Below are 56,817 nucleotides of genomic sequence, written 5' to 3' on the forward strand. Positions count from 1 at the left end.
ACCTCCCGGAATCTCTCCACACTTGGGACGGAGCCCGGCGCGGGGCAGGAGGCCCTCCGTAACAGCCCCCATACTGGGGCCCATGTTCAGAATCGAGGCCGCCGAGGTGCTGCTGGTCCGCCTGCCGCTGAAGTTCCGGTTCGAGACGAGTTTCGGGGTGCAGACCGAGAAACTCGTTCCCCTGCTGGTCCTCCACGGGGAGGGCGTGCAGGGGCTGAGCGAGGGGACGATGGAGGCCGCGCCGATGTACCGCGAAGAGACCATCGCGGGGGGATTGAATCTGCTGCGTGAGGTGTTCCTGCCGCGCGTCCTGGGGCGCTCCTTCGCCAACCCGGAGGCGCTGGAGGCGGCGCTCGGTGGGTTCAGGGGCAACCGCATGGCGCGGGCGATGGTCGAGATGGCCGCGTGGGACCTGTGGGCCAGGAGCCTGGACGTTCCGCTGGGAACCCTGCTGGGTGGGCACAAGACAGAGGTGGAAGTCGGGGTGAGCCTGGGCATTCAGGCGGACGAGGCGGCCACCGTGGAGGTGGTGCGGCGTCACGTGGAGCAGGGGTACCGCCGCATCAAGCTGAAGATCAAGCCGGGCTGGGACGTGCAGCCGGTGCGCGCCACACGGGAAGCCTTTCCCGACATCCGCCTCACGGTGGATGCCAACAGCGCCTACACACTGGCGGACTCGGGACGGCTGGCGGCGCTCGACGCCTACGACCTGACGTACATCGAGCAGCCGCTCGCCTGGGACGATCTGGTGGACCACGCCGAGTTGCAACGTCGCCTGGGCACACCGTTGTGCCTGGACGAGAGCGTGGCGAGCGCGCAGGACGCCCGCAAGGGGCTCGCGCTGGGGTCAGGACGGGTCATCAACGTGAAGGTGGCGCGGGTGGGCGGGCACGCGGAGGCCCGGCGTGTTCACGATGTGGCGGCGGCGTTCGGGGCGCCCGTGTGGTGCGGCGGGATGCTCGAAAGCGGTGTGGGCCGCGCCCACAACATCCACCTCTCGACCCTTCCGAACTTCAGGCTGCCGGGCGACACGAGCAGCGCCAGCCGTTACTGGGAGACCGACGTGGTGAACGAGCCGCTGGAGGCGGCGAATGGCCTGATGCCGGTGCCCCGGGGGCCGGGCATCGGCGTGACGCTGAACCGCGAGTTCGTCGCCCGCGTCTGCGAGCTGGAAGAGGAGTACCGGGCTTGAGCGGAGGGGCGGGCCGGGCGTTCGTGATCCGGGACGTGACCGACCCGTGGGAGATGCGCGCCCTGGAGGACGTGCAGGTGCAGGCGTGGGGCTACAGCGACCGCGAGGTGCTGCCCGCCACCATGTTCCGCATCGGCGCGCACACGGGGGCCATTGTGCTCGGCGCTTATGCGGCGGGGGAAGGCGCTTCTCCCCTCCCCTTCGGCCTAGCCTACGGGTTCCCGGCGCTGCGGGAGGGCCAGGTGTGGCACCACTCCCACCTGCTGGCGCTGCACCCCGACTGGCGGGGCAGCGGGGCGGCCGTCGCGCTCAAGCTCGCCCAACGGGAGCGGGCACTCGGCCAGGGTCTGACGCGCATGACCTGGACCTTCGATCCCCTCGTCACCCGTAATGCCCGGCTGAACCTGGGCAAGCTGGGCGCCCGGGCGGTGAGCTACCACCCCGACTGGTACGCGCTGGGCGAGTCGCGGGAGACCGCCTTCCCCGCCGACCGGCTGATGATCGAGTGGGACCTGACCCGGCCGCATATCGAGCACCCCGCTCCTCTTCCGCGTGGCGAGTGGGCGCTGGAGGCGCGGGGGGAGTGGCCCGGTTCACCCCGGCTGGACCTCACGGAGCCGCAACTCCTCGCCGAGGTGCCCCTCCAGACCGCCTCCCTGCCGGAGGAGGTCCGCCTGGCCTGGCTCATGGCTCTGCGAGACGTGCTGGGAACGTACCTCGGGCGGGGATACGCGGCGACCGACCTTGCGCGGGAGGAGGAAAGGACCTTTTACGTCCTGACGCGCTGAATGGGAACACGGGCACCCCGCAGGATGCCCGCCGCGAACGCCTGCGGCTCAGTAGGTCGCGTTGAAAAAGGCCGTGTCGCTGACCCAGTCCTGCTGGGGGATGGGCTGCTGGACCGGGTTGACCACGATGCTCAGGGCCTGGGCGAGGCGCTTCTCGCCCTGGGGCTTGACGGTAGCGAAGGCGTCGTTCGACTTGAAGGAGCTGAGTTCTGACAGGTCGAGCTGGCGGCGGCTGGCGACGACGAGCACCTTGTTCAGCCCCGGAGTGCCGCCCACGCTGTACGTGAAGTTGTCGTTCGCGGAGGGGAAGGAGCGAACCTGGCCCGCGCGGACGAAGTTCCCGCCGCCCAGACGGTTGGGCAGAACCTGATCCACGCTGCCACTCGGATCGACCGAGAAGAGGTACACGTAGGCGTCCTCGTTCACGCGGACCGAGACGCGGATCGGGTCATTGATGCGGTAGTTGGGCGCGTAAGAGCCGCTGGGATCACGGTCCACCCACACCTGGGCCGAGAGCGTGGTGGGCACCGGGTTCACGATGATGCTCTGCGCGCTGACCCGGGGCGTGGCCTGGGCAGGAGAGGCGAGCGGAGCCAGCAGGGAAGCGGTCAGGGCGAGCAGGATGGCGGGCTTCTTCATGTCGTCTCCTCGGCAGAGGTCACCGTGCCGGGCACGTCCCAGCGCGTGGTTTCAGCAACCTCTCTTGTTAATTCAGCCTAGGCCCACCCGCCTGACGCCGGGTGAAGCGCACCTGACCGAACGTGAGCCGGGGCAGGATTCACCCTCATGAGAGGAACCCGGGAGGCCAAAGAGAGGAGGCGGAACCCTGGACGATTCCGCCTCTCTTTTCTGGCTGGGGCACAAGGATTCGAACCTTGACTAACAGTTCCAAAGACTGCTGTGCTGCCATTACACAATGCCCCAACGCCGGGTGCCAAAGCGCAGTGGAGTATAGCCGCGCCCCGAGGAGGGGGTCAACTGCCCGGGGCCGCCGCCAGCCCGCCCGCCTTCTCGATCACGGTCAGGCCCGCGAACTTCAGCAATAGCCGTTTCTGGCCCACGCCGGGGAAGTAGGCCAGCACCTCGCGGCGCTCTCCCTGACCGAAGCCTTGCAGGAACACGCCGTCGCCGAATTTGGCGTGGCGCAGCCGCAGCGGCTCGGTGGTGCTCACCACCCGCTGAATCTCACGGCTGGGGATGCCGAGCCGGGCGCTCACCTCGGGGAGGCTGAGGCCGTGCAGGTCGAGGAGTTCGCGCGCCTGGAGGGGCCAGGAGGGCGGGAGGGCGGGAACTTCCGGCAGGGTGACCGCGTCCGGCTCGGGCTCGGCGGCGGGCTGCACGCCCAGCAGGGCTTCGAGGAAGGCGCGGGTGGCGTGCTTGTCGGTGGGGCGGCGCTCGCCACTCGCCAGAAAGGGCGCGTAGCAGCGGCTGACCGCGATGCACTCATAGCAGCCGTGCGGCTCCTTGCAGCAGGTCTTGGCGGTGAGATCGAGCGCGCGGCGCAGCAGGTCGTCCAGGTTCTCGAAGGCGCGGCGGCTGACGCCCAGGCCGCCCAGCCAGTCGTCGTACAGGAAGAAGTAGTTGTCACGCCCCTCGCGGAAGGCCCCGGCGAGGTCGTTCTCGTCGCAGGCGATGCGCTCGGGTGTCACCTTTTGCAGCAGGTGCTTGAGGGTGTGGGCGACCGCCGTGGGCTGCTCGGTCGCGCGGGCGTCCACCCCGATTTCCAGGGCGGAGGTGCGGAAGGGGGGCAACTCCAGCGGCTCGTCGTAGAGGTGTTCGGAGAGCTTGTGGTCCTGCATCCGGTCCTGGATACGGCCCCCGCAGGTGCGGCACACCCGCTCGGTGGGCTCGGGCTCCCGGTCGCAGCCGGTGCAGACGCGCTCGAACACCTGGCGCATCATCATGAAGCCCGAGTAGCGGCGGCGGATGACGACCTCGCCGTGGCGGTAGGCGAGGGGGCCGCGCCGCACCCAGTCGCCCATCTTCACCGGGCTGACCTCGATGGAGTACAGGCCGCGCGTGAAGAGGTTGGCGGCGTCGAAGCGCTCCACGAGAATCGCGGTTCCGGCGGGATGCTTCTCCCAGCGCGTCACCTTGTACCCCTGCCCGTCGAGGGTGAACACCGCCCCCTCGTGCTTCTCGGTGAGGGCGTAGTGCTGGCTGGGCGATTCGAGCGGCGTGTCGAAGGCGCGCGGGCCCTTAGCTTCCCAGTCCGTCTCCTCAATCACGGCGAACTTGGCGCTCCCCTCGCCGCGCAGGTTCCAATACTTGGGGCTGGCACTGGGCTCGAAGGGCAACCGGGCGGCCCGGAATTCCTCGCTCGCGCGGGCACGGTGGCGGGGGGAGAGGTAGGGATTCTCCGCCTCCACCACGGCTTTTTCAATGGGGCCGGTCACGAGTTCGCGGAAGTTCCCGGCGTTGGAATAGAAGGCGTCCACCGGCTGCGGCACGCCCTGCTCGTTCAGCGCAGGGAGGTAGAGGACGAGCCCCGGCGCCACCCGCCCCGCCCGGCCCGCCATCTGCCGGAAGGCCATACGCGAGCCGGGATAGCCGTCGATGATGACCACCTCCAGGTCGCCGATGTCCACCCCGGCCTCCAGCGCGTTGGTGGCGAACATCACCCCGTTGCGGGCGCGGCGAAATTCGCTGAGGCGGCCCTCGCGGTCGGAGGTGCCCGCCATGTAGAGGTGGACGTGGCGGGCGTAGAGGGGCTGGGCGCGGTAGGTGGAGTACAGCCGGGCGGCGCGCGAACGGCCCCGGAAAAAGGCCAGCACCTTGAGGTCCCGCGCTACGCTGGCACTCACCACCGCGTCCCAGAAGCGGCGGGGCTGCCCCCGGTGGTCGGCGAGGTAGTACCGCTTGCCGTGCCGCTCGGCGCCCGACTCGCTGACGTGGGCGGCGTCCACCCCCGTCAATTCCCGCGCGAACTCGGCGGGGTTGCCGATGGTCGCCGTGGAGAGGACGACCTGGGGATTGGCCCCCAGCGCCCTCGCCAGCCCCAGCAATCGGCGCAGCATCCCCGCCACCTCGGAGCCGAAGCCGCCCCGGTAGGTGTGCGCCTCGTCGAGCACGATGAAGGAGAGCCGGGCGAGGAAGTCGCGCACGCGGGGATTCGTCAGCGACCAGTGGAGCTTGTCGGGTGTCGCCGTGACCATCCTTACGTCGGGGCGAAACACGTCCTTCGGGTCCGCGCTGCCCTGGAAGGCGCCGATCTCCCACCCGAAGCCGCCGCGCTCCCGGAACGCCGCCAGCTTGTCGCGCTGGTCCTGCCCGAGGGCGACGAGGGGGTACACGAAGAGGGCGGTCGCGTCCGGGTCACGCTCCAGCCGCTCGAAGACCGCGGGGAAAAAGGCGCCCGTCTTGCCGCTCGCGGTCGGGGTGGTCACGATCACGTGCCCGCCGTCCCGCATCAGGCGGTACGTCTCGGCCTGGTGGCTGAACACGCGCGGAAAACCGAACCCACGCGCCACCGCCTCCGACCAGCCCAGGTCCGCCGCGTCGAGCGTGCGGGCGGGAGCGGGCTCGTCCTCGTGGAGGAGGGCCGCGCCGCCGCCCAGGATGTCGCGCAGGAACCCCTCCAGCCGGGCGTAGGGGGAGCGGGCGGGGAACACGTTCCCCAGTGTAGGGCGCCCGGGAACGGGAGGGCCGGGAGGGGCGTCACGGTCGGCCCCCCGCAATGTGCCCCGCCACTTTGCCATTCCCGTCTCAGGCTCTAGGCTGTCCCTATGCCGTCCTCCTCACGGTGGGGGCGCCCGCGTGCCTGACCCCACCGTGCCCCCTGCCCCCTCCCTGCCGGGCGACCCGCCGCCGCAGGCCCTGCTCGACGCCCTGAAAAGCCACGTCGCCATCGTGGACCGGCGGGGGGTGATCGTGGGCGTGAACCAGTCGTGGCGCGCGTTTGCCGAACTCAACGGGGGGGACCCGGCCGCCAGCGGGGTGGGCAGCAATTACCTGGAAGCGGCGGCCCCGCACTCCACCATGCAGGCGGGGCTGCGGGCGGTGCTGGACGGCGAACGGTCCGAGTTCGAGCTGACCTACCCCTGCCACGCGCCGGGCGAGCACCGCTGGTTCCGGGTGCGGGTCACGCCGCTGCGCGGGGCCGGCGAGGTCACGCACGCCTTCGTCGAGCACCTCAACGTCACGCCGGAGGCCCGGGGCCGGGAGGAGTTGCGCCGCACCCGCCTCGAACTCGGGACTCGGGTGGCCGACCGCACCGCCGCGCTGGAGCGCCGCACCCGGGACCTCGCCGACCGGACCGGGGCGCTGGAGGCCTTCGCGCGGTTCACCGAGATCGCCGCCCGCACCACCGACTCCCGGGAGCTGGTTCGCCACGCCGCCGAGGTCCTGCGGGCCACCCTGGGGGCCGTGGCGGTCGGCTACTACGAGCAGGGCGCGGCGGGATGGCAGGCCCGCCACCTGTCCCCGGGGCTGCCCGCCGGGGTGGAGGCGTACCTGACGGGCGACTTCCCCGCACAGCTTCCGGGTGAGCACCCCGGCGGGGAGGCCGTCTTCCGGGAGGCCGGGGGCACGGACCCTCTCGGCGCGACGGCCCGGCTGCCGCTCACCCTGCGCCGCCCGGGCGACGCGCTGCTGGTCATGGTCAGCCTCGCGCAGGGCACCTGGCCCGAGGGGGCCCGCGCCGTCTTCCGGGCGGTGGGGCGCAGCTTCGCCCTCGCGCTGGAGCGGGCGGAGCAGGCCCGTCACCTCGCCGAGCAGGGGGCGCGGCTGGCCGAGCTGAACGCGGAACTCACCGCGTACACGGCGGGGCTGTCCCGCGACCTGCGCGACCCCGCCCGCCGCATCGCGGGCTTCGCGGGCTTGCTCGAGGCCCGGCTGCCGGAGGGCGACCCGACCGTGCGGCGCCACCTGGGCATCATCCGGGCGGAGACGGAACGGCTTCAGGCGCTCGTGGAGGACCTGGCGCAGCTCCGGCCCCTCCAGGAGCGGCACCTGAACCCCCTGCCGCTCGCCCTGGCGCCCCTGGTCGTGCAGGTTCGCAGCGACCTGGGGCACGTCACGCGGGGGCGGCGCATCTCGTGGACCGTCGGGACACTGCCCACCGTCCATGCCGACCACCTGCTGCTGCGCCAGGTCCTCACCCACCTGCTGCACAACGCGCTGAAGTTCACCGCGGGGCGCGACCCCGCCCGCATCGAGGTGGGCGGCGAGGAGCGGGGGGACGGCACCCTGGTCTGGGTCCGGGACAACGGGGTGGGCTTCGACCCCGCGCAGGTCGGGCGCCTCTTTCAGGTGTTCACCCGGCTGCACGGCGACGAGTACGAGGGGAGCGGGGTGGGCCTCGCCAATGTCCGGCGCATCGTCCACCGCCACGGCGGGCAGGTCTGGGCCGAGGGGGAACCCGGGGTGGGGGCCGCGTTCTTCTTCACGCTGCCCCGGCCCGGCGCGCCCTCCTGACTACATCGCCGAGTCGCTGTCGCGCAGCAGGATGGGCGGCCCGAAGGCGGCGGGAAGCCACTCCTCCTGCGCGTGGATGGCCCCCGGCGGGCACGAGTGCAGGCAGGCCATGCAGCCCGTGCAGGCCGAGAGGTCGAGCAGGAGTTGCACGCCCCCCTCGGGCTTGAGGTCGCGGGTGATCGCCTGGGTGGGGCAGACGTTCGAACACACCGGGCAGTCGATGCACGAGTCGTCCACCAGGGGCGCGGGCCAGTGGACACCCGTGTCCGGCGCCGGGGCGGGCACGAGCGAGCGCGCTCGCCAGCGCCACTCCTCGGGCGTGCGCTCCCGGGGCTGGCTCCAGTCCACGAAGGGCAGGGGCCGCTCGGGGATGGCCTGGGCGACCTGTTGCCGCCCCGCCCGCAGCAGGCTGGCGAAGGCCCCCCGGCGGGAGACCCGCACCGCCCGGTCCCGGTCCTCCGGCGTGGCCGCCCGCACCGTCACCTGGGCAGGCCGCCCCGTCGCCGCCCGCAGGGTCTGCGCCTCCTCCACGACGCGGTTCAGGCGTTCGGGCACGTCGGGGGCGCCGACCGGGCACGCTCCGCACTCGCCATGCAACAGGGTGAGGGGAATACCCCAGGCCCCGGAGGCGGCGACCACGGCGGGCGTCACCCGGCCCAGGCAGGGCAGCGTCGGGCCGCCCGCCCCGCTCTGCGAGCAGGTGAGGGTGGCCTCTCCCTCCCCGGCATTCCCGGCGTCGCGCACGCTCTGGAGGGGCGCGGTGAGGTCGTATTCCAGCGCTCCGCTGGGGCAGACCTGCACGCACAGGCCGCAGCCCGTGCAGGCCCCCGGGTCGATCTCGATGCTCCGCCCCAGGGGACCGACCGTGATCGCCCCGTGCGGGCAGGTGGCGTGGCAGGCGTCGCAGCCCCCGACCGCCTGACGCTCCAGCAGACAACGCGGAGCCGTGTAGCGCGGCACCGGGTTGCCGTACTCGCCCAGCCGGTTCAGAACGCCTTCCAACATGGGCCGAGTCTAGCGGCGCGCGGGGAAGGCGAGTGGAAGCTTGATCCAGCTCAAGCTACGGGCGGCGGGTGGGCACGCGCAGGGTGATGCACAGGACGCCCGCCAGCCCCAGCAGCACCCACACCACCTGGCCCACGAGCACGGGAATGCGCGGCAGGCTGAAGCTCACGGCCACCACGATGCAGGTGCAGGCGATCCACTTCGCCCGCAGCGGCATTCCGCGCCCCTCGCGGTAGTCGCGCACGAGTTCGCCCACCACGGGGCGCGAGAGCAGCCAGGCCTCCCACTTCGGGTTGCCCCGGGCGAAACAGGCCGCCGCCAGCACGAACCACACCGTTCCCGGAAAGCCCGGGAGGATCAGGCCCACGAACCCCAGGCCGGTGAGCACGAAGCCCAGCGCCACCCACAGGGGCCGGACGACGGGAGAGGGTGGGCCACTCATGCCGATCAGGGTACGGCGTGGGCCGCCGGTCACCTACCCCTGGACGCTCTCTCCTGTCAGAAACCGGGAGTCTCAGGCTTCCACGACTGAAGAGGCGCATCGGACCCACCCCGATGCGCCTCTCCACGAGACCTGCTTACTCGACGGTGACGGACTTCGCCAGGTTCCTCGGCTTGTCCACGTCCCTGCCCAGCGCCGTGGCCGTGAAGTAACTCAGCAGTTGCAGCGCCACCACGTTCACCACCGGGCTGACCATCTCGTGCGCGCGGGGGACGTACAGCACGTCGTCGGCGTGGCGGGCGTTCTCGGTGTCGCCGTCGCTCAGGAGGGCGATCACCCGGCCCGAGCGGGCGCGGACCTCCTGCACGTTGGAGATGGTCTTTTCGAGCAGCGGGCTCTCGGTGGCGACCACAACGACGGGTAAGTTCTCGTCGATCAGGGCGATGGGGCCGTGCTTCATCTCGCCCGCCGCGTAGGCCTCGGCGTGGATGTAGCTGATCTCCTTGAGCTTGAGCGCCCCCTCGAAGGCCGTCGGCGCGTTCACCCCGCGCCCCAGGAAGAGGTAGTCGCGCGCCCCAGCGTACTTCTCGGCGACCTGCCTGATCCGCTCCACCCGCTCGGGGCTCAGGGCCTCCTCGACCAGGCGGGGCAGCTCGCGGGCGGCGTGCAGGAGTTCCTGGGCGCGCTCCTCGGTGAGGGTGCCGCGGGCACGGGCCAGCCACAGGGCCAGCATCAGGAACGCGCTCACCATCGACGTGTACGCCTTGGTGCTCGCCACCCCGATCTCCGGCCCGGCGTGGATGTAGAGGGTGTCGTCGAGTTCACGGGTCATGGAGCTTCCCTTGGCGTTGATCACCCCCAGGGTCTTCGCCCCGCCCTTCTTCGCCTCGCGCAGGGCCTCGAGCGTGTCGATGGTCTCGCCGGACTGGGAAACTACGATGGCAAGCGTGTTCTCGCTGACAATGGGGTGACGGTAGCGGTACTCGGAGGCCACGTCCACCTCGACCGGGATGCGCGCCAGCCCCTCGATGAGGTACTCGCCGACCAGCCCGGCGTAGTACGCGGTGCCGCAGGCGATGATCGAGATGCGCTTGAAGCTCGCCGGGTCGAGCCCGATGTCGAGGTTCACCTCCCCCGTCTCGTCGTGGAGGCGGCCGATCAGGGTGTTCGTGAGGGCGGTCGGCTGCTCGTAGATCTCCTTGAGCATGTAGGTGTCGTAACCGCCCTTTTCCGCCGCCTCGGCGTCCCACTCGATGTGCTCAATGGACCGCTCGACGGGGTTGCCCTGAAGGTCCGTCACGCGGAAGCCGTCGTCGTTGAGCACCACCATGTCGCCGTCGTGCAGGAAGACCATGTTGCGGGTGTAGGGCAGCAGGGCGGGCACGTCCGACGCGAGGAACATCTCGCCCTCGCCCACGCCCATCACCAGGGGACTGACGGTGCGGGCCGCGACGATCTCGCGGTGGTCGACGTGCGTGACGACGATGCCGTAGGCGCCGCGCACCTGGCCGAGCGCCGTGCGGACGGCCTCGTACAGGTCGCCCGAGTACGCCTCCTCGATCAGGTGGGCCAGCACCTCCGAGTCGGTCTCGGACTTGAAGGTGTGGCCGCGCGCCATCAGCCCTTCCTTCAGCGACAGGTAGTTCTCGATGATCCCGTTGTGGATGATGACGATCTTGCCGTCCTCGGTGGCGTGGGGGTGCGCGTTCGTGTCGTTGGGGAGCCCGTGGGTGGCCCAGCGGGTGTGGCCGATGCCCAGCGTGCCCGCCAGGGGGCTTTGCTCCAGCTCACCGCTGAGGTTGGCGAGCTTCCCGGCCTTCTTCTTCACGGTGATGCAGGCTCCGTCGCCCACCGCCACGCCCGCGCTGTCGTAGCCGCGGTACTCCAGCCGGGAGAGGCCCGAGATCAGAACGTCCTGCGCCTGCCGGGTGCCGATATAACCGACGATTCCGCACATACGTACTCCTTGACCCGCGCCTGAAGCCAGGGCGGGCAGTGTCTTTGGGTTGGGTTGTGGCACCGCGCGGCCTTATGTCCACGTCACCGTGGGGGTTATCGCCGCGCTTCCTTCCACCTGCTCATAGGAACTGTGGAAGTCGGGGAGGCCCGTGCCGGACCTGGGGGCATCCGCAGAACGTCGCTCACCCCCACCTCGTCTTCTGCCCACCACTTCCTCTGGGGTTGGGGGACAGACCTTGCGCTTCCCGTGTTGTGTGAACCGGACACCAGCGGTTCGGGGGCAGCATAGCACCCCAAGTTGAGTCAGGTGTGCAAGATGCTCAGGGGTGTGAGCTTTTTCAGGTCCAGCGGCGCGCGTAGGCCTCGGCGTCGAACTTGCGGTTCAGGCCGCTGGCGGCGAGGTAGCGGACCATCCCGAAGATCGGGCGCCGGGCCCAGGGGCGGTCGTGCAGGCCGAAGACCCAGCCCACGCCCGCGTAGGAGTTCGCATCGCGCCCGTCGAGTTCGTAGTGGTTGTTGAGCCAGAGGGTCGTCTCGTAGGCCTCCCGGGGCGTGGCGGTCCATTCCAGAATCTTCTTGCCCCAGTACATCCGCATGGAGTTGTGCATCCGGCCCGTGCGGACCATCTCGGTGTGGGCGGCGTTCCAGTAAGGGTCGTGGGTCCGCGTCGCGTCGAGTTCCTCGCGGGTGTAGAGGTGGGGGCGGGGGTCGGCGGCGTGTTCCTCCAGTGTTCCCCGCGTCCAGGCGGGCAGCCCCTCGTAGCGGTCGTAGGCGGGGTTGAACTCGCAGTAGTTAAAGCTGAGTTCGCGCCGGACGATCATCTCCTCCAGGAAAGCGTCGAGGCCGGGGCCACCGTCCGAATGCTCCCGCGCCGCGAGGGCCGCCGTCAGGGGTGAGAGGTGGCCGTAGTGCAGGTACGCGCTCAGGCGGCTGCCCCCGTCCACGTTGGGATCGCGCCGCCCGGAGTCGTAGCCCGGCAGCAGGCGGGTCACGAAGTAGTCCAGCCGAGCCAGCGCCTTGACCTCGCCCCCCTCCTCCTCGCCGGGGGGCACGCTGTTGTCCACGCCGAGGGCACGCACGGTGAGCGCGGGGTCGCTCACATCCAGGCCGAGGTCCCAATCGGGGTGGGGCTGGACCTCGCCCTCCACCTTCAGGGGGACCAGAAACCGTTCCAGCAGGCGGTGGAGTTTGGGGCGGAGGGTGCGAGCCCCGACCTCCTGCCGGTTCGAGACGGTGTGGATGGGCACCACAGCGTCCGACTCCACCTGAACGAAGGGCACAGTCAGCCGTTCGGCGAGGTCGGCCCGCCACTGGCGACCGGGACGCAGATATCCCCGGTCGGTGACGACGAGGCTGGCCCCCTGGGCGGCCTTGAAAACTTCGTCGGGCGTGTTCCCGACCCGCACCGAAAGCGGAATGCCGCGCTCAGCCAGGCCCTTTCTCAGGTCCCGCAGGCCCTCCAGCAGGTACTGAAAGTGCCGGGCATTGGCCTCGGGATAGTCGGGATTCAGGCCGAAGACGGCGGCGAGGGGCTGGCCCAGACGCCGGGCCTCGCGCACCGCGTATTCGAGGGCGTGGTTGTCCCGCGTGCGCGCACTCGACTGCACCCACAGCAGCACGAAGCCGCCCCGCCCCGGCTCGCCCGGCCTGAGCACCTGCACCCGTTCCGGCTGGATCATGGTCGGGTTGTACCCCGGCGGGAGCTGAACAGACGGTAGGCGATGCTGCCGAAGTCCTCAGCGTCCGGCAGCCACGGGCACCCGCTCCAACGCCCCCAACACGTCCTCGATCAGGTCCCCGGCGTCCTCGATACCCACGGAGAGGCGGACCAGGCCCGGCGTCACGCCCTGGCGCTCCAGCGTCTCCTCACCAAGGAGGTGGTGGGTGGTGCTGCCCGGATGGCACGACAGGCTCTCCACGTCGCCCAGGCTGACCGCCTGTGTGAAGAGCCGCAACCCGTCGAGGAAGGCGAAGGCCGCCTCCACCGAGCCGAGGTCGAGGCTGAGCAGGCCGCCGAAGGCGCGCATCTGCCGGGCGGCGACCTCGTGCCCCGGGTGAGTGGGCAGGCCGGGGTAATGGAGAGCCCCTAGGGCGGGATGACCCTGAAGCGCCTCTGTCAGCGCCGCCGCGTTCGCGCAGTGAGCTTCCATCCGCAGCGGGAGGGTCTTCAGGCCCCGCAGCAGCAGGTACGCCTCGAAAGGGCCGAGGACCGAGCCGACATGACGCAGGCCATGCAGCCGCAGTTCGGAGATCAATTCGGCCCGTCCAGCAACGACCCCGGCAATTACATCCCCGTGGCCGCCCAGGTACTTCGTCGCGGAATGCATCACGAGGTCGGCGCCATGCTCCAGCGGTCGCGTCAGGTACGGGGTGGAGAAGGTGTTGTCCACGACGACGAGGGCGCCCGCCGCGCGCGCGACCTCCGAGGCGGCGTGCAGGTCCACGATCTTCAACGTGGGATTGGTCGGCGTTTCCAACCAGACCAGCCGGGTCCGCTCGGAGACCACCTCGCGCAGTTCCTCCAGGTCGCCCGCCTCGCGCACGGTCACCCCGAATCGGCCCAGGATGTCGCGCAGCAGCCCTTCCGTGCCCCCGTACAGCGGGCCGACAAAGGCCACCTCGTCACCGGAGGTCAGCAGGGTCAGGGCGATGGCGCTCGCCGCCCCCATGCCGCTGCCAAACGCCACGGCGTCCTCGGCCCCCTCCAGGCTCGCCACCTTCTCCTCGAAGGCGCGCACCGTGGGGTTGGAGAGCCGCGAGTAGAAGTAGCCCTGTTCCTCCCCCGCGAAGAGGCGGGCGCCGCGCTCGGCGTTGCCATAGCCGAAGGTGGAGGTCGCGTAGATGGGAACGGCGTGCGCGCCCGTCACGGGGTCAAGACCGTGGCCCGCATGAACGGCACGGGTGCGGAACCCGGCGGGCCGGGAGTCTTGTTTAGACATGATGCTGATTGTACCGTGCTCGGCGGGCGGGAGCTGTGAAGATTGCCGGGCCTATCCCCCCGGCAGCCGCCGCACGGGAAGCCTCACCCACCCCCGGCGCGAGAGCCAGCGCAGCAACAGGACGAGCAATGCCCCACCCAATTGAGATTGAAAGGGCGTGACGTGAGGGTGCAGCAGGTACACGGCGGCGGCCCCGACAGCGGCGGCGGTCGCGTAGAGCTGGTCGCGGCGGTACATCACCTCCGGGATCTCGTTGGCGATCAGGTCGCGGATAATACCGCCGCCCACACCGCTGAGCATCCCGGCGAAGACCACCCCGAGCGGCCCCAGCCCAAAGTTGATCGCCCCGAGCGCCCCCGACGCCGCGAAGAGCGCGAGCCCCAGCGAGTCGAACACGCTCAGCGTCCGCTCGAAGCGCGCCAACCGTTCCCCGAAGGCGAAGGCGAGGACCGCCCCGAGCAGCGCCACCCACAGGTAGGTCTCGTCGCGCAGGAAAAGGGGCGGGGTCTGGCCGGTCAGGGTGTCGCGGATCGCCCCGCCGCCCACCGCCGTCACGCAGCCCAGCACGAGAACGCCGAACAGGTCAAATCGCTTGCGAACCGCCAGCAGCGCCCCCGACAGGCTGAAGGCGAGCACGCCGAGCAGGTCGAGCCACCTCAGGCCCACCTCCAGCGTGACCGGCGGCAGCGTCAGTTCGTGCATCGCGGGACATGCTAACGCGCTCTTCCTGAGTCGCCGCTCCCCGTGCTATACTCCCCGCTGTTGTCTCGCCCGAGTGGGCCGAGAAGATGGCCCCGGCGTAGACCCCACACCCCAGCGCCGAGCGGCTCCCCGAGGAGAAAGATCATGGCGAAGCACCCCGTTCCCAAGAAGAAGACGAGCAAGAGCAAGCGCGACATGCGCCGCAGCCACCACGCGCTGGTCGCCCCCAACCTGACCGAGTGCCCCCACTGCCACGCCAAGAAGCTCCAGCACCACGTGTGCCCGAGCTGCGGCTACTACGCGGGCCGTCAGGTCCTCGCGGTCTAAGGACAGGCAGCCTCTGCAAAGCTCCCCACGCGGGGGCTTTTTTGTTGGCTGCCGTGGGGACCTGGACAACCTGTTTTGATGGGGCGACGGTTCGGGCGAAGATCGCTCATGACCGACGCCCGCCGTCAGTTCAACGCGCACGCCAGCCTCTACGCGGCCAGCGAGGTGCACCGCGGCGGCCCCAGCCTACCCGTGCTGCTGGAGTATGCCGGGCCGAGCCCGGAGGACGTGGCGCTCGACGTAGCGACCGGGACGGGAAATACCGCGCTTGCCCTCGCGCCCTTTGTAAGCCAGGTTATCGGCCTCGACCTCGCCGAGGGGATGCTCGCCCATGCCCGCGAGCGTGCCGAGCGCGAGGGGCTTGCGAACGCGACCTTTCAGGAGGGGAGTGCTGAGCTCCTGCCCTTCCCCGACGAGTCGTTCACCCTCGTCACGTCCCGGCACGCGCCGCACCATTTCGGCGACCTGGCGGCCTTTCTGCGGGAGGCCTACCGGGTATTGAGGCCCGGTGGGCGGCTGGTCGTCGCCGATCAGGTCAGCCCCACGCCGGAGCTTCAACCCTGGGTGGACGAGTTCCAGCGCACCCGCGACCCCAGCCACCACGCGCAGCGGACGGTGCAGGCGTGGCGGGACTTGACGACGGCAACAGGTTTCGCCTGGGTACGCGACACCCTGATTCCCTACCGGCTGGAGTTCGACTGGTGGACGCGGCAATCGGGCTGCACGACCGAGACGGTGGAGCGCCTGCGCGGCCTGGCCCGCCACCTCACCCCAGAGCAGCGGGAGGAGGTCGGGCTGATCCACGAGGACGGGAACCTCGTCGCCCATCTGGAACCCATGCTCGTCGTCCGGCTGGAGAAACCGGCGGGGTAAGGCCTACCCCTTGTCGCCGACGTGGATCGCCGCAATGCCAAAAGTGAGCAGCCGGTAGCGGGTGCGGAAGCCCGTGGCCCGCATAAGCTGCGCCAGCCGCTCGGGGTCGGGGAAGGCGAGCACGCTCTCGGGGAGGTAGGTGTACGCGCCCGCGTTCCCGCTGACAAGCGCCCCGATGCGCGGCAGGACATGCCGGAAGTAGAGCCGGAAGAGGCTGCCGAACAGGCCTGGCCGGGGCGGCGGGAACTCCAGGATCACGAGGCGGCCTGCCGGGGTCAGCACCCGCCACATCTCGGCAAGGCCCCGCGCGTAGTCGGCGAAGTTGCGGAAGCCGAAAGCGCAGGTCACCGCGTCGAAGGAGCCGTCCGGGTACGGGAGGTTCAGGGCGTCCCCCTCCTCCAGCCGGATATTCAGGTGCCGGGCGCGGGCCTTCTCCCGGCCGATCTCCAGCATCTCGGGCACGAAGTCGCTGCCGACGATCTCCGCCCCGGGCGCACGGGCCCCGAGTTCCAGGGCGAAGTCCGCCGTCCCGGTCGCCACGTCCAACACGCGCTTTGGACCCAGCGCCAGCGCCTCGCGGGCCGCCTCGCGCCGCCAGGCCCGGTCCACTCCCAGGCTCAGGACCCGGTTGAGCAGGTCGTAGCGGGGGGCGATGGAGGCGAACATGGCCTGCACCTCCCGCCCCTTGTCCTGACGGTCACCGACGGGGGGGATGGCTGGGGGAAGCGTCATGGGGCCGATGATAGGGGGGCGGGGCCGGGAGAGGGGGGAAGGGTGGGGCCCTTAACTCCCAATGACCGTCAGCGCCCGCCCCACCCGCTCGTACGCCGAGAGCGCGAGGTCCAGGTCCTCCCGCGTGTGCTCGGCGGTCACGATGTTGCGGATGCGGGCCTGACCCCGGGGCACGGTCGGGAAGCCCAGGCCGACGGCGAACACCCCCTCGTCGAGTAAGCGGCGGCTGGCCTCGAAGGCGGCGCTCGCCTCACCGAACAACACGGGCGTGATGGGCGTCTGGCTCCCCATCGTGTCGAAGCCCAACCGGGCGAGTTCGGCCTTGAAGTAGCGGGTATTGTCCCACAGCCGCTCCATAAAGGCGGGCTCGCGCTGCACGAGGTCCAGGGCCGCCGAGAGCGCCCCGACGACGGCGGGCGGGTGGGCGGTCGAGAAGAGGTAGGGCCGCGCCCGGTTGAGCAGAAGCTCGCGCAGGTCATGGTGCCCCGCCGCGTAGCCGCCGACCACGCCCCACGCCTTGCTCAGGGTGCCAACCTGAATCACGTCGTCCGCGTGCTCGTAGCCGAAATGGTGAACGGTGCCGCGTCCCGCCTCGCCCAGCACGCCCGAGCCGTGCGCGTCGTCCACGTACGTCACGGCCCCGTACTTGCGCGCGACCTTGATCAGGCGGCCCAGCGGCGCGATGTCGCCGTCCATGCTGAACACACCGTCGGTCACGACGAGCTTCAGCCCGTCAGTGTCGTTCTCGGCCAGGACCCGGTCGAGGTCTTCGGGATCGGCGTGCTTGTAAATCTTCTTGGTGGCCTTCGTCAGCCGCAGGCCGTCGATGATGCTCGCGTGGTTGAGTTCGTCGCTCACAACGAGGTCGCCGGGCTGGAGCAGGGCTCCCAGCACGCCCTGGTTGGTGGTGAACCCGCTCTGAAGGACGAGGGCGCTGCCCGTGTGCTTGAACTCGGCGAGCTGCTGCTCGAAGTCCTCGTGGATTTGCAGCGTCCCGGCGATAGTCCGCACGGCGCCCGCCCCCGCCCCCCACTCGCGCAGGTACTCCCCCGCGCGGGCCTTGATCTCGGGGTGGTTGGCAAAGCCCAGGTAGTTGTTCGACGCCAGGTTGACCACGTCCCGCCCCTCCACCCGGGTGCGGGCGCCCTGGGGGGCCTGAAGCACGCGGGGGTGGATGAGCAGGCCCTGGGCCCGCAGGCCCGCAAGTTCCGCGTCCAGGCGGCCAGAGAGGGAGGTCGGCATGGGCCCAGTCTAGAGGCTGCGGCGGCGGGGCGGCTCTCATCCGTCCCGCCTTTCCGTCCTCTCACCTGTAAGTTTCTGTAAAGAGCGCCCCCCCTAAACTTCGTCCCAGGTTTCTCATGACAAATGCCGTGTACACCCTGATCGTGCGCGCCCTGTCCGGCATTGTGTCCGAACGTGCGGCGGAAACCCTGCTGCGCGCCGCCCTGCGCGAGCAGGGCCTGACCCCCGAGGGCGTGAGTGCCGGGGAGATGCAGCGGGTGCTCTCCGGCCCGCTGCTCACCCGGCTGTCGGCCGTCCTCCCGGAAGCCCGGGCCCGGGCGGAACTGCGGACGCTGTCCGGGCAGCTCCAGCGGCAGTACCCCAAAGCCCCCACCCTCTTCCCCGGCGCCCCGGTCGCCGCCTGGGACGAGGAGGTGGGGACGACCGCCTGGGACACCCCCGCCGAATTGAGCGCCGACGACTTCGAGTTCGACGACCCCGAGTACACGGCCGCCCCCACCCAGCGCCGCTACACGCTGGACAGCGCCGCGGGCCAGGAGGCGCTGATTCAGGACCTGGGCCGGATGCCCGGCGTGCAGGGCGTGCTCGTGTGCCGCGCGAGCGGCGAGGTGCTGCGGCAGCGGGCGGTGGCGAGCGCCACCACCCTGGGCAGCGTGATCGCCGCCACCGCCCTGCTCTTCCAGAAGCGCGGCCTGAACCTGATGTCGGCCGATATGGGGGGGCGCACCGTCTGTATGCGGCCCCTGGGCGGGTACTGCGTGGCGGTGGTCGCCGGGCCGCAGGTGAACATCGGGCGGCTGCTCGCCGAACTCGGCCAGATCCGGGAGGCGGCGTGAAACGCGGTGGCGCGGGCGTGGCGCTGCTCGCCGCCCTGCTGACGGGGGCGGCGGGGGCGCAGGACCTGAGCGCGTACCGGGCGCTCGCCGGGAGCCTGGACGCGGCCTGGGCCCGCTCCGCCTCCCCCGAGCAGGCGCTCGCCGAACTCGACCGGGCGCAGGCCGCCTACACCCGGCTGGCCCCCACCCTCCAGAACCGGCAGCTCCTCGGCGGCTTGCAGGACGCCTTGGGTGGGGCCCGGGCCGCGCTGGCCCGCACGCCCGCCGAGGTGCAGGCGCAGGTGCTGCTGGCTCGCGGGCTGATGCGCAAGGCGCTGTACGACCAGACGCTGGGCGAACTCGCGCAGGCCCCGGCGAACAGCGCCGCGCAGGTCCGGCTGCTGGCGAGCGAGTTCGGCCTCTCGGGTGCCCCGGCGCGGGCCCTGCTCGCCGACGCGGGGGCGGGCCGTCCCGAGCGCGTGGCGTGGCGGCTCCAGCGGGCCGCCGTGGCGAAGGTGGGCGCGGCCCTGGGCGCGACCCGACCCGAGCGCAGCCCCGCCGCCTACCTGAACCTCGCCCGGGCGGCGAGCTGGTTCACGGCCGTGCAGGACGCGGGCGCCGGGACCCTCAAGGTCGCTGCATTCAGCGGCGCCCTGCGCCAGCTCACGGCGGGCGACGTGCCCGGCCTGACCGCCTCCCTCACGGCGTTGCGGCGGGGCACGGCAGCCCTGGGGCGCTCGCTCGCCACGCCGCCCGCCCTCACCGCCAAAACGAGTACTCCGGCCCTCGCACCGCAGCCGACGGCGAGCCGCTCCTCCAAGCCGGCGCCCGCCCCGGCCAGAGCCACGGCAGCGCAGCCCACATCAGCTCCGCCCACCCCCTCCCAGTCGGCCCCGGTCAAGTCGGTCGCCGCCGCCCCCAGCCTGGACGCCGCCTACGTGGCGCTGGGCCGGGCCCTCACGGCGAGCGGGCACGGGGACCCGGTGACCGCGCGGGCCGAACTGGACCGAGCTGCCGCCGCGCTCTCCTCCGCCCCCACTGGAATCCGGGGGTCCGCAGGATTCGGGGCCTTCACGCGGGACCTCAACGCCGCGCGGGAGCGGTACGGCCTGCGGCCCGGCGACGTGCAGGCCCTCATCGCGGGGCTGGGCGGGCTGGAGGGCGACGTGGCCGGGGAGCCCCGCAGCCGGGTGGACGCCCTGTCGGCCGGAGTCGCCCGGACCTTCAGCGGGGGCCTGCGCGCCATCACGTTCCTGCTGCTCGCGCTGCTGGCGCTCGTGCCGCTGTACCTGCTCAACCTGGCCTTCGGGGGGCGCAACCCCTACTGGCGGGCGATCACCGCCGCGCTCGCGCTGCTGCTGCTGCCGGTGTTCCTGGAGGGTGTGTTCGGCTTCCTGGGCTGGCTGGGTGACCTGAGCGGCGTCGCCTTCCTGCGCGCGGCCCCCAGCCTGACCCTGTGGCAGGGCATCTACGGGCTGCCGCTGCGCGCCCTGCTGACCGCCCTCGCGGTCGGGCTCGCCGCCTACGGCTTCCAGGGGCTGTGCGTGCAGTTCGGCCTGCTGGGCCGCCAGCGCCCCGCCGAGCGGGCGGTCGCCCAGGGCCTCGACTGGGACGAGGACGTGTAGGGCGGCCCCCACCGGGTTCCGTCCCCCCTGGCCCCCTGAAATCCGCATTTTTTCCCTCCATTCGGGCGATGCCTGTGGAAGGATGCGGCGAGTTTCGAGAGTTCCCATGACCATGCCCCCCAGACGCCTTCCCGCTGATTTCAACTCCACCGGAGGCTCCACGTGACCACCACACCCGCGGCCCCCGAGGCCCTCTACCGCCTGCCGGTGCGGCTGCTGGGCGACCTCGTCTCGCCCCGCGCGCTCGAACGCATCCTGCAAGACGCGGCGCAGGCACGGGGCCTGAGCGTCGAGGCGCTCGACGCCCCCGCCCTGGAGGACATCCTCAAGCGCGAGGTCTTCAAGCGGCTGCAACTCAGCGTGCCCGCCGCCCTCGCCAAGCGGAGGGTCTCCGACGTGATCGGGGAACTCCTGAGCGCGGTCCCCGCCCCGGTCGGCGAGGCCCCCGACCTCGGCGTGCTGGAGGACGGCGCGCGGCGCTTCAGCCTGTATTTCGACTGGCCCGAGGCCCAGCGCCTGCGCGGCGTGCTGGGCGTGGCGCGGCAGCAGCAGGAGGCCGGGCAGGACGTCGCCCCGCTCGTGCGCGAGGGTCAGGACCTGATCGCCCTGATGGAGCGCCGCCTGGAGGAGGGGCTGGTCGCCCAGGGGCAGGACCTCGCGGAGTTGCAGGCCGCCTTCCGCCGCGTGCAGGGCATGGGCGGCAAGGACGTGCGCCGCCTGGAGAGCCTGATCGGGCAGATCGAGGAGGCGCAGGGGCAGCGGATGCTCCTCCCCGCCGAGGTCGAGCGGGCCCGCACGATTACCTTCACCCTCCGCAAGCTGCTGGAATCCTCCGTCGTGCAGCCCCTCGCGCCCGGCGGCGCCCCCCCGCCGCTGGACCCCGAGGCGCAGGCGCGCGTCCTGGCCCTGGAGCAGGAGCACGTCGCCCGGCAGCTCGCCGACCTGACGCGCGAGTTCGAGCCCCTCACCCGCGCCCGCCCCGACCTGGAGGCCCGCGCCCGGGCCCTGCGGGCCGAGCAGACGGCTGGAACGCTGACGGCGGGTGCTGTGGACGCCTGGCGCGCGGAGCTGGAGGCGGCGCGCTCAGCCCTCCTCGCCGGGCAGCGGGCCGAGCTGGCGGGTCTGGAAACCCGGCTGGCGGCCCTGCCGGAGAGCCCGACCCTCCACGAGGCGCGGGTGGCGCGTGACGTGCTGCGCCTCACGCTGGACGGGGGCGGCCTGGCGACCGACGAGCTGCGGGACCTGCACGCCACCCTCGCCGCGCTGGAGGCGGCCCCCGCGAACGCGGCCCGGCTGCTCGAACTCCAGCGCGGGCTCGCCGAGGTCGAGCGCGCCGCCCGCGACGTGCCCGGGGCGAGCGCCGAACTCGCGCCGCTCCTCGCCGCCGCCCGCGAGGCCCTGGCGCGCGGCGAGGACGCGGACCCCGACTCGCTGTGGCGGGTGCTGGAGCGCCGCATGGGTCAGGCCGCCCAGGAGCGCCAGGACTTCGACACCCGCGCCGACCACGTGATCCGCGAGTACGACACCGTGCGGCACCTGGCGGGCGAGACCACCCAGAAGCTGGGGCGCCTGGCCGACACCCTGCGCGCCCAGCGCCGCCTGGGGGCGATGTCGGGGAGCGCCCGCGAACGCTACGCCCAGACGCTGGAGGAGGCCGAGGCCCTGCTCGCCGAGTCCCGCGCCGAGTACCAGGCCGCTCAGGAGGTGACGGCCAGCTTCGGGGCCGATGCCCTCAGCGGCCTGCTGGGTGTGTTCGACCTCGGCGGCGAGGCGGGGAATGACCTGGGGGGCCTGTTTGGGGCGGAGACGGCGGCCCCGGTCCTTACACCATCCGACCTCCCCGACGACACCTGGCTCATTCGCGGCGCCGTGACGGCGGGCCGGGCCGACCCGGCGGTGAGCGGGGTGGCCGCCCTGCTCGACCAGGCCACCCTGCTGGGGGCGCGTTCCCTCCGTTTCGAGGACGAGCGCGGCGCGTGGGTCGCCCGGGGGGACGGTGTGGGCGGCTGGCGGCTGGCGCGCGGGCCCTCCGCCGCCGCCATCGAGGACCGGGTGGGCGGCTGGCTGACGACCGGCGAGGCACGTTAGCCTGCGGGCGTGACGGCTCCCCCCCACCCCGACCTGCCCCTCCTCCCCGGTGAGACGCGCCTGCTGCGGGGCGCGGACGAACAACGGGCCCTCGGCGCCGAACTCGCCCGTGCCCTGCCGCCCGGCGCGGTGCTCTTTCTGGAGGGCGAACTCGGGGCGGGCAAGACCACGCTGACGGGGGGGCTGGTGGGGGCGCTGGACTTCGCGGACGCGGTGACCAGCCCCACCTACGCCCTGATGCACGTCTACCCCACCCCGGCGGGCCGCGTGCTTCACGTGGACGCCTACCGGGTGCGCGACCCGCAGGAGCTGTACGAGATGGACCTGGAGGACCTGATCGCGGGCAGCCGCCTCAGCGTGATCGAGTGGGGCGAGGGCCTGTATGGGGACTACCCGGCGGCGCCCATCCTGCGGCTGGAGCATGTGGAGGGCGACCCCGAGGTGCGGCGGGTGGGCCGGGTGCGCTGAAGGCTTTCTGAAGCCGGGGCGTTCTCCCCCGCCCGCCTGGGCCACAATGCACCCATGTGGACGCTGGTGGTCAATTGCGGGTCGAGCAGCCTCAAGTTCGCGCTGCTCGATCCTTCCTCGGGTGAGGTTCCCCTTTCGGGCCTGGCCGAGCGGCTGGGCTCGGACCTCGCCTCGGTGCGGGTGGACCGGGGGGGCGAGCGGGTAAGCGTGCCGCTCCCGGGCGGCAGCTACCCGGAGGCGTTCGGTGTGCTGCTGGCCGAGTTGGACGCCCTGGGCTTGCGGAGCGAGGTGGGTGCCGTCGGCCACCGGGTCGTCCACGGGGGCGAGCGTTTCAGCGCCCCGGCCCTGGTCACGCCGGAAGTGCTGGATGCCATCCGGGCCTGCGTGCCCCTCGCGCCGCTGCACAATCCCGCCAACCTCGCGGGGATCGAGGCGGCGCAGGAAGCCTTTCCCGGGCTGCCGCACGTCGCCGTCTTCGACACCGCCTTTCACCAGACCATGCCGGAGGTCGCCTACCGCTACGCCGTGCCGGAGGAGTGGTACACGCAGCATGGCGTCCGTCGCTACGGCTTTCACGGCACGAGCCACGCCTACGTGGCGGGCGAGGCGGCGCGGATGCTGGGGCGGGACTTCCCGGACCTCAACCTCGTCACGGCGCATCTGGGGAATGGGTGCAGCGTGACCGCCGTGCAGGGCGGACGGAGCGTGGACACCAGCATGGGCCTCACCCCGCTGGAGGGGGTCGTCATGGGCACGCGCAGCGGCGACGTGGACCCCGGCCTGCACGATTATCTCGCCCGGCAGGCGGGGCTGAGCCTGACCCAGATCACGGCGACGCTGAACAGGGAAAGCGGGTTGCTGGGCTTATCCGGCCTGACGAACGACATGCGCGAGCTGGAAGAGGCCGCCGCGCGGGGACACGAGGGGGCGCGGCTGGCCGTGGAAATCTTCGTCTACCGCCTCGCCAAGAGCGTTGCGGGCATGGCCGTCGCGCTGGGCCGCCTCGACGGGCTGGTGTTCACCGGTGGCATTGGCGAGAACAGCGCCACGGTGCGGGGGGCGACGCTCGCCCGGCTCGGACTCCTTGGGTTCAAGGTAGACGAGGCGGCGAACGCGCGGGCAGTGCGGGGGCGGGCAGGGATCATCACCACCCCGGACAGCGTGCCCGCCCTCGTTGTGAACACGAACGAGGAACTCATGATCGCCCGCGAGACGCAAAGCGTTGTGGCGGGTGAGTTATGAAGGCTGCCCGCCTTCTCTTCATAATCCTACCGTTGTATGGCTTTATCTCCTGTCAACCCATAAATGAGCATCCCCCAATCAAGGAGTTATTCGGCACATGGGTAAATAAAGAATTTGGACCAACGTACAAAATGGTCTTGTTCGATTCCCTTAAATACCAATGGTCAGTCATACCCGGAGAGCAACAACCGGATGAAAGATTGCTTCATTATTCAGGTAGATTCGACTACAACGTTTCAAAGAATGAAATTGTGCTTCATAATTTTGGGGATCACAACCAGTATGCCAAGTATTTTGTGGTGCAAATAAAAAGTGGCATATCGAATTATCCTATTATGTTTTCTGAGGAGTCGTTTCTTCATAAAGAAAATGGGTCGATCAAATAGACTGTCGGAATAGCCATTAATCCTCAACCTCAGGAGGAACCTATGAACACCCTCTTCGTCGCGCCCACCCGCAACGGCGTGGGCCTGAGCAGCACGGCGCTCGGCCTCACCCGCGCCCTGGAACGGCAGGGCCTCAAGGTCGCCTTTCTCAAGCCCATCGCCCAGACGCACGAGACGGCACCCGACGACTCGGTGCATTTCGCGCGGACCCTCGCGCACGCGGTCACGCCCGATCCCATCCCCCTCGCGCAGGCCGAGGAGCAGCTCAGCCTGGGGCAGGAGGAGGACCTGATGGAGGGCGTGGTCGCCCTGGCGCGGGAGGCGGCGTCGGGCATCACCGGGGGCGCCGACGTGCTCGTGGCCGAGGGCCTCGCCTTGAACGAGCGCAACGTGTACGCGGGGGCGCTGAACGCCAGCCTCGCGCGCAATTTAGAAGCAGACGTGGTCCTTGTCTCCAGCCTCGCCGGGGTGACGCCCGCCGCCCTGGCGGACGAGCTGGACATCGCCGCCCAGGCGTACCGCCGCTCGGACGGCTCGGGACTGGCGGGGTACGTGCTGAACTTTGCCCCGCGCGAGTTGGACTTCGGCGGGCTGATGGCCGACCTGCGGGCGCACAGCCGCACCCTGGCGCGGGGGGAACTCCCCCTGCTGGGCGTGATCACGCAGTCCCCGGCGCTCACGGCCCCCCGCACCCTCGACGTGGCCCGACATCTCGGCGCCGAGGTCCTGAACGAGGGCGAGGCCACCCTGCGCCGCGTCACCAGCACCGTCGTCACCGCCCGCAGCGTGCCCAAGATGGCCGACCTTTTCACCTCCGGCGCCCTCGTCGTCACGCCCGGCGACCGCGAGGACGTGGTGATGGCGGCGGCCCTCTCGCACCTCAGCGGCGTTCCGCTGGCGGGGCTGCTCTTCACGTCCGGCAGCGCCCCGGAGGACTCCATCGAGAAGCTCTGCCGCGCCGCGCTGACGAGTTCGCTCCCCGTGCTGCGGGTGGCGACGAACTCCTACAACACCGCCTCGGCCCTCTCGCGCATGGACCCCCGGGTGCCGCACGACGACCTGGAGCGGATGGAACGCATCCTCGACTTCATCGCCGACCGGCTGGACACCTTCCCGCTGGGGACGCGGCTCCGCACCCCCCAGCCCGAGGGCGAGCGCCGGTTGCCCCCCAGCGCCTTCCGCTACGAGCTGATCCAGAAGGCCCGCGCCGCGAACAAACGCATCGTCCTCCCCGAGGGCGACGAGCCGCGCACGGTGAGGGCCGCGATCCGCTGCATGGAGAAGGGCATCGCGCGCCCCGTGCTCCTCGCCAAGCCCGACCGGGTGCGCCAGGTGGCGGAGGGGCAGGGCCTCACCCTTCCAGACGGGCTGGAGATCATCGACCCGGACGGGGTGCGGGCGAACTACGTCGCGCCGATGGTGGAACTTCGCAAGAGCAAGGGCCTGACCGCCCCCCAGGCCGAGGCGCAACTGGAGGACACCGTCGTGCTGGGCACGATGATGCTCGCGCTGGGGGAGGTGGACGGGCTGGTGTCGGGGGCAGTCCACACGACGGCGAACACGGTGCGGCCCGCCCTCCAGCTCATCAAGACGGCGCCGGGGGTGAGACTCGTCTCCTCCATCTTCTTCATGCTGCTCCCCGAGCAGGTCGTCGTGTACGGCGACGCGGCGATCAACCCCAACCCCAACGCGGAGGAACTCGCCGACATCGCCATCCAGTCGGCGGACAGTGCCAGGGCCTTTGGCATCCCGCCCCGGATCGCCATGCTGAGCTACTCGACGGGCGAGAGCGGCGCGGGCGAGGACGTGGAGAAGGTGCGGATCGCCACCGGGCTCGTCCGCGAGCGCCGACCCGACCTCCCGGTGGACGGGCCGCTGCAATACGACGCCGCCTCGGTCCTCAGCGTGGGCCTTCAGAAGGCGCCGGGCAGCCCCGTTGCGGGCCGGGCGACTGTCTTCATCTTCCCCGACCTGAACACCGGCAACACGACCTACAAGGCGGTGCAGCGCGCGGCGGGCGTGGTCGCCATCGGGCCGATGCTCCAGGGCCTGCGCAAGCCGGTGAACGACCTCTCGCGCGGGGCGCTGGTGGACGACATCGTGTACACGATTGCCCTGACGGCGATCCAGGCGACGCAGGGAGAGGGGAAGTGACGGCACCCTCCCGGCCCGAAGCCATTCTCGACTTCTGGCGTGCCGTTGAATTTTTCTCTCCACAAACCGTACCGAAAGCCAATCCTGCCGCCCGAGCAGAACCGGTTGAGGTGTTGCGGGAGGATGCCCTCTTACCTTGGGAAGAGGGACACCGCTGGGCACGTCGTCCCCGGCCACCAGGAACGGCAAATCGGTTCACCGTCTACTGTGGCATCTATAGCCTAAGCAACGTTTCTACAGTTCTGGAGAGCGTCCTCGGCAAGGACCCGGAATCTGCCGACGAGCGCATGGACGGCGAGAGCTGTCTCTTCGCCTTGTTGGTGACCAGAGACGGACGCCCGCTGCTAGAAAGCATCACCCTGTCATCCTGTGCTTGGGCGGTGAGCCGCACCCGACAGCCGGGGCCGAGAAGCCGGAACTGGTTGGAGGGCTTTGAAGAAGAGGCCGAGCGAATCGTTGGGCAGGTCAAAGCCCGCTTGGCCCCGGACGAGGACGATGAGCGTGCTCGGGAGTTGGCCGAGAAATCCTTTCCTGTCGGACGACCCCTCACGCTTCAAGACTTACAAGACGCTACCCGGATCGTCGCTGAGAGCTTGGGCGTTAACCAGATGCTGCGCCCTTCGGAGATTCGTGCGCGTTGTGGTCTGGTGTCCAGCAGGCGGCCCTACTCGATAGACGACAACGACTTTTTGAACAGCTTTTTTCTGCGTGACCTGCGAAAGGTGTCTGAACAGGTGCGCCGGGGCAACGTTGGTCAGGGCTTGCGGGATTACCTGACCCCGGAAATGGGAGTCGATGTGTCCAGACGTATCGATGTGCGTGAGCGTCTGGACGTGCTGTTCGAGCAACTCGCTCCCAACCTCTTCCCCCAAGGGCGCTGGCCGAGTAAAGGGCACCACCCCCTCGTGTTCAGCCAGCAATTTGCCGTCAACACTGCCCTTCCCAGCCTGAGTGAGGCGGGCCTGTTTGCGGTGAACGGTCCTCCAGGCACAGGGAAAACGACTCTGCTACGCGACCTCGTGGCGGCCATTGTCGTCGAACGTGCGAAGCGTCTCGCCAACCTTAAAGCCCCCGCTGACGCCTTCACTGGAAAATTGAACTGGAAAACTGGCAAGTTCACCCGTGCGGTAGCGACTTGGCGTGGCGATCTCCAGGGCTTCGAGATCGTGGTGGCTTCCGCCAACAACGGGGCCGTCGAGAATGTGACGCGGCAGATCCCGGGAAGGGACGCCATCGACGAGTCATGGCGGCGCGAGGCCGACTATTTCGCCGAATACGGCACACGTATCCTTGGGGAGGAAGCGTGGGCCATGATCGCCGCTCGTCTGGGGAACAAGAGCAACCGTGCAGACTTCCTCAGCCGCTTCTGGCACCCCGAAGATCAGGAAGAAGAGGGCCAGACCAAGCGGGACCCCGCACGTCCACCCAAGCCGGAGGACGGCTTTCGTAAATTGCTGGAACATTTACAAGGTGAGACGATCAGTTGGGCGGGTGCGGTCAAACGTTTCCGCGCTGCCTTGAATGCTGAGGCCAGGATTCGTGAGGAGCGGCAACATATTCATGACCTGTTCGGAGAACTGCGTGACCTTCAGGGAAAGCTCGACATTGCACCAGGAGTAGAGACCACAGCCGCCGCCCTTCTCGAACAATGTTATCAGGAGCAGCGGGCAGTACAGGAGACGCTTGAACAGGCACTGGTTCAGGTGCGGACCGCCCAAGACAGGCACGAGAGTCATCTCAAAACCAAACCGAATTGGTTGGAAATCCTCTTCTCCCTGGGTGGGGTGAGCCGCACCTGGCGAGCGAGAGAACAGGAACTCTCGCAAGAAGTCGGTCAAGCCGAGACCCGGGCACAACAACTTCGTGCCACTCACGCTGACGCCACCCGGAAGGCGGAACGTGCGGAGCGAGAGTTACAACTGCATCGTGAGGAAAAGCGCCAGTGGGCCGGGCGCCTGCGGGAAGCCCAGAACGAACTGACACAGGCACGAGAACGGGTTCAAAACATTCCCTCGTTAGCCACCTGGGCTACTGATGAAGAAGCTCGGGAGCTTTCCGCCCCGTGGACGGACCGGGAATGGAATGACGCTCGCGCCCAGGTTTTTTTGGAAGCTCTGCGTCTCCACAAAGCATTTCTCGCCGCCAATGCCGAGACGATGCGGAGAAGTCTACACGCCGCAACGGATGTCCTTTCCGGCAGCGTGCCCGATTCCGCTCCTTCAGAGGCGGTTCGGGCGGCCTGGACAGCCCTCTTTTTCGTCATCCCGGTCATTTCCACCACATTCGCCTCGTTTGACAGGCTCTTTTCGCATCTTGGGCGCGAGGCCCTGGGCTACTTGCTCATCGACGAGGCAGGGCAAGCTATCCCTCAGGCGGCAGCGGGGGCTCTCTGGAGGTCCAAACGTGCCATTGTTGTGGGTGACCCCATGCAACTTGAGCCGGTAGTGACTATTCCGTTGACTGCCCAACAGGCGCTGCGCCGTCACTTCAATGTAGGCGAATTGTGGCTCCCCAGCGAAACCTCTGCTCAGCAGCTAGCAGATCGCGTCAGCTTGTACGGGACGAATGTTCCCACCCAGGAGACCTCCCTCTGGGTAGGAAGCCCCTTGCGCGTTCACCGCCGCTGCGACCAACCCATGTTCAACATTTCCAATCAAATCGCTTACGACGGCATGATGGTCTTCGGCACGTCACCAGAATCCACACTCGATCTCCCCGAAAGCTGCTGGATTGATGTTCATGCTTCTGAGGCGGAAGGGCATTTCATTCTCGCTGAGGGAGAGGTCGCCCGGCAATTGATACGTAATTTGGAGGTACAGGGGGTAAATAAAGCGTCCATCTTCGTCATTTCCCCCTTCCGTGCTGTAGTGCGCGAGTTAACGCGAATATTGCCTGATGTGAGAGTCGGTACGGTCCATACCACTCAGGGCAAAGAGTCGGATGTGGTGATCCTAGTTCTAGGCGGGAACCCGAGCCGCGCGGGGGCCAAAACCTGGGCGTCACAACATCCAAACCTGCTCAATGTGGCAGTCAGTCGTGCCAAACATCGCCTTTATGTTATAGGCAACCGTGAAGACTGGCAGAAATACCAATTCTTCTCTGTACTCGCTCGTCAGCTCCCGCTCTTTAGGAACTGAAACTGTTCCAACTTCTTACCTCACCGGTACACATCCGCCCGGCTCATCGGCAGCTCCACCCGGCCCTCCTCGTCGGGCTTGGCAAGGAGGGTCTGGTAGAGGTCGAGCTGGCCGCTCCGGAAGCCGTTGACGCACGCGGCGATATACAGGCGCCACAGCCGGAAGCGCTCCTCGCCGACCAGGGCGCGGGCCTCCTCCCGGCGGGCCTCCAGGTTGTCCGACCAGCACAGCAGCGTCCGGGCGTAGTGTTCGCGCAGGTTCTCCACGTCGCGCGGCTCGAAGCCCGCCCCCTCGGCGTGCTGCAACGTCTCCCACAGGGGCAGGAGTTCGCCGTCGGGGAAGACGTACTTCTGCATGAAGCCGCCCGAGGTGAGCGCCTGGAGCCACTTCGGGAACTTCGGCGGCTGCACGTTCGCGCCGATAGCGTGGTTGAGCATCAGCCCGCCGGGCCTCAGCGCCGCATACGCCGAGCGGAAGTAGGTCGTCATGTTCGCCCGGCCGACATGCTCGGCCATGCCGACGCTGGTGATCTTGTCGAAGCTTCCCGGCCCCTCGCTGACCACGTCGCGGTAGTCGCGCACCTCCAGCCGCACGAGGTGACTCAGCCCCGCCGCCTCCACCCGCGCGCGGCCCTCACGCAGTTGCGCCTCCGAGAGGGTCACGCCCAGCACCTGCACCCCGTACTGCCCCGCCGCGTAGATCGCCAGCCCGCCCCAGCCGCAGCCGATGTCCAGCAGCCGCTCGCCGGGCTTCAGGCGCAGCTTGCGGCAGATGTGTTCCAGCTTGGCCGTCTGGGCCTCGTCCAGCGTCTCGTTGCCGCTCGGGAAGTAGCCGCAGGAGTACACCATGCGCCGGTCGAGCCACAGCCGGTAGAAGTCGTTGGAGAGGTCGTAGTGGTACGTCACCGCCTGCTGGTCGCGCTCGCGGCTGTGGGGGGTGCCGTCCAAGTGGGCGGTGACGGGGCGCGGGGCGGGACCGGCGTGGGCGCGCAGCCTCTGCACGTTCCGCAGGACCCGCGCCACCCGCGCCGGGGTGAGCGGCGCGTCAAAGGCCGTGGTGAGCCCCGCCACCGTGCTGATGTCCCCCTCAATCTCGAAGTCGCCGCGCAGGTAAGCCTCGCCCAGCGCGAGGTCGAGCGGCAGGCCCAGCATTCGCCCCAGCGAGTGCTCACCCTTCAGGACGAGGCGGGCGGTGACGGGTTTCACCGTGGCGGGCAGCACCGTCCCGTCCCAGAGCTGCACGTCGAAGGTCCGCCGCTGCGGAAGGGCCGCTTCCAGCACGTCCAGCGCCGCCGCGCGCAGCTCGGCGGGGGTGGGCGGTCGGCGGACCTGCCGGGCGGCCAGCACCGCAGCCGTCAGGCCGGCGGCCCAGGCAAGCCCCCGGGTGGCGGGACGAAGGGGGGTCGGCCGGTCCATCCGGGAGGAGGCAGACATGGTCCAGCTTAAGCTCTGCCGTGAGCCGGCGTGTCCGCCCACCTGTACAATTTCTTACAATTCGTCTCCTAGCGTCGCCCCGCCCACCACAGCAGCCCCAGCCCGGCCAGCACCGCGATCAGGTCGGGGCCGTAGGCGGCGAGGACGGGGGGCAGCGCCCCGTTTTCGCCCATCACCTTGAAGACGCTCCAGGTGGCGTAGTAGGCGAAGCTCAGGAGGAGCGCCCACACCAGCCCCAGGTTCTGCCCGCTGCGAAAGGCGAACACGGCGAGGCTGACCACGAAAAAGGCCAGGGCGAGCGCGGCGAGCGGCTCGGCGAACTTGCGGTGCAGGGCGGTGAAGTCGGCGGGCGAGCGCACGTGCTGCTGGCGGTAGGTGTTCGTCCGGGCGAGGAGATCGCGCAGCGGCAGGTAGACCGGCTTGAGCGCCGCGTCCCCGCCGTCGAAGCTCGCCTGCACGTCCTGCACGGGGAGGGTGCCGCGCCGGAAGGTCAGCACGGTGACGGGCCGGGCGTCCTGAAAGGTGACCCGCCGCCCGTCCTCGAGTTCCAGCACGTTGCTGCCGGGCCGGAGGCGGCCCCGGCGGGCGGTGATCACCTCACGCGGGGGCGAGCCCGCCTGCATGGTCACGATCCGCAGGTCGCGCAGTTCCCCGCCCGGGAGCGCCTGGCCCACGCTGATCGCGCGGTTCAGGGCGTCGCGCAGCACCAGCCCCTGCTCCCCCAGCCCGATCACGCGGGGGTTGTCCAGGACGATCTCGCGCTGCACCCCCTGCACCTGCACCTTGGCGCGGGTGACGAGGAGTTCATTCAGGGCGAAGGACAGGAGGGCCACCCCCGCCGCGAGGAGCAGCACCGGCCGGAAGAGCCGCGAGGCGGGCACCCCGCTCGCCAGCGCCGCCTTGATCTCGGAGTCGGCGGCCAGGCGCGAGAGGGCGAGCAGCGCGGCGAACATCAGCGCGATGGGGAGCGCCTGGGTGAGCGCCTCGGGCACGTTCAGGGCGACCAGCCGCGCGACGAGGAGGGGATTGGCGCCCTTGGCGAGGAGCGGCGCGATCACCGCCTCCAGCAGCGCCAGCAGGAACAGCACGATCACGATCGCCAGCGCCCCCACCAGCGGCGGCAGGATCTCGGCGAGGACATACCGCTCGAAGCGCTTCATCCCCCCGCCGGCCCTCCCCCGCACCCGGGGCGCGGGCCGGTTCGCCACCACCCTCACCGCAACCTCCAGACGAGCAGGCCCGTGACGAGCAGGAACACGAGGTTGGGAAGCCAGGCGGCGAGCGCGGGCGCCATCGCCCCCGCCCGGGCGAGCTGGGGCATGCCGATCCACAGGACATAGAACGACACCAGGAACACCACCGTCGCCGCGAAGCCCGCCGCGCGGTTCCGCAGCAGCAGGCCCAGCGCCCCCGCCGCGAGCGCGAACACGACCGGCGTGAGGGGGTCGGCGTAGCGCCGGGTCAGCTCGAAGGTGTCCTGCCGCCGCTCCTGGGGGGTGCCCAGCCCGCTCGCCAGCCGCGCTTGCAGCTCGGGCGTGCTGACCTGCTCGGCGGGCGGGGGCGGGGGCCGCAGGGTATCGGTCTGGGGAAAGACCAGCGGGGTCGCCACCCGCCGGGGGTCCTGACCGGGGCGGGTGACCCAGGCATCTTGCACCGTCCAGGTTTTCTTCCGCGTGTCCCAGGTGCCCGACGGCGCCGTGATCGTCTCGCCGCCGCGCTCGACCAGCACGCCCTCCAGACGCGCCACGGCGCCGCCCCGGTCGTTGCTCACCCGGCCCGCGTAGTACAGGGCGCCGGGCGAGGCGTAGGTGTAGTTGTCCCGCGCGGGCGGGGGCGGAGTGGTCCTGAAGATGCCGTACCACGCCTGATTCCAGCGCGCGGGCGCGCCCGGCGCCACATACCCGGTATTGACAAAGGCGACCAGCCCGATGAGGACAAACGGCACGGCCAGCGGCCACACCAGCCGCAGGGGCGGCACCCCCCCGGCGAACATCGCCTTGAGTTCGCTGTCCCCCTGAAGTCGCCCGAAGGTCAGCAGCACCGCGAAGGGCACCGCCAGCACCAGCGACCGGTTGAGGAAGGTGGGCGAAAGCGCCACAAAGGCCTTGACCGCCTGGAGCAGCGTCGCGTCGTAGCTCAGCAGCAGGCCCACCGTGGTGCTCAGGGCGTCGGTGAGTTGCAGGATCAGGAAGAGCGCCACGCCCGCCGCGTACCAGCGCAGCACCTCGCGCAGCACGTAGCGAATCAGCGTGATGGGCACGGGCGAATTCTAGCGGGGGCGCATGAGATGCAAAGGGGCAAAAGAGGGCTCCCGCCACCCGGAGGCAGCGGGGATCAGGGGGGCGGGTTGTTGAGGAGCGAGTGGGAGCAAATCAGGTTGTTTCCAGGAACGAAATCATCCTCTCCCCTTGCGGGAGAGGGTCGGCGCGCCGCGCCGAGGAGAGGGGTTCCGCAGCCGGGATGACTCCTCTTCCCGCGACCTCCTCAGCCCGCCTGGGCCTGGCTCTCCCACAGGTGCCGCTCGCGCTGGGCGACCTCCTCGTGGAGCCGGAGGATGGCGGCGTTGCCCTGGGCGCCCCGCTCGGCGATGGCGCGGGCGGTGGCGGTGTCGAGGTAGGCCAGGCGCAACAGTTCCTCGCTGCGCAGGCCGTCGCGGGTCTGGCGCACGCCCCGCTCGCGGCGGATGGTCGCCGAGTCGGTGCCCAGCACGCTGCGGTTGCTGATGGAGCCGAGCTGACCATAGACACGCCCCTCGCCGCCGTGGCGGGCCACGGTACTCATCAGGGTGCGGCGGGCGTCGGTACTCTCGAGCCGGGCGGCCAGCCAGCGCCGCGCCTCGGGGTCGGCGTTGCGCTCGGCGATCTGCGCGGCCAGCCGAACGTCACCCGTCAGGGCGCGGGAGAGCAGGGTCTGGGCGCGCTTGCGCCAGCGCCGGGCCTCGGGCGTATTCAGGGTGAAGGCCAGCCGGGCAAACTCGGCCGCGTCGAGGGTCGCCTCCGGGCCGATGCCGAAATCGCGCTCCGGGCTTTGCAGGTCATGTTCGCGGGCGAAGGCGGCCCAGTCTTCGGGCATGGGCACGCCGAGGGCCAAAAGGGCGGTGGGCACGTGCAGCAGCCCGTCCGCACTGGCGGGCAGGCGCTGGGCACCGAATTCCAGGGTCACGGGAGCATTCTTCATGGGGCTATTGTAGCACGTTTTACGTCGAAAACATAATAGCCCGACACTCCCGCCAGCCTTTTGAGACGTATCCGCTGGACTTTTTCTCCTTCCCACATCCAAACGGGTATCCGGTGTCCTTTCTGTATATAGCTTACTCAGCCCCTCCCCGGCCCGGGTGGTGCGGGGGTGGCTGGCTCGCGTGACCTCGTAAACATCCCTTCACGCCTGTCTCGCCCGCCCTGGCCTTTGACGTGGGCATTGTGACGCCATGACCGATGATCCCAAGAAGGGCTACGACCCCGCGAACACCTCGCCCGCCGAGGGGCAGAGTCGCCCCATCCCCGAGCAGGACCGGGGCAAGGACCCGGACATCGACCCCGCCGACAAGGACAGCGCCGAGGGTGACCGCGACGAGGTGGAGGACAGCGCCACCCCGGGCCGTGACTGAGCGGCTGCTGGACTTGCCGGGGGGCGAGCGTCCCCTCAACTCGACCCGCCCCGAGGCGGAGCGGGCCGAACTCGTCCGCTGGATGTTCGACCGGCTGCGGGCCGAGTACGGCGAGAAGGCCATCTACGCCCGGCGCGAGCCCATGCACGAGCTGATCAGCACGATTCTCTCCCAGCGCACGACCCACGCGGACGAGGAGGCGGCCTACCAGGAACTCCTCACGCTGGGCGACTGGGACGCGATCACCCGGGCGCCGACCGAGGCGGTCGCCCACGCCATCCGGCGCAGCAACTACCCGGAGAGCAAGGCCCCGCGTATCCAGGCCACCCTGCGCGCCATCCGCGAGCAGCGGGGCGGGTACGACCTCGACTTCCTGGCCGAGATCCCCGTTCAGGAGGCGATGAAGTGGCTCACCGACCTGCCGGGCGTGGGCCTCAAGACCGCCTCGCTGGTGCTGCTCTTTAACTTTGCCCGTCCGGTGTTTCCGGTGGACACGCACGTCCACCGGGTCAACACCCGGGTCGGCACGATTCCCCGCATGGGCGAGCAGGCGGCGCACCGCGCGCTCCTCAAACTGCTGCCGCCCGACCCGCCCTACCTGTACGAGTTCCACGTCAACCTGCTGCGGCACGGGCAACGGGTCTGCATCTGGACCCGTCCGAAGTGCCCCGCGTGCGTGCTGCGCGAACGCTGCGACGCCCACGCGATCTACGGGAACAACGTGCCGAGCTTCGGGGACAAGCCGGGGAAGGGGTAGAGGCGGCCAGGAACGCGCTAGAAGTGGGGACGCCACACTCCCGGGGCAGCAGAATGACGGGGTGACCCGGCGAGCCTCCCCCCAGGTTGCGGAGTGACCTGTTCTCGGCGGCACAGCCTGAAGATCACGGGCGAGTCCGCTGCTAGGGCGTCAACTGTTTCCACTGGCCTTCGGACACCACTTCGGCGGTACCGCCCACCACTTTGATGGCGGTCTGGTCGTCGATGGCGTAGCACGTCCCCTTCACGTCGGCGGCCCACCGTTCCGCGGCGGCCATGGTGTTCCACGGCAGGTCCGGGTGATCCAGGTGCGGGAAGATCGAGAAGTCAACGACCCCGAGGGTCCGGTCGCCGGGCGCGGACGGCCATTCGACGAAGTCCTGCCCGATCCGGGGCGTCATGACCATGCTCCCCGCACTCAGCCCCACCCAGACGCTCTCAGGCAGCGACGGCAGGAGTTCCGCCAGCCCGGACTCCCGCATCCAGTGGCACAGGAACGTCGCGTCCCCACCGTCCACCAGCAGCGCGTCGGCCTCCTGCACCCACCGCACCCACCGGTCCCGGCTGATGCTCGGCAGCGCGGTGAGTTCAAGGACGCCCACGGACTTCCATCCCAGGCCGCACATGGTTGCCGGGGTCTGGTCGGTGATGAAGCGCCGCACCGAGGCTGGCCCGCACCACGGGTGGCCCCACTGCGCCGTCGGGATACACAGGGCGCTGGACTCGGCGATGGGTTTCCCCAGCAGACTGACCAGCGCGTCATGGATACTCGCGTTGGTGACGCCACCCGAGGTGAGCAGAAGTTTCACGGTTCTTCCCCTTGCTGATGAGGTGGGGACCGAAAGACGCCCCTCTTCACGCTCGTCCACACTGGGACAAGGTGGGCTTCAAACATAATCATTGCCCCTTCTTATCCTTATAACAGAGGAACAGCAAACCGGGCCAGAGCCCAGCGCACAGGCCTTGACGGCGCCGAGAACTGGAAGGGCACAGAGGCGCACCTGGCCGTGGACACTCCAGTCCAGAGGCTCGCGGCGCTGATCACGCCTGCGAACGAACAGGATTGGGGACAGGTCCAAGACCTGTGCCGGAGGATGCGGGAGGCCACGGGGCCGCGGTCGGGGTGGACAAGGCCTGCCCGCCCCTCATCCCCGCTCCCGTTCCCGCAGCACGAGTTGCACCAGCCCTAGAGTGACGAGTTCGGCCTCCTCCGGTTGGACGGGGCGCAACTCCTCGACCACGAAGCGGCGCGAGAAGACGCTGCGGCGTTTGCGGACGCGGAAGGCGGGCTGGCCTGCGGCGTCCGTCACGGTGTAGGTCGGGTTCACGAGGTAGTCGAAGCCCGCGGCGATCAGGTCACCGATAAAGGGGACGGCGCCGATCACGCCCTCGATCACGCCCAGCCAGGGGTGGTCGTCGCGGATCGTGAATTCGGGGCGGCCATCCGGCCCGAGCAGTTCGTAGCTCGCCCCCCAGAGGGTCCGCAGACCCTGGGCCTGGAGGGCGCCGACCTCCGAGCCGTCCGCGCGGCGGATCAGGCGCCGGGCCCGCCAGTCGAGCGCCCCCGCCATCAGCCCCTGAGCCCGGATGCTGTGGGTCTGCACCCGCCGCGCCTCGTCGGCGTACACGCGCACCTCGTCGCGGATGCTGAGGAGCTTCTCCTTGACGACGGCGACGAGCTGGCCCTGCGCGTCGGTCACGCGCAGTTCGGTTCGGAGGCTGAGCCGGAATTCCAGCGTCAGGGGAAAGGTGGGATTCACGCTCCCGGGTACGGACTCAGGCGGGGGCCGGTTCCCAGAGGTCGAAACGGGTGCCCGGGGTAACGCCCGCCCCCTGTGCCCAGACCTGCGCGGGCTGCGGCTTGCGGGCCTCCGGCTGCACAGTCTCCACCCGCACGGCACCCTCCCCGCAGGCGACAGCCAGACCCCCCGGGTCCACCCGCAGCACCTCGCCGGGCCGGCCCTGGCCGTCCGTCACGCCCAGGCCGAGAAGCTTGAGCCGCGCGCCGTTCAGAAAAGCCGTGGTCTGCGGCCAGGCAGCCACCCCCCGGTAACGGTTCACGACCGCCCGCGCCGTGTCCCCCCAGCGCACGAAGCCGTCCTCCTTCACGAGCATGGGGGCGTGGGTCGCCCTGGACTCGTCCTGCGGCATCGGCGTCAGGCCAGGCAGCCGCGACAGGGCCTCCACGATCAGCCGCGCGGCCTGGGCGCTCAGGGCGCCCGCGAGTTCGATGCTCGTCCACTCGGGGGCGATGGGCAACTCCTGTTGCAGCAGGATCGGCCCGGTGTCCATGCCCACGTCCGTCTGCATGATCGTCGTGCCCGTGACCGTCTCGCCCCGGATCAGTGCCCACTGGATCGGCGCCGCGCCCCGGTACGCGGGGAGGAGGCTGGTGTGCGTGTTCAAGAAGCCGTGGGGCGGAACGGCGAGCAGGGAGGCGGGCAGGATTTTGCCGTAGGCGCAGGTGACGGCCACGTCCGCCCCACTCTCGCGCAGCCTCGCCCCGAAGGCCGCGTTGCCCCGCAGTTTCGTGGGCTGGGCGAGGGGCAATCTCAGTTCAGCGGCGCGGGCGGCGACGGGTGGCGGCGTGAGCTTGAGTCCCCGCCCCACCGGCTTGTCGGGCTGCGCGACGACGAGGACGACCGCGAACCGCTCGCGGATCGCCTCCAGCACGGGCAGCGCGAAGGCGGGCGAGCCGAAAAAGGCGACGCGGGGGGCGCTCAACCCTGGCGCTCCTGCCGCGCCTTTTCCCTCAGCGCGAGGTCCTGCAGGAACTGCTTGGCCTGGCGCTGCATGGCGGCGAGTTCCTTGCGGTGGTCCTCGGTGACCTGGGGGGGCAGGCGGTCGAGGAAGAACACGCCGTCGAGGTGATCGACCTCGTGCTGGAAAACGCGGGCGAGGTAGTCGTCAGCCTCCAGCGTGCGCTCCTGGCCGTCAAGGTCGGTGTAGCGCACCTGCACGGCGCGGGCGCGCGACACGCCCTCCTCGTAGATACCGGGAATGCTGAGGCAGCCCTCCTGGTAGGACCGGTCCTTTTTCTTGTCGATCACGGTGAGGACTGGATTGAGCATCACGAACTCGCGCAGCACGCGGGACTTCAGGGGCTCGTCCTGGCCCTCCTGCTCCTCCTCGTCGTCCTCGTACTCGACGGCCACGAACATCCGCACGGGGAGGCCCACCTGCGGGGCCGCGAGACCGACGCCGCGCGCCTCGAACATCGTCTCCAGCATGGTGTTCGCCACCTCGCGCACCGTCTGGGGATCAAAGCCGGGGACGGTGAGGAGGTCGGTGGGCTGTACGGCCCGCGCCTTGCGGCGCAGCACGGGGTCGCCGTACAGGCGGATGGGGTAAACGCGGGGGGCCTCGGCCATATTTCCCCGTTTTATCAGAGGCCCAGCGCAGGACAGGGGCACGGGCGCACCTTCGGATGCCCGGGAAGGTCGCCCCCGCACCTGGAATCCGCCTGAGCCCTTCTCTCACGGCCTCCCCACCCTGCCCGCCTAAGGTCGAAAGCATGTCCATCCGGTCCGCCCTGCTCCTGACCGCCGCGCTGCTGGCAGGCCCCGCCGCCGCGCAGACGACCCCCACGACCGGGGCACCCGCCCAGGGTGCCGAGCCCCAACTGACCGCCGAGCAGGCCGCCGCCCAGGCCCGCGACCTCGCCGAGCAGGCCCGGCGCACCTACCCTCAGGGCAGCGCGAGCATCGACCAGACGCTGTGGAAGCAGGCCGCCGCCGCCGCGGAACAGGCCGTGACGCTGGCCCCCGACAACGCCGAATACCTGAAGCTCCGCGCCCAGATCTACACCGAGGTGGGCTTCTGGCGGCAGGCGGAACTCGCGTGGAACGCCTACTTCCGGGCGGCACCCGCCCAGCCCGGCAGCGCCGAGGCCCGCCAGGCGGCCAGCGCCCAGTACAACCTGGGCTACGCGGCGTACACCCGCAACCAGCCCGACCAGGCCGCGCGCTTCTTCGCCACCTGCCTCGACCTGGACGCCCAGAACGTGGATTGCGCGACCTGGGCCGCGCGCACGGCGCTGGAGGCCGGGAACTACGCGCAGGCGCAAACCCTCTACGCCCGTGCCCTGCAATTGAAGCCCGGGGACAAGACGCTCACGTACTTCCAGGGTGTGGCGCAGCGGGCCAGCCAGTACGGCCCCGCCGCCACCCGCGCCTTCAGCCGCGCGTACGCCGACCTCGACGCGGGCCGCAAGCCGCAGGCCCTCGCCGGATTCCAGGAGGCCGCCCGCACCGCCCCCAACTTCGCCGAGGCGTGGCGGGAGGCGGGCCGCCTGGCGTTGGAACTCGGCAACGCCCAGGCGGCCCGCGCCGCCTACGAGGGAGCCGTCGCCCTGCCCGGCGCCACCGGGGGCGACCGCTTCAACCTCGCGCTGGCGCGGGAGGGCGAGCAGTACGGGCTGGGCGCCGTGCAGGCGTTCCGCGCCGCCTATGCGAGGTACGCGGCGGGCGACAAGGCCGGGGCCGAGGCGGGCTTCCTCGACGCCACCCGCCAGAACCCGCAGTACGCCAAGGCCTGGGCCTGGCTGGGCCGCGTCCGCTACGAGGCGAAGAACTACACCGGGGCTGCGGAAGCCTACAGTCAGGCCGTCCGGCTTGACCCGGGCGACAAGAGCAGCGCCTACTTCCTGCGGCTGGCCCAGCAGGGAAAATAAGGGGGGCTGAAGGCGGGGCGTGGCTACCGGGCCGTGCCCCCCTCCTCATGCGCCTTCACCCGTTCGTCAGCCTCGGCGCTTAGGCTGAGCCCATGCGCCGTGCCGCTCTCCTTCTGCCCCTGACCCTGATCCTCGCCGCGTGCGGGTCGCGGGGGGTCCAGGCTCCTGATACCTACGACCTCAGCGGCACCATCGGCGGGGACTGGGGGCAGAACCCCAGGCTGCGGCTGGCCCTGGTGGGCACGGGGCTGCCCGGCGTGGTCACGAACGACAGCGCCCGGGGCCAGAACATCGTGAGCACCGGGGTGAACACCTGGCAGTTCGGCTTCGACCTGCCGGGGATTCCCGCCGTCGCGGGCGTGTATCAGGTCGTGGTCTTCGACGACGCGAACAACGACGCCACCTTCAACGTGGGCGAGCGGTTCGCCCGCAACAAGCAGTGGCTGATCTACAGCGCCCTGGGCGGCAATATCGGCCCCGTGAACGTCCCCGCCTTCCTTCCCGGCGGCGGCGAGGAACTGCTGCCCGCCATGCACGTCGAGCAGGGCTGGAACCTCTACAACCGGAACTTCCCCCTGAGTGACACGAACCCCAGCCCAGCCGGGAAGGTGACCGGGTACGACCTGAGCCGCTGAGACAAGAGCCCCCCGAACGTTGCCGTCAGGTCAGGGTGACGTTCTTTTTTTGTCTCTACAGGTTCGCTTTGAAGAACGCCACGCTGCGGGCGAGCGCCGTGGACAGGTTCCGGCTGAGGTTGTGGTTGTCGCCGGGGTAGACGTAACTCTGGACGGACTTTCCGGCCTGCCGCATCTGGGCCACCAGCGAGGTGTGGAAGCTCACGGGCACGTCCTCGTCCGCCGTGCCGATGTGGAGCTGAAGGGGGCCGCCGAGGCTCCGCAGGTAGGCGTTCGCGCTGAGCTTGTTCCAGAAGTCCGGGTTTTCCTCCGGGGTGCCGTACTTCTCGACCGCCTTTTTCCGCAGTTCCAGCACGCGGCGGGGGATGGACGGCGGCACCGGGCTGTTCCAGTCGTTCATCATCTGGCTGTAGTCGCCGACCACCCCGGCCCAGATCACGCCCGCCTTGATGGAGGGGTCGATGACCATCGCCCGCAGGGTCAGGAAGCCGCCCATTGAGTGCCCCCACATGCCGATGCGGGCGGCGTTCACCCGGGGGTCTTTCTTCAGGCTGGCGAGCGCGTTCATCACGTCCGTCGTGTAGCCGGGGGCGTAGTAGGCGCCGAGCGCTTCCCCCTGGCTGCTCCCGTGGCCCCGGTAGTCACTCTTGAGCGTCACGAAGCCCGCGCGGGCGAAGGCGTCCTGGTAGGCGACGTACTTCTCCGTCGTCCGGTAGACGTTGGGCGGGATGTAGCCGTGGTTGAAGACGATGGCGGGCCAGCCGCCCTTCGGCGGCGTGCCGTTCGGAACGGTCAGGAGCGCGTTGATTCGCAGGCCGTCCGACAGGTAGCTCACCACGTAGCGGCGGTAGTTGCTGCCCGCGCGCAGGGTCTGCCGCACGGTCAGGGCGCTGCCGGGGTAGGGCTTCTCGCGGGCGGCGGGGATGCTCATCTGGGCGGCGTCCACCTTGGCAAGGGCGGCGGCCGACTGGGCGTGGGCGGGGGGCAGGCCGAGGAGCAGGGCGGGGAGGAGGAGGAGCGCGGCGGGCCTCATGCCTCAGGCTAGGAAGGTTGCGGGTGGGGGACGGGATGTTTGCCCACGATGGAGAGGAGGGGTACTTGAGGGGTTGGATGGGCTGCTCTGGCCCGGTTTGCCCCCACCCCCAGCCCCTCCCCCCGGAGGGGGCAGGGGGGCTTTCCGCTGCGCTGAGCAAGGGGTTCGCCCCCCGGACCCGAGGCTGTTTCTCTCCACGCGCAAGGTTTGATCTTGTTGCATTCCAAGCTGCTCGCCCACCGTCTCGCTACGCGAGCAAGGCGTGGTGAAGGCGGTGCGAGTGCGAGCCAAGGGGTGGGAACCGGCCGTCCACAGTAGACGGTTTTTAAAGAGCCAAAGCTTGGACGCTGTTGCTTCTCCCCCCTTGTGACGCTTGATGTGCAATACGGAAAACACCATGTGGGATGAGGTCTTTTTCTCCCTCCTTGTGGGGGAGGGTCGGGGAGGGGGGTGGCAGGCACCGCCTGCCCTCACAGCCTCACTCCAAATAGCCCATCACCACGCCTGCCTCCTAATCCTCAGCCCGGGCAGCCCCCTCCCTCCCCTACAGCCGCGCGTCCACCGGGTCGCTCTCCAGCGCCAGCACACCCAGCACGCACTCGTGAACGCGAGCAGTTCCGGCGCGGTCCACGAAGCGGGCCAGCGCCTCCAGCCCCAGGTGAAACTCGCGCAGGGCTCGGGCACGTTTGGCGCCGAGGGCACGGGTTCGCAGCCGGGCGAGGTGTTCGGGGCGGGTGTACTCCGGGCCGTAGATGATTCGCAGGTACTCGCGGCCCCGCACCTTGAGGGCGGGTTGCAGGCTGCGCTTTTCCGGGTCCAGGAAGGTGAGCGGCTTGACGACCATGCCCTCCCCGCCCGAGGCCGTCAGCGCCTCCCACCACGCGGTCGCCTCCGCCTCGCTGGCCGGATCACTCAGGGTGACGACCCGGTGTGCTGTGCGGCCAAACAGGGCCGGGTCAGCGTCCGCCAGCCGCCCCAGCGTCTCCAGGTGCCAGAGGTGCCCCCGGTCCGTGTGGACCCGCCCCTCCGAGGCGAGGAGGTGGAAGGGCAGGATTCGCACGTCCCCCGGTCCCTCCACCCGGCGCACGTAGGCGCGGTAAGCCTCGCGGTAGGTGGACAGGTCGGCGGCACGTTCGCGGGTTCGCTCCAGGATGCTGCCCACCTCCACGCCCCGCTCGACAGCCCTCTCCAGGGCCGCCACGGCGGCAGGCAGCGCCGCGTTCCCCGCCGCCCCGACCGCCGCGTACTGCCCCCGAATGAGTTCCCCGGCCTTCAGGCTCCAGGGCAGAATCTCGGCGTCGAGGACGAGCCAGCCGGTGTCCAGCGCCTCCCACAGTCCGGCCCCGGTGACGGCGGCGCGGGCGCGGGAAAGCACGCCCTGCTCCCAGTCGGGCGCGAGGAAGGGGCGACCGGTTCGGGTGTAGATGCGGCCCGTTCCATCCTCCACGCCGAAGTGGGCGCGGGCGGCTTCCCCGTCCCTGGCCAGGACCAGGAGGGCGCGCGAGCCCATGTGCTTCTCCTCGCAGATGACTTCCGTGATGCCCTGGCCCCGGAAATACGCGAATGCCTCTGCTGGGTGTTCCAGCAGGCCCTCGCGCCCGCTCGTCTCCACCGGGCTCATCGTGGGCGGGAGGTACACGCACCAGCGCGGGTCCACCCCGAAGCGCGAGAAGGTTTCCACGGCAGCCGAGCGTTCGCCCTCCTTGAGGAGAATGCCGCCGAAGGTCCGCGTCTCGATCCGGCCCCCTTTCAGGAACTCGGCGAGGTCAAGCGTGTCGCCATCCGGCTCGGGGGCGGCGGGCTGGAGGGGTCGGGCGGGCACCGCGTACTGGGCATGGGCGGGCACGCTCACGAGGTCCATCTCGGGATACCGCAGGGCCGTCAGGGCACCCCCGAAGGCGCAACCGGTATCGATATTCAGCGTCCGGTTCACCCAGCGCGGCTGCGCGACGGGGGTGTGGCCGTACACCACGGTCGCCGCGCCCCGGTAGTCCTGCGCCCAGTCCCGGCGCACCGGCAGCCCCAGTTCGTCCTGGCTGCCGTCCACATCGCCGTACAGCGCGAAGGAGCGCACCCGCCCCGACGCCCGCCCCTGATACCGCTCCGGCAGGCCCGCGTGCGCGACGACCACCCGCCCGCCGTCCAGCACGAGGTGGCTCACCAGCCCGCCGAGAAAGGCGCGCACCTCCGCCCGGAACTCCGGCCCCGCCGCGTCGAGTTGCTCCAGCGTCCGGTCCAGGCCGTGCAGCGCCTGGACTGCCTTGCCGTCCAGCGCCCGCTTCAGCTTCTCGTCGTGGTTGCCGGGCACGCACAGGGCGGCGCCCGAGTGGGCCATGTTCATCACCAGCCGCAGCACGCCCACGCTGTCCGGCCCCCGGTCCACGAGGTCGCCCACGAAAACGGCGGTGCGGCCAGGCGGCGGGGTCGCGGTGTTCCCCTCCACCGTGTAGCCGAGTTTGGTCAGCAGCTCACGCAGTTCGTCCAGGCAGCCGTGAACGTCGCCGATGAAGTCGAAGGGGCCGGTGAGTTCCCTGCGGTTGGTGTAGAGCGGGACGCGCGAGATGCGGGCGGCGTCCACCTCCGCCTCCGTTCTCAGGACCCAGACGTGGCGGAAGCCCTCCTTGCCCAGACCGCGCAGGGTTCGGCGCAATTCGGCGACCTGCCGCCCAATGACCTCGGGGCGGAAGTCGCGGTCGGGGCGGGCGGCGTGGCGGGCCTCCAGCACCGCGCGGGGCAGGTCAAGGACGATGGCGACGGGCAGCACGTCATGCGCCCGCGCGAGGTCCACCAGCCGCCGCCGGTCCTCCGGGCGCACGCTTGTCGCGTCCACCACTGTCAGGCGCCCGCGCGCCAGCCGCTTCCCCGCCACATAGAACAGGCTGTCGAAGGCGTCCCCCGTCGCCTCCAGGCTGTTCTCGTCGTCGCTGACCAGGGCGCGGAAGAAGTCGCTGCTCAGCACCTCGGTCGGGAGAAAGTGCCGCGCGGCGAAGGTGCTTTTGCCCGCCGACGACGCGCCGACGAGGGCGACGAGGGAGAGTTCGGGGAGCCGGATGTCGGTGGGGGGAACGGTCATGGGGGCCTCAAGCGCCGATGCTCTCACACCTGGGCGTGGCGGGGATGGGCAGATTAGCGGAGGAGTCAGGAGGGAGCTTGCGTCAGGCGCGTGACGATACTCGTTCCCACGGGGAGGATGGGCGGCAGGGTCATACCCCGCCCACCTTCCGCTCGAACACCGCCATCTGCGTCACCGGCCCGTACTCCGGGTGCACGTCCCCCACGTCCTCGTACCGCACCGTGTAGCCGTACTCTGCCCCTGCCGCGTCTGCCCAGGCGCGGAACTCGGTGCGCGTCCACTCGAAGCGGTGGTCGGCGTGCCTGAGGCCCGCGTCCTCCCCGAAGACGGTGTTGTACTCGCGGTTGGGCGTGGTGACGACCACGGTACGCGGCTGGGCATCGCCGAACACGTGTGCGGTCAGGGCATTCAGGCGGTGAGGCTCCAAATGCTCGATCACCTCCACGAGCGCGGCGGCACCGAAGCCCCGGAGGCGCGAGTCGCGGTAGGCGAGGCTGCCGTGGAGCAGGCGCACACGCCCGGCAAGTTCGGGCCGTTCCCGGAGGTGCAGTTTCTCCGCCGCAATTTCCAGCGCGCGGTCGCTCACGTCCACGCCGACGAGTTCCCGGAACTGCGGCACGGGGATCAGGCGCCGCAAGAGTTTCCCCTCCCCGCAGCCCAGATCCAGCACACGGGCGGCACCGCTGGCCTCCAGCACTTCCGCTACCCGGTCCAGCCGGGCGTCGTGGAGACGGGGACGAGGTTCGGATGGGGTTTCCTCGACCTCTGCCGGGTCGGGGCCGAACGCTGCCTCGGCCTGCCGCACCAGCTCGCGGAAGCGCAGGAACCGCCCGGTGATGAGGTCGCGCTCCGGGTGGGTCTCCAGCCAGCCCGCGCCGTGGCGCAGCAGCTTGTCCACCTCCGCCTCGCCCAGGTAGTAGTGCTTGCGGCCGTCCAGAACGGGCAGCAGCACGTACAGGTGCGTCAGCAGCTCGCGCAGCAGGGCGGTGCCCGACACCCGCAACCGGATGTAGGGCCGCTCGCCCCACTCGGGAAACAGCGGGTCGAGGGGGATAGGCTCGGCGTCCACCGTGTACCCCAGCGGACCGAAGAGCCGGGCCGGGAGGTCGGCGGGACCCCGCGCGGCCACGCACGGCAGCTCTGCGACCAGGGGGATGGGCGTGTCGGCGAGTTCGGGGCGGTCCTTGCTGCGCCCCGTCATCGCGGTGCCGAAAGCGTCGCGCAGGGCGACCGCCAGGAAGGAGCCCGCCGCGTAGGGCCGGTCGTTGACATAGGGCTCCAGCGGTGCGCCCTCCCCGGCCCGCGTATGGCGCGAGAGGGCGACCGGGTCCACCTCCAGCAGCAGGGCCGCCGTGCAGGTCCCCTCGGTCGCCTCCGGGTAGAAGACCACCGCGCGCCCGAAAGGCAACTCGCGTTCCAGCACGCGCTCCGGGTGCTTATGGAGCAGGAAGCCCAGGTCGGTGGCGGGCTGGTGGGTGGTCGTCAGCGTGAGGAGCATCCTGCCCGGCAGGTTAACGCCGCCCCGCGCCGCGTACGTCCGCAAGGTGGCGGAGGGGAAGCGCTCGCGGGGCAACCGCGAAGTCGGGTTGTGGACGCGCTCGCCCCGCTCACCCCTCAGTCCGCTTTGCCGACAGCTCCCCCGAAAAGGGAGCCGGGTCCGGGAGTTGCCCCCTGGAGAGCCGATTCTTCTGTCTGCCCCCCAGTGGAGGTGCCCCGCGGGGGCGGACTCGCAGAGCTGCACCGCACAGGGGTAGGGCGAGGCTGTGCGGAGTTGATGACTTCGCGGCTGCCCTGGAACCATCTGCCGGGCCGGAGCGCCGCCCCGCCCCCAACCCGTACAATCGGCCCTGATGCTCTGGACCCGTCCCCTGGTGATGCTGCGGCTGCTCGCGCTGCTGCTCACGAGCGAACTCGTCCGCACCGGATTCGTCGTGTCGGCGCTTCCCCTGGCCGGGCCGGGCCTGGGCCTGGGCACGGCGGTGATCGGCGCGATGGTGGGGGGGCACTACCTGGCCGACGCGCTGGCAAAGGGGCCGGTGGGCCTGGTCACCGAGCGCTGGGGGCTGGGCCGGGTGCTGACCCTCGGGGCGGTGTTGGGGCTGGGCGCCGTGCTGGGCACTCGGCTGGCCCCCTCGCCCCTCTGGGGCGTGCTGGGGTGTGCCGCCTGGGGCGTGGCCTACGCGGCCCTGTGGCCCGGCGTGATGAGCGCGTCGCAGGCCCTCGCCCGACCGGGGCGGACCGCGCGGGCCCTCGCCGCGTCCAGCCTGAGCGTCGCGCCCGCCATCCTGGGCGGCGCGCTGGGCGTTGGTCCGCTGATGCAGGCCCACCCGGACGCCGCGTGGCTGCTGCTCGCCGGGGCGCAGGGCACGGCGCTGCTCCTCGCCCTGAGCTTGCTGGGACTGCGGCTTCCCCACTCGTCCCTCACCGCGGGGAGCGTGTGGCGCGGCTGGTCACGGGTCGCCGTGCTGCTGCCCGCCGCGTTCGCCCAGACGCTCGCGCCGGGGCTGCTCGTCACGGTGTTCTACCCGCTGCTGGCGCGGCTGGGGCTGGGCCTGGGCGACCTGATCGGGCCGGGCCTGCTCGCGCTCGCCCTGTTCGGCCTCTGCCTGTGGGGCGCGGGGCGGCTGGCGGACCGCGTTCACCCGCGCCGCGCCCTCGCGCCGGGCCTCCAGGGGCTGGCGCTGACCTTCGCGCTGGCGGCGCTTCCCGGCATGGAGGACCGGCTGTGGCTCCTCGCGCCGCTGCTGGGGCTGGGCTACGGGGCCTTTGTCGCCGGGTGGAACGGGCTGGTGGGCCGGGTGCTGCCGGAAGCGCACCGCGCCGCCGCCTGGGGCACCGTGATGGCGGTCGAGGCCCTGGGGTACGCGGTCGGCCCGGTCCTGGGCGGGGTCGCCTGGGCCAGCTTCGGCCCGGCGGGCGTCTTCACGCTGGGGGCGGCGGTGTTCCTCCTCACCGAGGGGTACTACCTGCTGCCGGGGCGCTCGCTGACCCGCCCGGTCCCCCGCGCCGAGGGCGAGGCGGGGTAAAGCCGATCCCTCACAGCCGCTCGGGGTCCACGAGCAGGGGGGCCTCCGTCTCGAAAGCCTCCGCATACCGGACCCGGGCCAGCGTCCCCCAGTAGGTCAGGCGGCCCCGGCGGCGCTCGATAATCTCCGGCGTGACCGTCTCGGAGATGTACTCGCCCGTGAACTGGCTGGTGTGAGCGCGGATCGCGGCCTCCCAGTCATCCATCACCGCGCCGACATCGACGAGCAGGTTGGCCGGGATGTCCGCATTGCCCTGATAGAGCAGTACCTGGGAGACGCGGTGCGGCTCGCCCTCCACGTCGGCCTTGCGGAGCGCGGCGAGGTGCAGCGCCCGCTTGGCGAGGTGGTAGGTGCCGAAGTGGTCGGGGTGCCGGTCCAGGTGGTGCGGCACGACCAACACGCGCGGGCGCACCGCACGCAGCACAGTTGCCAGCGCCGCCGCTCCCTCCGGGGTATCGGCCAGGCCACCGTCCGGGAGCCCCAGTTGCCCGCGCCAGGTCAGACCCATAATCTGCGCCGCCGCCACGCACTCGGCCTCGCGCTCCTCGGGCGTGCCCTGGGTGCCCCGCTCGCCGCGCGACATCTCCAGCACGCCGACCGCCTGACCCGAGCGCGCAAGACGAATCAGCGTCCCCCCCGCCCCGATCTCAGCGTCGTCGGGATGCGGGGCAAGGCACAGCCAGTCGAGGGGCCGCACGGTGCCGTGGACGGTACGCCAACCTTCAGTCATGGGGCGCAGCATAGGGTCGAATCGGGCGGGTAAGGGCAATAAAAAAGCCGCCCTCTCGGACGGTGATAGAAAAAGAATAGCGTGGGATGCAGCAGAAGTCAAATTATGCAGGCCGATTTGAGGGGAAGCCCTGCGAGGAGCGGGGAAAGTCCCGGGAATAGGAGAAAACCCATGCAAACCCGCAGCCTCGGCATCCAGGAGGTGCAGCAGGCCCGTCTGGCGCAGGCCTTCGACCCCCACGTCGCCCCCCTCAACCGCTGGGCCGAGGAGCAGCGTTCGGCGAGCGGGCACTGGCTGCCCTTCTTCGATCCGCTCGACGGCGGCGTGCTGGCGCGGGTCCTGCTCCTCCTCGAATCGCCCGGCCCGGTCGTCAGCCGCACCCGCTTCGTCTCGATGGACAACCCGGACGGCACGGCGGAGAACCTGCGCTGTCTGCTCCACCTCTCGGGTCTGCGGCGGAGGGAGGTGGCGATGTGGAACGTCGTGCCGTGGCAGATGAGCGAGAACGGTGTGGTGACCCCCCGGCCAGGGCAGTACACCGAGGCCGCGTCCCTGACCCGGCACCTCCTCTCGATGCTGGCGGACCTTCAAGTCGTTGTCCTCGTCGGTCGCCACGCCGAGCGGGCCTGGCCGCTGGTGGGCTCGGCCCTGCCTACCCTCCCCTGTCCGCATCCGAGCCCGCAGAACTTCGTCTCGCGGCGAGATTCCGCTGTGCTGGCGCTGGGCACGCTCGTTAAGGCGCGGAGGATGGTTTCCGGCAAGGAAAAAGGGGCCACCCCCATTCCCGAGGAGTAGCCCCTTCTTTCGGCCCGGCTCAGCTATGGGTCATGTCGAGCGGCACGACCCACCGGCCAAACTCGTCCTCCGTGACGTAGCCCAGGGCGAGCGCCGCTTCCTTCAGGCTGGTGCCTTCCTTGTGCGCCTTTTTGGCGATCGCGGCGGCCTTGTCGTAGCCGATGTGCTTGTTCAGGGCCGTGACCTGCATCAGGTTGGTCGAGAGGTTGTGCTCGATCTTCTCCACATTCGGCTCGATGCCCACGGCGCAGTTGTCGTTGAAGGCGAGGCAGGCGTCGGAGATCAGGCGAATGCTCTCCAGCACGGCGTGGACCATCACCGGCTTGAACACGTTGAGCTGGAAGTTACCCTGTGAGCCCGCAAAGGCGACTGTCGCGTCGTTGCCGAAAACGCGGGTGGTCACCATCGTCATCGCCTCCGCCTGGGTGGGATTCACCTTGCCGGGCATGATGGAGGAGCCGGGCTCGTTCTCAGGGATGATGATCTCACCGATGCCGTTGCGGGGGCCGGAGGCGAGCCAGCGCACGTCGTTCGCCATCTTCATCAGCGCCCCGCTCAGGGTCCGCAGCGCCGCCGAGGTCTGGACCAGGGCGTCGTGGGCACTCAGCGCGGCGAACTTGTTCTCGGCGGAACGGAAGGGAAAACCGGTTTCATCGGCGAACTTCTGGGCCGCGAGGTCGCCGAACTGCGGGTGGGCGTTCAGGCCCGTGCCGACCGCCGTGCCCCCGATGGCGAGGTCATAGAGGCCCTGCTCGGCGTGCCGGACCTCCGCGAGCGCGTAGTCGAGTTGCGCGACCCAGCCGCCGATCTCCTGCCCCAGCGTGATGGGCGTGGCGTCTTGGAGGTGGGTGCGGCCCACCTTCACGAGGTCCCTGTACTGCTCGGCCTTCGCCGCCAGCGTATCCCGCAGCTTGCCGACACTGCCATACAGCCGCTCGTTGAGTTCCAGCACGACGGCGATGTGCATGGCGGTCGGGAAGGTGTCGTTGCTGCTCTGGCCGCGGTTCACGTGGTCGTTGGGGTGGACGGGCTTCTTGGACCCCATCTCGCCGCCCGCAAGTTCGATGGCGCGGTTGGAGATGACCTCGTTCGCGTTCATGTTGCTCTGGGTGCCCGAGCCGGTCTGGAACACGACGAGGGGAAAGTGGTCGTCGAGTTTCCCGGCGATCACCTCGTCGGCGGCCCGCACGATCAGGTCGGCGATGTCCCGCGGCAGCTCCCCGAGTTCCGCGTTCGCCTGCGCCGCGCCCTTTTTCAGGATGCCCAGCGCGCGGATGACCGGGCGGCCCCACACGAAGGTGTCGCGGCCAATCGGGAAGTTGTGGATGCTCCGCTCGGTCTGCGCGCCCCAGTAGCGGTCAGAGGCGACCTGAAGCTGGCCCATCGTGTCGGACTCGGTGCGAGTCTGGGGGGAGGTGGTCTGGGTCATGCCATGAGTCTAATCGGCGGCGGTGGTCACTTCCCGGGGAACGGCAGCGGCGGCGTGCAGGTCGGGAGCAACACGTTCCGACAGCGCCACCAGCGTCCAGGCGAACGCACCCGCCAGCATCAGGACCGAGGCCACCCCGAACCACAGGGCCAGGGCCACGCGGTCGAGCAGCGGCGAGAGGAGAAGGAGACTCAGTGGCATCCCCAGGGTGGACACCGTGCCCAGCACGCTGAAGACGCGGCCCAGGTACTCGGCGGGCACCATTCGCTGCATCAGGGTGTTCAGCGGCGTATTCAGGATGCCGAAGCCGAACCCCAGGATGACCGAGCAGACCAGAAGTACGGGCACGGTTGGCCTCAGCCACATCACCCCGTAGATCAGGGCGGTGAGTGCCAGCCCGGCGGCGGTCGCGCGGCGGGGCGGCAGGCGGTTCCCCAGTACAGCGATGAGGGCGCCGGAGAGGAGCATCCCCGCACTTTCCAGCGCGAGGAAGAGGCCGTAGCCCTTCGCGCCCGCCCCCAGCGTCTCCATCAGCTTGGGCGTGACGACCGTGACGGGCGCGAGGGTGGCGTTCAGCACCAGCCCGATAAAGGGCACGAGGGTCAGCACTCTTGATCGGCGCATCAGCCGCAGGCCGCTAGCCACATCTGCAAGGACGCTGGGACGGGGTCCGCTCGGCTGGGCTCGCCCCGGCAGCCGCACCGCCAGCAGCAGGGCCGCCATCACGAAGAAGCTCAGCCCGTCCACCACAATGGCGACGGGCGGCGAGAAGACCGAGACGATCCAGCCCCCGGCGAGGGTGCCGATGAGCCACGCCCCCTGCCCCACCCCGCCCAGCAGACCGTTCGCGCGGGCGAGTTCGGCGGGCGGCACGAGGCTGGGGACGGCGGCGCTTGACGCCGGGTTGGCGAAGATGCCCGCGAAGCCGGTCAGGAGGGCCGCCCCATTGACCACCCACAGCGGCACCTCTCCCCACGCCAGCGCCAGTCCGCCTACGACCAGCTGCAACACCCCGCGCGCCACGTCTGCCCCGATCAGGGGAAGCTTGAGGTTCACCCGGTCTACCAGCGCCCCGGCAAAGGGCATGAGCAAGTTGGGGGCCAGCGCGCAGGCGAGGGTCAGGGCCATCTGCCCCGCCGAACCCGTCTGGTGCAACACCAGGAAGCTCAGCGCGATGCTGGCGAGCGCCGAGCCGAGCTGGGACTGCCCCGAGGCGACCAGCCACAGGATGAAGCTGCGGTTCCAAAGGGTCTGCGGCGGCATAGCCCGAGTATGGGGAGGGGCTTCTCGAAGAGATATACGCCCTTTGGAGTAGGAGGCGTCTAAGCTGATCCCATGCCCGACGAGCCGGTGAGGGTGGCGAACAGCGCGCAGGCCGCCCTGCTGCTCGATGTGGGGCTGCGCCCGATGCTGGACCTGCTGATGCGGGCGCCGCATTCGGCCAGTGAGGTGGCGGCGAAGTTGGGACTGAACATCCAGCGCGCCCACTACCTCGCCCACAAGCTGGAACGGGCGGGCGTGGCAGAAGTCGTGGAGGTCCGGCCCAGAGCTGGCCGGGCGATCCGGTGTTACGCCGTCCTGCCCCGCTGGTTCATCCCCTACGAGGCGACGGGGGCCGAGACGCTGGAGGCGTTCATGTGCGCGCAAATCTTGCCCCGCATGGAGCGCTTCACGGGGTTGAGCGTGGGCCTTCTACGCGAACTCGGCGACCACTGGGGCTTCTGGCTGGAACAGGGGGAGGAGGGGAGCAGCCTCAGCATGGGGACGCCCACCCGCCGGGGTTACGAACTCTTTGCCGGGGACGAACCCTTTCTCCTGAACATCGGGGGCCTTCACCTCACCCGGGAGCAGGCGAGCGACCTCAAACGGCGGCTTGAATCGGTTCTGGAGGAGTTCCAGGCACAAGACAGCCCGCAGGCCCCCACCTACACCGTCGCCCTGATGCTCGCGCGCGGCGACGTGGGCTGAAGCACCCTCACGCATCGGCTCACCGTCCGTTTTGCGTCCGCCTGACACAATGCTCGGCATGAGTCAGATGTTCGACGTTGCCATCATTGGGGCGGGTCCGGTGGGCCTCGCCGCTGCCATCGCCTGCAAGCGGGCGGGCCTGAGCTACGTGGTGCTGGAGAAGGGCTGCGTGGTGAACGCCATCTTCGAGTACCCCACGTACATGACCTTTTTCACCACCGCGCCGGAGCTGGAGATCGGCAACCACCCGATGGTGACGGGTCACGACAAGCCCGACCGCCGCGACGCGCTGATGTACTACCGCCTGGTCACCCAGCGCGAGGACCTCAACGTGCGGCTCTATACCGAGGTCAAGCGGGTTCACCCGGCCCCGGCGGGCTTCACGCTGGAAGTCGAGGCACAGGACGGCACGCCGGGCGTGGTCGAGGCGCGTCGCGTGGTCGTGGCGACGGGCTACTACGACAACCCGGTGCATCTGGGCATCCCCGGCGAGGACAGCCCGAACGTCAGCCACTACTACACGGAGGCGCACCCCTTCCTGGGGCTGAACGTCACCGTGATCGGCGCGGGGAACTCCGCCGCCGATGCGGCCCTGGACCTGTGGCGCGGCGGGGCGAACGTCACGCTGGTGGTGCGGGCGCCCGAGCTGAAGTCCACGATCAAGTACTGGGTGCGGCCCGACCTGGAAAACCGCATCAAGGAGGGCAGTATCTCCGCGCACTTTGGCTCGCAGGTGGTGGAGATTCACCCGGAACATGTCCTCGTGCAGCGGGCGGACGGGACGACCTGGGAGCTGCCCACCCACTTCACCTTCGCGCTGACGGGGTATCGCCCCGACCTCTCCTTCCTGGACGGGATGGACCTCGCCACCCAGCCGGACGAGTGCCTGGTCCTCGACGAGCATTACCAGAGCAGCGTGCCGGGCCTCTTCGTGGTGGGCTCGGCGGGCTTCGCGGGCCGGACGAATCAGGTGTTCATCGAGAATGGGCGGCACCACGCGGTGGCGGCGGTGGCGGAGATCGAGCGGCAACTGGCGGCTGTGCGCGAATTGGCCCCTCTCCCCTCCCCTATCCTGTGAAGAACCGTCATCTTTCGAAAAAGAGGGCGTGGAATACTGCCCGCATGGCCCCCTCCCGCAAGAGTGCCGCCCTGCTGCTGAGTGTGCTGCTGGGGACGGCGTTCGCCCAGGTCGAGATTCCGGCCCTGCCCCTTCCCCCGCAGGTGCCCACGCCCGGCCCGGCCCCCACGCCGACCCCCGAGCCCGCTCCGGCCCCGCCCCCTCAGCCGGATCCGGAGCCCACTCCCCCTCCTGCCGAGACGCCTGGACCCGTCCCGGTTCCTCCCCAGGAGACGCCCGCTCCGGCGCCGCAAAAGCCCGTCACCCCGCCGCCTCCCGCCAAATCCGTCAAGACGGCCCCGCTGCCGCTGCTCATCACCGTGCAGGCGAACTGGCCCGCGCTGGTGGACGGCAAGAAGACGACGGTGCCCTTCTCGCAGACCCTGACCCTGCCGGGCGAGCGGGCAGCGCAACTCCGGCAGCGCGGCGTCATCACCCCGAGCCTCGACGCCGACCTGAAGAAATTCCTGGCGAGCCTGCCGCGCGAGGCGCGGGACGCCCGCTTCGAGAACCGCTGGGAGGAAGGTTGGGCGGTCGTGCAGCGCAATGGCCTGAAGGTGGACGAGGCGAAGACCCGGGCGAACATCCTCGCCGCCCTCAAGAACCCGAAGGGAGTCAAGGCCGCCGTCGTCGTGATGGGGCAGGTCGCGCCGAAGCGCACGCTGGACTTCTTCCTCTCGCGCGGCATCACCGACCACCTGGGCACGGGCGAGACGAACTACTACGGCAGCAGCGCTGCCCGTATGACGAACATCCATGTGGGCACCCGCAACTTCCAGGACCGGCTGTTTACGGGCAAGACCTTCTCCTTTAACGAATTCATCGGCCCGGTCACCACTCGCGCGGGCTACGTGGTGGGGCTGGTCATCGCTGGGGAGCGCACGGCGAACGGCGTGGGCGGGGGCATCTGCCAGGTCAGCACGACCGCGTTCCGGGCCCTGTACGGGGCGGGCCTGCCCGTCGCCGAGCGGCGCAACCACTCCTACCAGGTGCATTACTACGACCCGCAGGGCCTGGACGCCACCGTCTTCCAGCCCTCCCAGGACCTGAAGTTCGCCAACGACACGGGGGGCGCCCTGTGGTTTCAGGCCGACTGGAACGACGAAGAGGCCCGGCTGAGCATCAGTGTATTCGGCAGGCCGCGGAACTTCACGGTGGAGCTGGACGAACCCAGGACCCTCAGCACCACGCCCTCCCCCGCTGACCGGATCATCCGCGACGCCAGCCTGCCCGCCGGGCAGCGCAAGCAGGTGGACTGGGCGGCCCCCGGCGCGGTGATCGAGGTCACCCGGCGCTTCGTGCGGGACGGCAAGACCTTCAAGCAGGACACCCTGAAGAGCAGCTACCGCCCCTGGCCGAACATCTTCCTGGTCGGCACGCGCGGGTAAGCGTCAAAGGGGAGAGGGGGAGCCACAGTGGTCTCCCCCTCTCCCCTTTTCGCCCTACTCCTCGGTCGCGTAGCCCAGCAGGTCGAGGATGCGGTCGAGTTCCTCGCGCGAGGCGTAGCTCAGCTCCACCCGGCCCTTGTCCTCGCCCGTGATACGGACCCTCGTGCCCGTGCGGCGGCTGAGGTCGAGTTCGACCTGGCGGTAGGGGCGCGGCGGGTTGACGGGGATGGGGGCGGAGGTGCGGGCCTCGCGCTTCAGGGCCTCGGCCTCGCGGACGTTGAGGCGCCGGGTGCGGATCTGGTCGAGCGCCCAGGCCCGGTCCCCCTCCGGCTGGGCGAGGATGGCGCGGGCGTGTCCGGCGCTGATCTCCCCGTGTTCCAGCGCGCGAAGCGCGGGTTCGGGCAACGTGAGGAGCCGCAGCGCGTTGGAGATCGTGGAGCGGCCCTTGCCGACCGCCTGCGCCACGCCCTCCTGGTTGAGTCCCTGGTCGAGGAGCGCCTGGTACGCCCGCGCCTCCTCCAGCGGCCCCAGGTCCTCGCGCTGGAGGTTCTCGATGATCGCGATTTCCAACGCCTCACGGTCGGCCAGGTCGCGGATGAGGGCGGGCACCTCGGTCAGCCCGGCGAGCTGCGCGGCTCGCCAGCGCCGCTCCCCCGCCACGATCTCGAAGTCCTCGCCGCGCGGGCGCACGAGGAGGGGTTGCAGCACCCCCTTCTCGCGGATGCTCTGGGCAAGTTCGGCCAGCCCCTCCGGCTCGAAGACCTGCCGGGGCTGGTACGCCGCCTGCACGATGCGCGTCACCTGGATGGACTGGATGGCCGGACCCGCCGGGGTTTCCGCCGTCTGCGGGCGGCTGAGCAGGGCGTCCAGCCCGCGTCCCAGGCTAGATTTTTTCGACACGCTGCATCACCTCCTCGCTCAGGCGCTTGTACGCCGCCGCGCCGCTCGACAGGGGCGCAAAGGCGTTGATGGGCTTGGCGAAGCTGGGCGCCTCGGAAAGCCGGACGTTGCGCGGCACCACCGACCAGAACACCAGTTCCCCGAAATGCTGCCGCACCATCGTCTCGACCTCCTGCGCCAGGTTCGTCCGCCCATCGAACATGGTGATCGCCACGCCGAGCACCTTCAGGCGGGGATTGAGGCCGCCCTGCACCCGCTCCACCGTCTCCATCAGCCCGGCGAGGCCCTCCAGCGCGAAGTATTCCGCCTGGAGGGGGATCAGCAGGGCGTCGGAGGCGGCCAGGACATTGACGGTCAGCGGCCCCAGGCTGGGCGGCGCGTCGATGAGGACGATGTCGTAGCCCTGCACGCTGGCGAGGAGCCGCGCGAGGGCATCCGGGTCGTCGGCGAGTTCCACGCCCGCTCCGGCGAGGTCGGGGGTGGCGGGCAACACGTCCAGCCCCGGCTGCGAGGTGGCCTGCACGAACTCGGCCACCCGGCCTGGCTCGCCCAGCGCCTCGTAGAGCCCCTGCCCCGCGCCGCGCAGGCCCAGCCCGCTGGTGGCGTTCGCCTGGGGGTCCATGTCGATGAGGAGGACCCGGCGTCCCCCCGCCGCCAGGTATGCGGCGAGGTTGATGGCGGTCGTCGTCTTCCCCACCCCGCCCTTCTGATTCACGACTCCGAG

General features: G+C 70.1%; 47 protein-coding genes and 1 tRNA gene (1 of these 48 only partly in view). 21 read left to right on the forward strand and 27 right to left on the reverse strand.

The features are described 5' to 3' along the window. The first annotated feature begins 82 nt into the window (after positions 1-82). Complete coding sequence (gene menC, locus DAERI_RS18545) at positions 83-1,192, forward strand: o-succinylbenzoate synthase (RefSeq protein WP_103130933.1); 1,110 nt, start codon at positions 83-85, stop codon at positions 1,190-1,192. Further along, positions 1,189-1,980, forward strand: a complete 792-nt coding sequence (locus DAERI_RS18550) for an acyl-CoA acyltransferase (RefSeq protein ID WP_103130934.1) — start codon at positions 1,189-1,191, stop codon at positions 1,978-1,980. The genes menC and DAERI_RS18550 overlap by 4 nt, the downstream gene beginning before the upstream one ends. A 48-nt stretch (positions 1,981-2,028) precedes the next feature. On the opposite strand, the gene DAERI_RS18555 is transcribed toward DAERI_RS18550, so the two are convergent. The 3 genes from DAERI_RS18555 to DAERI_RS18565 all read right to left on the reverse strand — a co-directional run bounded on the left by DAERI_RS18555 (position 2,029) and on the right by DAERI_RS18565 (position 5,591). Beyond that, complete coding sequence (locus DAERI_RS18555) at positions 2,029-2,619, reverse strand: DUF4384 domain-containing protein (protein ID WP_103130935.1); 591 nt, start codon at positions 2,617-2,619, stop codon at positions 2,029-2,031. 211 nt (positions 2,620-2,830) lie between these two features. Further along, positions 2,831-2,904 (reverse strand) — tRNA-Gln (locus DAERI_RS18560). 50 nt (positions 2,905-2,954) lie between these two features. Next, positions 2,955-5,591, reverse strand: coding sequence for a DEAD/DEAH box helicase (locus DAERI_RS18565; RefSeq protein ID WP_103130936.1), 2,637 nt, complete (start codon positions 5,589-5,591; stop codon positions 2,955-2,957). A gap of 145 nt (positions 5,592-5,736) precedes the next feature. On the opposite strand from DAERI_RS18565, the gene DAERI_RS18570 reads away from it, so the two are divergent. Then, positions 5,737-7,395 (forward strand): PAS domain-containing sensor histidine kinase, encoded by a 1,659-nt coding sequence (locus DAERI_RS18570; protein WP_103130937.1) that lies wholly within the window; start codon positions 5,737-5,739, stop codon positions 7,393-7,395. Here the strand turns inward: DAERI_RS18570 and DAERI_RS18575 are convergent, their stop codons facing one another. The 6 genes from DAERI_RS18575 to DAERI_RS18600 form a co-directional block, all read right to left on the reverse strand. Beyond that, positions 7,396-8,400, reverse strand: coding sequence for an NADH-quinone oxidoreductase subunit I (locus tag DAERI_RS18575; protein ID WP_103130938.1), 1,005 nt, complete (start codon positions 8,398-8,400; stop codon positions 7,396-7,398). A 55-nt stretch (positions 8,401-8,455) separates the two neighbouring features. After that, entirely contained in the window at positions 8,456-8,842 is a 387-nt protein-coding gene (locus tag DAERI_RS18580) for a YbaN family protein (protein ID WP_103131036.1), read from the reverse strand. A gap of 136 nt (positions 8,843-8,978) precedes the next feature. Next, entirely contained in the window at positions 8,979-10,799 is a 1,821-nt protein-coding gene (gene glmS / locus DAERI_RS18585; RefSeq protein ID WP_103130939.1) for a glutamine--fructose-6-phosphate transaminase (isomerizing), read from the reverse strand. Between the two features lie 340 nt (positions 10,800-11,139). Beyond that, positions 11,140-12,480 (reverse strand): deoxyribodipyrimidine photo-lyase, encoded by a 1,341-nt coding sequence (locus tag DAERI_RS18590; protein WP_165794285.1) that lies wholly within the window; start codon positions 12,478-12,480, stop codon positions 11,140-11,142. Positions 12,481-12,537: 57 nt separating this feature from the next. After that, positions 12,538-13,740, reverse strand: a complete 1,203-nt coding sequence (locus DAERI_RS18595) for a trans-sulfuration enzyme family protein (RefSeq protein ID WP_103130940.1) — start codon at positions 13,738-13,740, stop codon at positions 12,538-12,540. 51 nt (positions 13,741-13,791) lie between these two features. After that, positions 13,792-14,442 (reverse strand): trimeric intracellular cation channel family protein, encoded by a 651-nt coding sequence (locus tag DAERI_RS18600; protein ID WP_103130941.1) that lies wholly within the window; start codon positions 14,440-14,442, stop codon positions 13,792-13,794. A 144-nt stretch (positions 14,443-14,586) separates the two neighbouring features. Here DAERI_RS18600 and rpmF point away from each other — a divergent pair, with 144 nt between their 5' ends. Together rpmF and DAERI_RS18610 are read left to right on the forward strand one after the other, a co-directional pair. Then, on the forward strand, positions 14,587-14,769 hold the full coding sequence (gene rpmF / locus DAERI_RS18605) for a 50S ribosomal protein L32 (RefSeq protein ID WP_103130942.1): 183 nt from the start codon (positions 14,587-14,589) through the stop codon (positions 14,767-14,769). 108 nt (positions 14,770-14,877) lie between these two features. Beyond that, on the forward strand, positions 14,878-15,642 hold the full coding sequence (locus DAERI_RS18610; protein WP_103130943.1) for a class I SAM-dependent methyltransferase: 765 nt from the start codon (positions 14,878-14,880) through the stop codon (positions 15,640-15,642). Between the two features lie 3 nt (positions 15,643-15,645). On the opposite strand, the gene ubiE is transcribed toward DAERI_RS18610, so the two are convergent. Then, entirely contained in the window at positions 15,646-16,374 is a 729-nt protein-coding gene (gene ubiE / locus DAERI_RS18615) for a bifunctional demethylmenaquinone methyltransferase/2-methoxy-6-polyprenyl-1,4-benzoquinol methylase UbiE (protein WP_103130944.1), read from the reverse strand. A 51-nt stretch (positions 16,375-16,425) separates the two neighbouring features. Beyond that, positions 16,426-17,616 carry a glycine C-acetyltransferase gene (locus DAERI_RS18620; protein ID WP_103130945.1) on the reverse strand — a complete coding sequence of 397 codons (1,191 nt, stop codon included), beginning with the start codon at positions 17,614-17,616 and terminating at the stop codon, positions 16,426-16,428. Positions 17,617-17,732: 116 nt separating this feature from the next. Between DAERI_RS18620 and DAERI_RS18625 the strand changes: the two genes are divergently transcribed. From DAERI_RS18625 to DAERI_RS18655, 7 genes are all read left to right on the forward strand, one after another. Further along, positions 17,733-18,452: a roadblock/LC7 domain-containing protein gene (locus DAERI_RS18625; RefSeq protein WP_103130946.1), complete on the forward strand. Its 720-nt coding sequence runs from the start codon at positions 17,733-17,735 to the stop codon at positions 18,450-18,452. Continuing rightward, on the forward strand, positions 18,449-20,056 hold the full coding sequence (locus tag DAERI_RS18630; RefSeq protein WP_103130947.1) for a hypothetical protein: 1,608 nt from the start codon (positions 18,449-18,451) through the stop codon (positions 20,054-20,056). Before DAERI_RS18625 ends, DAERI_RS18630 begins: the two co-directional genes overlap by 4 nt. Positions 20,057-20,218: 162 nt before the next feature. Next, positions 20,219-22,144: a coiled-coil domain-containing protein gene (locus DAERI_RS18635; protein ID WP_103130948.1), complete on the forward strand. Its 1,926-nt coding sequence runs from the start codon at positions 20,219-20,221 to the stop codon at positions 22,142-22,144. A gap of 9 nt (positions 22,145-22,153) precedes the next feature. Next, positions 22,154-22,612 carry a tRNA (adenosine(37)-N6)-threonylcarbamoyltransferase complex ATPase subunit type 1 TsaE gene (gene tsaE / locus DAERI_RS18640; protein ID WP_165794286.1) on the forward strand — a complete coding sequence of 153 codons (459 nt, stop codon included), beginning with the start codon at positions 22,154-22,156 and terminating at the stop codon, positions 22,610-22,612. 54 nt (positions 22,613-22,666) lie between these two features. Next, positions 22,667-23,854, forward strand: coding sequence for an acetate kinase (locus DAERI_RS18645; RefSeq protein WP_103130949.1), 1,188 nt, complete (start codon positions 22,667-22,669; stop codon positions 23,852-23,854). Positions 23,855-24,282: 428 nt separating this feature from the next. Further along, positions 24,283-26,394 (forward strand): phosphate acetyltransferase, encoded by a 2,112-nt coding sequence (gene pta / locus DAERI_RS18650; RefSeq protein WP_165794287.1) that lies wholly within the window; start codon positions 24,283-24,285, stop codon positions 26,392-26,394. After that, on the forward strand, positions 26,391-29,531 hold the full coding sequence (locus tag DAERI_RS18655; protein WP_133162075.1) for a DEAD/DEAH box helicase: 3,141 nt from the start codon (positions 26,391-26,393) through the stop codon (positions 29,529-29,531). The genes pta and DAERI_RS18655 overlap by 4 nt, the downstream gene beginning before the upstream one ends. Positions 29,532-29,551: 20 nt before the next feature. Here the strand turns inward: DAERI_RS18655 and DAERI_RS18660 are convergent, their stop codons facing one another. The 4 genes from DAERI_RS18660 to ddrC all read right to left on the reverse strand — a co-directional run bounded on the left by DAERI_RS18660 (position 29,552) and on the right by ddrC (position 34,141). Beyond that, entirely contained in the window at positions 29,552-30,964 is a 1,413-nt protein-coding gene (locus DAERI_RS18660) for a class I SAM-dependent methyltransferase (protein WP_103130952.1), read from the reverse strand. 68 nt (positions 30,965-31,032) lie between these two features. Then, complete coding sequence (locus DAERI_RS18665) at positions 31,033-32,124, reverse strand: LptF/LptG family permease (protein ID WP_103131039.1); 1,092 nt, start codon at positions 32,122-32,124, stop codon at positions 31,033-31,035. 53 nt (positions 32,125-32,177) lie between these two features. Continuing rightward, positions 32,178-33,224: an LptF/LptG family permease gene (locus tag DAERI_RS18670; protein WP_103130953.1), complete on the reverse strand. Its 1,047-nt coding sequence runs from the start codon at positions 33,222-33,224 to the stop codon at positions 32,178-32,180. A gap of 224 nt (positions 33,225-33,448) precedes the next feature. Further along, the gene (ddrC, locus tag DAERI_RS18675; protein ID WP_103130954.1) at positions 33,449-34,141 is read right to left on the reverse strand and encodes a DNA damage response protein DdrC; all 693 of its coding nucleotides are present in this window, start codon (positions 34,139-34,141) and stop codon (positions 33,449-33,451) included. A gap of 250 nt (positions 34,142-34,391) precedes the next feature. Between ddrC and DAERI_RS18680 the strand changes: the two genes are divergently transcribed. Next, positions 34,392-34,571: a hypothetical protein gene (locus DAERI_RS18680; RefSeq protein ID WP_103130955.1), complete on the forward strand. Its 180-nt coding sequence runs from the start codon at positions 34,392-34,394 to the stop codon at positions 34,569-34,571. Positions 34,572-34,653: 82 nt separating this feature from the next. Beyond that, positions 34,654-35,328 (forward strand): monofunctional DNA glycosylase, encoded by a 675-nt coding sequence (locus DAERI_RS18685; protein WP_235610465.1) that lies wholly within the window; start codon positions 34,654-34,656, stop codon positions 35,326-35,328. 142 nt (positions 35,329-35,470) lie between these two features. Here DAERI_RS18685 and DAERI_RS18690 read toward each other — a convergent pair whose 3' ends face one another. From DAERI_RS18690 to def, 4 genes are all read right to left on the reverse strand, one after another. Further along, a complete protein-coding gene (locus DAERI_RS18690; protein WP_103130956.1) occupies positions 35,471-36,136 on the reverse strand; it encodes a Type 1 glutamine amidotransferase-like domain-containing protein in 666 nt (221 codons plus the stop codon). Positions 36,137-36,472: 336 nt separating this feature from the next. Further along, positions 36,473-37,087, reverse strand: a complete 615-nt coding sequence (locus tag DAERI_RS18695) for a hypothetical protein (protein WP_103130957.1) — start codon at positions 37,085-37,087, stop codon at positions 36,473-36,475. 16 nt (positions 37,088-37,103) lie between these two features. Further along, complete coding sequence (gene fmt, locus DAERI_RS18700) at positions 37,104-38,051, reverse strand: methionyl-tRNA formyltransferase (RefSeq protein ID WP_103130958.1); 948 nt, start codon at positions 38,049-38,051, stop codon at positions 37,104-37,106. Beyond that, positions 38,048-38,698 (reverse strand): peptide deformylase, encoded by a 651-nt coding sequence (gene def, locus DAERI_RS18705; protein ID WP_103130959.1) that lies wholly within the window; start codon positions 38,696-38,698, stop codon positions 38,048-38,050. The genes fmt and def overlap by 4 nt, the downstream gene beginning before the upstream one ends. Before the next feature lie 143 nt (positions 38,699-38,841). Here def and DAERI_RS18710 point away from each other — a divergent pair, with 143 nt between their 5' ends. Beyond that, a complete protein-coding gene (locus tag DAERI_RS18710) occupies positions 38,842-39,999 on the forward strand; it encodes a tetratricopeptide repeat protein (RefSeq protein ID WP_103130960.1) in 1,158 nt (385 codons plus the stop codon). A 92-nt stretch (positions 40,000-40,091) separates the two neighbouring features. Continuing rightward, positions 40,092-40,634, forward strand: a complete 543-nt coding sequence (locus tag DAERI_RS18715; protein WP_103130961.1) for a hypothetical protein — start codon at positions 40,092-40,094, stop codon at positions 40,632-40,634. 55 nt (positions 40,635-40,689) lie between these two features. Here DAERI_RS18715 and DAERI_RS18720 read toward each other — a convergent pair whose 3' ends face one another. From DAERI_RS18720 to DAERI_RS18730, 3 genes are all read right to left on the reverse strand, one after another. Continuing rightward, a complete protein-coding gene (locus tag DAERI_RS18720) occupies positions 40,690-41,667 on the reverse strand; it encodes an alpha/beta hydrolase family protein (protein WP_103130962.1) in 978 nt (325 codons plus the stop codon). A gap of 544 nt (positions 41,668-42,211) precedes the next feature. After that, entirely contained in the window at positions 42,212-44,740 is a 2,529-nt protein-coding gene (locus tag DAERI_RS18725) for a polynucleotide kinase-phosphatase (protein ID WP_103130963.1), read from the reverse strand. A 130-nt stretch (positions 44,741-44,870) separates the two neighbouring features. Then, positions 44,871-46,313 carry a 3' terminal RNA ribose 2'-O-methyltransferase Hen1 gene (locus DAERI_RS18730; protein ID WP_235610461.1) on the reverse strand — a complete coding sequence of 481 codons (1,443 nt, stop codon included), beginning with the start codon at positions 46,311-46,313 and terminating at the stop codon, positions 44,871-44,873. 277 nt (positions 46,314-46,590) lie between these two features. On the opposite strand from DAERI_RS18730, the gene DAERI_RS18735 reads away from it, so the two are divergent. Next, positions 46,591-47,766 carry an MFS transporter gene (locus tag DAERI_RS18735; protein WP_103130964.1) on the forward strand — a complete coding sequence of 392 codons (1,176 nt, stop codon included), beginning with the start codon at positions 46,591-46,593 and terminating at the stop codon, positions 47,764-47,766. A gap of 10 nt (positions 47,767-47,776) precedes the next feature. On the opposite strand, the gene bshB1 is transcribed toward DAERI_RS18735, so the two are convergent. Next, positions 47,777-48,496, reverse strand: coding sequence for a bacillithiol biosynthesis deacetylase BshB1 (gene bshB1 / locus DAERI_RS18740; protein WP_103130965.1), 720 nt, complete (start codon positions 48,494-48,496; stop codon positions 47,777-47,779). A gap of 171 nt (positions 48,497-48,667) precedes the next feature. Between bshB1 and DAERI_RS18745 the strand changes: the two genes are divergently transcribed. Beyond that, positions 48,668-49,291: a uracil-DNA glycosylase gene (locus DAERI_RS18745; protein WP_165794289.1), complete on the forward strand. Its 624-nt coding sequence runs from the start codon at positions 48,668-48,670 to the stop codon at positions 49,289-49,291. Positions 49,292-49,310: 19 nt separating this feature from the next. Here DAERI_RS18745 and fumC read toward each other — a convergent pair whose 3' ends face one another. Both fumC and DAERI_RS18755 read right to left on the reverse strand, forming a co-directional pair. Then, positions 49,311-50,720 carry a class II fumarate hydratase gene (gene fumC, locus DAERI_RS18750; RefSeq protein WP_103130967.1) on the reverse strand — a complete coding sequence of 470 codons (1,410 nt, stop codon included), beginning with the start codon at positions 50,718-50,720 and terminating at the stop codon, positions 49,311-49,313. 9 nt (positions 50,721-50,729) lie between these two features. Then, complete coding sequence (locus tag DAERI_RS18755; protein WP_103130968.1) at positions 50,730-51,983, reverse strand: MFS transporter; 1,254 nt, start codon at positions 51,981-51,983, stop codon at positions 50,730-50,732. Positions 51,984-52,055: 72 nt separating this feature from the next. Here DAERI_RS18755 and DAERI_RS18760 point away from each other — a divergent pair, with 72 nt between their 5' ends. The 3 genes from DAERI_RS18760 to DAERI_RS18770 are packed head-to-tail and all read left to right on the forward strand — an operon-like array spanning position 52,056 to position 55,193. Further along, the gene (locus DAERI_RS18760) at positions 52,056-52,688 is read left to right on the forward strand and encodes an ArsR/SmtB family transcription factor (RefSeq protein WP_103130969.1); all 633 of its coding nucleotides are present in this window, start codon (positions 52,056-52,058) and stop codon (positions 52,686-52,688) included. A 58-nt stretch (positions 52,689-52,746) separates the two neighbouring features. Next, complete coding sequence (locus tag DAERI_RS18765) at positions 52,747-53,766, forward strand: YpdA family putative bacillithiol disulfide reductase (protein ID WP_165794290.1); 1,020 nt, start codon at positions 52,747-52,749, stop codon at positions 53,764-53,766. A 44-nt stretch (positions 53,767-53,810) separates the two neighbouring features. Next, positions 53,811-55,193: a VanW family protein gene (locus DAERI_RS18770; protein WP_103130971.1), complete on the forward strand. Its 1,383-nt coding sequence runs from the start codon at positions 53,811-53,813 to the stop codon at positions 55,191-55,193. Positions 55,194-55,247: 54 nt separating this feature from the next. Here DAERI_RS18770 and DAERI_RS18775 read toward each other — a convergent pair whose 3' ends face one another. Then, positions 55,248-56,093: a ParB/RepB/Spo0J family partition protein gene (locus DAERI_RS18775; protein WP_103130972.1), complete on the reverse strand. Its 846-nt coding sequence runs from the start codon at positions 56,091-56,093 to the stop codon at positions 55,248-55,250. After that, positions 56,077-56,817: the 3' portion of a ParA family protein gene (locus DAERI_RS18780; RefSeq protein ID WP_103130973.1), read on the reverse strand. Its footprint extends 9 nt past the window's final position; the window shows 741 of its 750 coding nt (coding positions 10-750); the start codon falls outside the window, past its right edge; it ends in the stop codon at positions 56,077-56,079. Before DAERI_RS18780 ends, DAERI_RS18775 begins: the two co-directional genes overlap by 17 nt.

Source organism: Deinococcus aerius, assembly GCF_002897375.1.
Taxonomy (GTDB): domain Bacteria; phylum Deinococcota; class Deinococci; order Deinococcales; family Deinococcaceae; genus Deinococcus; species Deinococcus aerius.

Bases quoted from the DNA above. Each gene is read 5' to 3' on its own strand.
- glmS (WP_103130939.1), bottom strand. From the start codon at position 10,799: ATGTGCGGAATCGTCGGTTATATCGGCACCCGGCAGGCGCAGGACGTT.
- DAERI_RS18710 (WP_103130960.1), top strand. From the start codon at position 38,842: ATGTCCATCCGGTCCGCCCTGCTCCTGACCGCCGCGCTGCTGGCAGGC.
- DAERI_RS18720 (WP_103130962.1), bottom strand. From the start codon at position 41,667: ATGAGGCCCGCCGCGCTCCTCCTCCTCCCCGCCCTGCTCCTCGGCCTG.
- DAERI_RS18620 (WP_103130945.1), bottom strand. From the start codon at position 17,616: ATGCCGACCTCCCTCTCTGGCCGCCTGGACGCGGAACTTGCGGGCCTG.
- DAERI_RS18735 (WP_103130964.1), top strand. From the start codon at position 46,591: ATGCTCTGGACCCGTCCCCTGGTGATGCTGCGGCTGCTCGCGCTGCTG.
- menC (WP_103130933.1), top strand. From the start codon at position 83: ATGTTCAGAATCGAGGCCGCCGAGGTGCTGCTGGTCCGCCTGCCGCTG.
- fumC (WP_103130967.1), bottom strand. From the start codon at position 50,720: ATGACCCAGACCACCTCCCCCCAGACTCGCACCGAGTCCGACACGATG.
- DAERI_RS18760 (WP_103130969.1), top strand. From the start codon at position 52,056: ATGCCCGACGAGCCGGTGAGGGTGGCGAACAGCGCGCAGGCCGCCCTG.
- DAERI_RS18645 (WP_103130949.1), top strand. From the start codon at position 22,667: ATGTGGACGCTGGTGGTCAATTGCGGGTCGAGCAGCCTCAAGTTCGCG.
- DAERI_RS18595 (WP_103130940.1), bottom strand. From the start codon at position 13,740: ATGTCTAAACAAGACTCCCGGCCCGCCGGGTTCCGCACCCGTGCCGTT.
- DAERI_RS18725 (WP_103130963.1), bottom strand. From the start codon at position 44,740: ATGACCGTTCCCCCCACCGACATCCGGCTCCCCGAACTCTCCCTCGTC.
- DAERI_RS18625 (WP_103130946.1), top strand. From the start codon at position 17,733: ATGACAAATGCCGTGTACACCCTGATCGTGCGCGCCCTGTCCGGCATT.
- rpmF (WP_103130942.1), top strand. From the start codon at position 14,587: ATGGCGAAGCACCCCGTTCCCAAGAAGAAGACGAGCAAGAGCAAGCGC.
- ddrC (WP_103130954.1), bottom strand. From the start codon at position 34,141: ATGAAGAATGCTCCCGTGACCCTGGAATTCGGTGCCCAGCGCCTGCCC.
- DAERI_RS18600 (WP_103130941.1), bottom strand. From the start codon at position 14,442: ATGCACGAACTGACGCTGCCGCCGGTCACGCTGGAGGTGGGCCTGAGG.
- DAERI_RS18610 (WP_103130943.1), top strand. From the start codon at position 14,878: ATGACCGACGCCCGCCGTCAGTTCAACGCGCACGCCAGCCTCTACGCG.
- DAERI_RS18575 (WP_103130938.1), bottom strand. From the start codon at position 8,400: ATGTTGGAAGGCGTTCTGAACCGGCTGGGCGAGTACGGCAACCCGGTG.
- DAERI_RS18580 (WP_103131036.1), bottom strand. From the start codon at position 8,842: ATGAGTGGCCCACCCTCTCCCGTCGTCCGGCCCCTGTGGGTGGCGCTG.
- DAERI_RS18665 (WP_103131039.1), bottom strand. From the start codon at position 32,124: ATGAAGCGCTTCGAGCGGTATGTCCTCGCCGAGATCCTGCCGCCGCTG.
- DAERI_RS18765 (WP_165794290.1), top strand. From the start codon at position 52,747: ATGAGTCAGATGTTCGACGTTGCCATCATTGGGGCGGGTCCGGTGGGC.
- DAERI_RS18660 (WP_103130952.1), bottom strand. From the start codon at position 30,964: ATGTCTGCCTCCTCCCGGATGGACCGGCCGACCCCCCTTCGTCCCGCC.
- DAERI_RS18745 (WP_165794289.1), top strand. From the start codon at position 48,668: ATGCAAACCCGCAGCCTCGGCATCCAGGAGGTGCAGCAGGCCCGTCTG.
- pta (WP_165794287.1), top strand. From the start codon at position 24,283: ATGAACACCCTCTTCGTCGCGCCCACCCGCAACGGCGTGGGCCTGAGC.
- ubiE (WP_103130944.1), bottom strand. From the start codon at position 16,374: ATGACGCTTCCCCCAGCCATCCCCCCCGTCGGTGACCGTCAGGACAAG.
- DAERI_RS18685 (WP_235610465.1), top strand. From the start codon at position 34,654: ATGTTCGACCGGCTGCGGGCCGAGTACGGCGAGAAGGCCATCTACGCC.
- DAERI_RS18555 (WP_103130935.1), bottom strand. From the start codon at position 2,619: ATGAAGAAGCCCGCCATCCTGCTCGCCCTGACCGCTTCCCTGCTGGCT.
- DAERI_RS18715 (WP_103130961.1), top strand. From the start codon at position 40,092: ATGCGCCGTGCCGCTCTCCTTCTGCCCCTGACCCTGATCCTCGCCGCG.
- def (WP_103130959.1), bottom strand. From the start codon at position 38,698: ATGGCCGAGGCCCCCCGCGTTTACCCCATCCGCCTGTACGGCGACCCC.
- DAERI_RS18590 (WP_165794285.1), bottom strand. From the start codon at position 12,480: ATGATCCAGCCGGAACGGGTGCAGGTGCTCAGGCCGGGCGAGCCGGGG.
- DAERI_RS18680 (WP_103130955.1), top strand. From the start codon at position 34,392: ATGACCGATGATCCCAAGAAGGGCTACGACCCCGCGAACACCTCGCCC.
- DAERI_RS18755 (WP_103130968.1), bottom strand. From the start codon at position 51,983: ATGCCGCCGCAGACCCTTTGGAACCGCAGCTTCATCCTGTGGCTGGTC.
- DAERI_RS18770 (WP_103130971.1), top strand. From the start codon at position 53,811: ATGGCCCCCTCCCGCAAGAGTGCCGCCCTGCTGCTGAGTGTGCTGCTG.
- bshB1 (WP_103130965.1), bottom strand. From the start codon at position 48,496: ATGACTGAAGGTTGGCGTACCGTCCACGGCACCGTGCGGCCCCTCGAC.